Genomic DNA, 47,430 nt, shown 5'->3' on the forward strand with positions numbered 1-47,430 from the left:
TCCTTGCGCCTGGCGCAAGGAAGGGGGCCTTCATGTACTCGGCAAGGTGTGAAGGTCGAGTTTCCTCGGCTGAGCCGAGGGGCGGGGGCCTTCACGCGCGGCCATTGTGTCTGCTAGTGCAGGTGGGGCGCACGTGGCGGTCACCAAGGTGGTGCCGCCACTCCGAAAACCGTCCCCTGTGGACAGTCGGCCACTGTGGCGAGCCCGGTGGGTGTCGCGAAAGCCACTTTCGGGACATCGGACGTCGGAAAGTGGCTTTCGCGGCACCCCGGCCCGGACGAGCCCGCACCGGCCGGTCACCGTGCCCGCTATTCCTTTAGGGGCAAGAAAAGTGCCCGATCGGGCATGGTGATCCATTCCATCGGGTCCAGCCGTGTCCGTGTGGTTCCGTAGTGTCATGCGCTGTGCTAGTTTGTTTTGGCCATTAACAAAGTCGGGGCCCGGCGCCCGCGAGGGAGTAGCGCAGAAGCATGGCTGAGCGAGCCGATTTCGCGCTGGGGACGGTGGAGGCGACCGTGGTCGGGCAGGCGCTCGGCGTCGACGTCCGGTTGTTTCCGTTGCGTGTCCGCAACACTTCGATCGACCCGGAGCGCTACGCCACGGTCATCCGGAAGGTCTACACCGACCTCGAACAGCGCCGCCTGTCGATCAACGGCGAGCTGAACCAGGCCGTCCGCACCGCGTTCGCGCTGCTGGGGAACCACCGGATCACCGTTTCGATCAACGGTATCGACGGCATCGGCCAGGACATCGCCGTCCTCGCCCTCACCGACGGCAGGCAGGCGCTCGGTATCACGCAGGCGCACGGCGAAGACCTCCTGCAGTTCGCGCTCTTCTCCGACGAAGAGCTGGTCGAGGTCCTCTCCGGCGTGCTGCCGCGGATGCGCCCCGCGTCGACCGGCCGCCGCACGATCGTGCAGAAGGAGGAGCGCGCCGTCTCCGCGATGGCCGCGCGCCGCCAGGCCGAGGCCGAGTTCGACGAGGAGGAGACCGACGCGTTCGGCAACCTCCAGTTCACCGGCGTCGTCCGCGCCCGGCCGGAGGCCCCGGCCCGGCGCACCGACGAAAGCGACGTCGAGGTCTTGGAGAAGGTGCTGTCCGGACCTCGCCTCGGCGGCGGGTACATCATCGTGAGCGGGATCGGCCGCCGCGGCGAACGGCTCCGCTCGACCCCGCTGAGCTGGCTCGACACCGAAGACGGCCGGTACCTCATCCGGACCGAGACCGACGAAGCCTCCGGTGCCGTGATCGGTCACTACGACCCGGCGAGTCAGTCGGGCGTGGCGAACGCGATCCGGGACGCCATCGCCGACATCTACTGACCCTCCTGAACCGGGCGAGAGGATCCTCCGTTGACCGAGGAAGTACAACGACTGCAGCCGATGATGGCGGTCCGGGGCCGGCTCGCGGGCACGGAGCTGAAGGCCCTGGCGAAGCAGGGCCATTTCGCCGTCGACGAGAGCACCGGTGAAGAGATGATCCGTTCACTCCAGGGAGTGATCGACAGTCTCGAAGAGCGCTGGAGCGCGCTGACCAAGCTGCAGAAGACGCCGCCGATGAGCTCCACCGCGACCGCGCGCTGGGTGTCCGAGCACATGCACGGCACCGCGACGGACGCGCAGGGCCTGCTCACCCAGCTCGAGGCCGCCCGCGCCGAATTCCCGACCTACGTCGAGGCGATCGAACTCGCCAAGCGGAACTACCGGGAACGCGACGACGAGAACCGGCGCACCCTGACGCGGATCGACACCGAGATCTAAGAGGAGAGACCCGTGACGGAATCCGCGGAGAAGACCGCGAAGGTCTCCGATCCCCAGTCCGAGGAGTACAACCCGGACGACCCCTTCTACGACATCACGGCCGACTCGTCGTCGGCCTATTACGTCGGGCCGCTGGCGGACGAGGCCAAGTCCGGTGACGAGATCCGGGCCGGGGCCTCGGCCGGGACGGACATCCTCTTCAACATCCTCGGCTGGGGCGACACGGCGCTCAACGGCTTCAAGGACATCTTCACGCAGAAGATGTACGAAGCCCAGCTGGAGAAGGCGCGCGAAGGTCTCGACAAGAACCTGGACATCCGCCAGCCCGGCACCCCGCCGTCCACGGTCTGGGCCAACGCCACCCACGAGCAGATGCAGGCCGCGATCGCGGACAACGCCGACCCGGCCGCGGTGGGCGAGACCTCCGAAGAGTGGATCCGGGCGGGCAACGACCTGGCCACGCACCAGCGCAACCTGGCGAAGGCGATCAACGCGAGCACGGCCAACTGGGAGGGCGAGGGCGGCGACGCGGCCCGGGAACACCTCGCCGGTGTCGGCAAATGGCTCGGCGCGACCGCGAACGGCGCGACATTGGCCGGGCGGCAGCAGCAGATCCACTCACAGACCCTCAACGAGACGCAGAAGCTGATGGCGGCGAACCCGCCGGTGGCGTTCAACGTGCAGGAGGCCAACGCCAACCTGCAGACGATCACCGACCCGCACGTGTACATGGCGCAGCTCGGGAAGGATCTCGCGACCTTCAAGAAGCAGCAGGACGCGCGGGAGCAGGCCGCGAAGGTGATGACCGACTTCGACAGCACGGTCGGCTCGGCGATCGCCACCCCGGCGTTCCCCGCCCCGCCGAAGCTGCCGACGATGCAGGCGGCCAGGCAACTCCAGGGCACGCCCATCGGAGGTGGCGCGGGTGCGCCCGCCGGCACGCTTCGCGACCGCGTCGCGGCCGAAGGTGCCGAGGGCACCCCCTTCGGCGCCGGCTCGGACCGTACGCGCCCGGACGGCCTCGTCGCCTCGCTGGACGGGACGCCGCAGGGTGGTCCCGGCGGTGTATCGCCGTTCAACTCGCCGACCGGCGGACCGGGCGGCGGCTTCCCCGGCAGCGGCGGTCCCGGCGGCGGCGGTCCCGGCGGCGGCCCCGGTGGTGGCGGTCCCGGCTCCAGCCCGGTCATGCCCAATATCGGCATCCCGAACGGGCCTGCCGGCGGCGAGACGTACAAGCCCGCGGCGTCGACGAGCCCCCACCTCCCGAACCTGCCCAAGATCGACGACAGTACGCGGACCACGGGCTACACCCCGCCGTCCGTCACGCCGCCGTCGTTCACCCCGCCGAACATCCCCATCCCGGAGAGCGGCGGCCCCCGGCCAGGTGGCGGTCTTCCGTTCACCCCGCCGAACATCCCGATCCCCAACGGGCCCAACGGCGGCCCGCGGCCGGTCATGCCGAACATCCCGTCCGTGCCGCGTCCCGGTATCGGCGACCGGCTCACCGGTCCCTCGTTCCCGGACGGCAACTCCTACAAGGGCACGCCGTACAACGCGCCCAAACTCGGCATGCCGAACATCCCCGGCGGTGGCGGTACCAGCGGCTTCGGCGGTGGCGGTGCCGGTACCGGCGGCGCCGGTGGGGCAGGCGGCGGTGGCCTCGGCGGGGCCGGACGGGCGACGGGCTCGCTCGGCATGGGCGGCGCCGTCGGCGCGGGCGCGATGGACGCGGACGCGGCCGCGGCCCGTGCGGCGGGCTCCGGCGGCAAGCCGGGTACACCCGGCATGGCCCCGATGGGCGGCATGGCCCCCGGTGCGGGCAAGGGACAGGGCCAGGAGGACAAGGAGCACAAGGTCGCCGACTACGTCGAGTCCGACGACCCGTCCTTCTTCGCCGCCGACGAGGTCGTGGCGCCGCCGGTGATCGGTGACTGGAAGAACAAGGACTGGAAGTGACCGCTTCGTTCGAGGTCGATCCCGACGACCTGACCGCGCACGCGAGCCATCTCGATGGGCTCGTCGACCGGCTGAACACCGCGCACGGCGCGACCGGTTCGGCGATGTCTTCGGACGCGTACGGCCTGCTGTGCGCGTTCCTGCCGCCGATCGTCAATCCGGCGGGCGAACGCGCGGCGGAGACGATCAAGGCGGCCGCGGAAGGCATCCAGTCGACGGCGGACAACGTCCGCACCGCGGCCAAGTCCTATGTGGACGGTGATAGCGCCAACGCGGAACCGTTCAAGGCGGACTTCAAGGCCTTGGACATCGGAGGAAAGCAATGACCGGCGGGAACGAGCTCGGCGAGCTCATACTGGACCCCGACGAGGCCCAGCGCAAAATGGATCGATGGGCCGCGGGGCTGGAAGAAAAGGCCCAGCGTTACGCGGCCGCGCAGGAGCGGACGGAACAGCTGCGGCTGACCGCGTCCAGCTCCGACGGTGCCGTCAAGATCACCGTCGGGGCCGACGGCGGCGTGACCGACATCGAGTTCGGCAACAAGGCCAGGACGTATCCGCTGGAGGAGCTGTCGCGGCAGATCCTCCAGACCATGCACAAGGCGCAGTCCGGGATCGCGGGGCAGGTCGCCGAGGTCATGCAGGAATCGCTCGGCGACGAGGACCAGGAGACCAGGGCGCTGATGATCGGCACTCTGCGCAGCCGCTTCCCCGAGATGGAAGAGGAAGAGTCCTCGGAGCCACCACCCGCTCCCCCGGCGCCGTCCGCCGACACGCCCGCTCCTCGCGACAAGCGTCACGAAGCGCCGGACGACGAGGAGAACTCGCCCTGGTGAGGTCCTCGTCCGCTGAAACACGAGGAAGGTCGCCGTGGGCAACCCGCTTGTCGCCGAGGTAAAGGACTCGACGAAGGCGTACACCGGCTCGTCACTGCTGGAGTCCGCGTTCGAGCTGAAGTCGGCCATCGAAAGCGGTGACTGGGCATCGGTGGCGCTGGGCGCGGTCGGGACCGCGCTCGACGCGCTGTCGATGGCGATGGACCCCTTCGGCGCGATCCTCGCGAACGGTGTCGGCTGGCTGATGGAGCACGTCGGCCCGCTCAAGGAGGCGCTCGACGCGCTCACCGGCAACGCCGACGAGATCGCCGCGAACGCCGAGACCTGGATGAACATCGCGACCGAACTCGGCGACGTCGGCGCGGATCTGGCCGGGATGGTCTCCGCCGACCTGCAGAGCTGGACCGGGGTTTCGGCCGACGCCTACCGCGCGCAGGCCAAGGACACGGTCACACTGCTGGAGTCGGCGAAGGCGGGTTGCGAAGGCGCCTCCAGCGGGGTGAAGACGGCGGGCGAGGTCGTCGCCGCCATCCGCGCGCTGGTGCGCGACATCATCGCCGAGCTGATCGGGCATCTGATCAGCTGGGCGCTCCAGGTGCTGTTCACCCTCGGGATCGGGCTGACCTGGGTGGTCCCGCAGGTGGTCAACGCCGTGGCGAAGACCGCGAGCAAGATCGCGAACCTGACGAAGAAGACCGTCAAGGCGCTCCAGGCGCTGATGCCGCTGCTGAAGCGTGCGGACGACCTGTTCGACAGCGCGGCGAAGGCGCTGAAGAAGCTCCAGCCGGGCAAAGGCGCTCCCGCGCCGAAGCCGAACAAGCTGGACGAGGGCACGACGCCCAAGAGCAGCCCCGACGGCGGGGATACTTCGCCGTCCGGCGCGGGGCCCGGCAAGAGCGATCCGCCGCCGGTGAAGTCGGACCCGCCGCCTCCGCCGAAGAACGAGACGACGGACGGGCCGACCACGCCGTCCGGCTCGCCGCCTCCGCCGCCGAAGGACCGCGGCGCCCCGAAACCCGAGACGAACAACCGGATCAAGGACAACAACAACGATCCGGGAAACGGTGTCCCGCCCAAGGACCGCGGCGGCTGCGGCGACCCGATCGACGTCGCGACCGGCTCGATGATGCTGACCCAGGACGACGTCGTGTTCGCCGGCGTTCTCCCGCTGACCGTGTCGCGGACGCATCTCTCGTCGTACCGCCTCGGCCGGTTCTTCGGTCCATCGTGGGCGTCCACTGTGGACCAGCGGATCGAGATCGAGGACGACGGCCTGCATCTCGCGCTCGCCGACGGGACACTGCTTTCCTATCCGGTCCCGCTTTCCGGCCCAGTCCTTCCGGAATTCGGGCAGCGACTTCCGTTGTCCAAAGTGGACGACGGCTACGCGGTGACCACTCCGGACGGGATGCTGCTCTTCTCCGGTCCCGGAGACACCCTTCCCCTGCGCGCGATCGTGGACGGCGACGGTCACCGGATTTCCGTGCACTACGACGACAACGGCGTCCCCCGCGAACTGGAGCACTCCGCGGGCTACCGCCTGCTCGTCGAGTCGAAGGACGGACTCGTCACCGCTCTTCGACTACCCGATGCGAAAACGGCGCTGCGGAGCTATCGGTACGACGAGCGGCGTCGCCTGGTCGAGATCACCGACGTCGCCGGTCAGCCCCTGCGGTTCACGTACGACGCCGAAGGCCGGATCGTGCGCTGGGAGGACGTCAACGGGCGCTGGTACGGATACGGCTTCGACTCCGAAGGCCGCGTCGTGCGGGCACAGGGCACCGGCGGCTTCCTCGACGTCGACATCGAGTACGACCGGGAAAACCTGGTCACCTCGGTCACGAACTCGCTCGGCCACGTCACCCGGTATCAGCTCGACGAACTGCACCGGGTCGTCGCGGAGACCGATCCGCTGGGCAACACGACGCGGTCCGAAATCGACCGCTTCGGCAAGCTGCTCAGCCGCACCGACGCCTTGGGCCGCACCACGCGGTGGGAAATGGACGACGACGGGAACGTCGTCACCGTGCTGCAGCCGGACGGCGGTCGCGCGCTCGCCGAGTACTCCGCGCCGGGCCGCTGGACCAGCAGGACCGGGCCGGACGGCGCCGTCTGGCGCCGCGAGTACGACGAGCGGGGAAAGCTCGTGCGTGCCACGGATCCGACCGGCGCCGTCACCACCTACGGCTACGACGACGCGGGTAACGTCGCGGCCGTGACCGACGAGCTCGGCGGCGTCACCCTGATCGAGTCGAACGCGGCGGGCCTGCCGGTCTCCGTCACCGACCCGCTCGGCGCGGTCACGCGGTACACCTACGACGAGTTCGGGCAGACCACCTCGGTCACCGACCCGCTCGGCGGCGTCACCCGGACGAAATGGGACGGCTTCGGCGAAATCGCCGAGCAGATCGACCCCGACGGCTCCGTTTGGCGCTGGAATCGCACCACCGCGGGTTCGGCCGACGAAGCCGTGGACGCCCGCGGGCTCGCGGTGCGCACCGAATATTCGCAGTTCGACCTGCCCACCGCCGAAATCGGCCCGGACGGCGATCGACTGTCCTATGTGTACGACACCGAGCTGCGGCTGGTGTCGGTCACCAACGAACACGGTCTCGTCTGGCGCTACGACCACGACCCCGCCGGGAATCTGGTCCGGGAAACCGATTTCAACGGGCGCACCACCCGCTACGGCTACGACGCCGCCGGGCAACTGGTGTCGCGCACCAACAGTCTCGGCCAGACGGTCGCCTTCGACCGCGACGCGCTCGGCCGGGTCGTCGGCCGCCGGGCGGGCGACGACGTCGCGACGTTCACCTATGACGGCGCCGACCGGATGACCTCGGCGCGCAACGCGCATTCCGAAGTCACCATCACCTACGACGCGCTGGGCCGGATCGTCTCGGAAACCCTCAACGGCCGGGCCGTCCGCTCGGAATACGACGCCATCGGCCGTCGCGTCGCGCGGCGCACGCCGTCGGGCGCCGAGTCGTTCTTCGCCTACGACGCGGCGAGCCGCCCCGTCGCGCTGCGGACCGCCGGGCGCACCCTGCGGTTCGAGTACGACCCGGCTGGCCGGGAAGTGGCGCGGAGGCTGGAAGGCACGCCGGTCGAGCTGCGCCAGGGCTGGGACGCCGCCGACCGGCTGACCTCCCAGACCGTGTCCACCGGCCGGGGTGTCGTGCAGCACCGCGAGTACCGCTACCTGCTGGACGGGCTCGTTTCGTCGATCTCGGATTCGCTGTCCGGGCCGCGGTCGCTGCGCGTCGACCGGGCGGGCCGCGTGGTCGACGTCCAGGGTCAGGGCTGGCGGGAGAGCTACGGCTACAACCTCGCGGGCGCCATCACGCAGGCGGGCTGGCCGGGCGCGGATCCGGCCGTCGGACCGCGACGCTACCAGGGCACCCTGATGACCGGCGCCGGATCGACGTCGTATCTGCACGACACCGAGGGCCGTACGATCGCGCGCCGCGAACCCGGCCGCGCCTGGACTTATCAGTGGAACTCCGACGACCGGCTGACCGGCGTCGTCACCCCCGAAGGCGAGCGCTGGCTCTACCACTACGACGCGCTCGGACGGCGGATCGCCAAGCAGCATCTCGACGTCCAGGGCCGGATCCTCGAACAGATCGACTTCACCTGGGACGGCACGAACCTCGCCGAGGAGATCCGCGGTGGCGCCGCCGTCGTCTGGGACCTGGAGCCGGGCACGGAACGGCCGATCACGCAGACCGAACGAATCCCCGGACAGGACGCCCGCTTCCACGCCATCGTCACCGACCTCGTCGGATCACCGAGCGAACTGCTCGACGAAGCGGGCGATGTCGCCTGGCATCTGCACACCTCGTTGTGGGGCAAGGTGCTCTCGCCGCCAGGGCAGGCGTACACGCCGTTGCGCTTCCCCGGCCAGTACCACGACCCGGAAACCGGGCTGCACTACAACTTCAAGCGCTACTACGACCCGGCCACCGGGCGGTACCTCTCGCACGACCCGCTCGGCCTCGAACCGGCGTCGGACTCGCTGGCCTACGTCGGCAACCCGACGGACATGATCGACCCGCTCGGCCTGGCGCCGACGAGGCCGAAGACGGGCACCTGCGGCAAGGGCTCCCGCGGGGGCGGCGGCAAGACGAAATCGCCGGGCAACCGCGTCACCAAGCCGAAGCCGGCGCCGGGTCCGAAGAAGCCGCGGCGCCCGCCGCAGAGCTACCTCGACGGCACGCACGGCGCGAAGAAGCGTGAGCAGAACCGGCTCACGGCGAAGTACGACAACGAACTCAAGGCCGACGGCCGGGAGAAGGTCTCCGGAGATTCCCACGAGTCCGAGCACCCGGTCCCCTACGAGGCGATCGGCCGTGGCAGTGGCGGCGCACGGGGTTCGAGTCACGAGCAAAAGGACCTGGAGAACCACGCTTGGGCGTACCAGGAGGCCAAACCCGCGCACGCGTCGCATATCGGTACCGGTAACAAGGGCGACCAGGACCTGACGGAAGGTTCGGCGAACCCGAGCGGCTTCAAGAACAGCCAGGAGTACCGCGACTCCGAGCGCAACGCGCTGGAGGGTGGTGACCCGAACACCGCGATCCAGCTCAACCAGCTCGACTACGCCTTCCGGGACGGGTTCAAGAACACCGACGGCACCCTCGACGGCAAGATCGCGGACGACTCGTACCACAAGATGATCGACGACGCGCACGCCAGCGGTAAGGGCCTCACCTACTCCACCGGTCCCGGGACGACCGCGACCACGCCGCCGCTGTCCAGCCACGACGTCAAGGAACTGCACATGACCAGGGACACCATCCGGGACGGGGACTGGCCAGAGGAGATGAAGCGGCAGAACCGCGAGACCTACGAGCAGGAAGTCGATCGGATCCACGACAACTACCCGGAGCCGAGCGCGGCCGACCGGGCGAAGTACCAGACCGGCGAGGGCGGCTGGGGCGACCTGGATTACGGCAAGAAGGACCCGAACGCGATGGACGTCGACTGACGCATCCAGAGGACTGAATGCGGGTCGTCAGGCGGCGGCGAGGGCGACGACGCGGTTCCGCCCGCTGTTCTTCGCCTGGTAGAGCGCGGAGTCGGCGACGTGCAGCAGCCGTTCCAGCACGGTCCCGCCGGACGGGTAGACCGCGGCGCCGATCGACACCGAAAGCCCCCGCACGACGCGCGGCCCCGAAGCGGTCGCGACCTCGACCTCGAGCGCCATCACCGCCCGCCGCACACGCTCGGCCACCGGGAGCACGTCGTTCTCCGTCGCGCCGGGAAGCAGCACGACGAACTCCTCGCCACCGAAACGGCCGACCGAGTCGTAATCGCGTACGTGCTCGGAGATCGTCTCCGCGACGACCTTGAGCACGACGTCGCCGGCGAGATGCCCGTAGACGTCGTTGACCTGCTTGAAATGGTCGAGATCGAGCATCAGCACGCCGAGTTTGCTCTTCGCCCTTGCCGCCGACGTGAGCTCCCGCTCGCTCAGCGCGTGCCACGCGTGCGCGTTGAGGACGCCGGTCTTGCCGTCGATGTTCGCCGCGATCTCCAGCTGCCGCACCAGCACACTGCGGTGCAGCACCAGCACCGGCAGCAGGACGAACGGGACGAGCGCGGGCGCGTGCACGATGCCCAGCGCGGTCGAGGCCCCGAGCACCAGGGTGGTGATCTCGAGCAGGTTGTCGTCGCCGGTGCCGAACAGCGCGCGCGGGGCCCTGGCCCCGGTGTGCAGGTACACCGAGAGCGCCACGATGAACGCGTTGACCACGGTGAACACGGCGGCCGCCTCGACGATCTTCAGCGAGCCGGCGAACCCGACGGGCAGGCCGTTCCACCCGGAGACGATCGCTCCCGAAGCCAGGCAGGAGATCACGATCGCGGCCGCACAGTACACCACGCGATACGCCGGGCGGTGGCTCATCCCCCGCCACACCCGGAGCCAAAGATGCAGGTAGATGAGCAGTCCGAGGGCCAGCGCGAGCCCCTGCGGCAGGACGAGCACCCCCGCGAACGTCCACACCGAAGTCATGTTGATATGCGGCCGGTCACAAAGCGTGCGCCGCAACCGTTCCACCGAACGCGAAAGCTCGGCCTGCAGGACAGCCAGGCCGAGCAGTGATCCAAATCGGACGAATTCCGTAGTCTCGTAGTTCGATCGGAGCAGGGCGATGAGCGCGACTGCCGCCGCGAGTCCTTCCACCACAAGGAAAACCGCCGGAACACCGCGTGGTCCGGACCATAACTCCCAGTGCCGGACCCAGGCTCTCAGACGTGTACCTGTCCCTTCTCCGGCGAGTTCCGCATCCCCCATAATCATCGTCACCGGTCCCCCTTCCGTACACAATTCAATGTATCCGAGGTAGTACTGAGGGTGGCTCGAGTCAATTCCGGAACACACAGATGGAGCAGTGGGAGGGAGGACCATCATGAACGGTCGCGAGGACTGATCCCACCAATTCAGCCGGTCCGGCTCCCGGCCGGGAGCCAGACATCGGGTCCGGTGGCGATGGCGCGTTTCCAGGCCATCGCCATCGGCCCCGCCGAGGCCACGGCCACCGTCGCGGCCACCCCGACGGCCACGAACGGGCCGGTCAGCTGGGCGAGACCACCCGCGAGCATGATCCCGATTCCTTGTACGGTCACCAAACTCGTCGAGGTCAGGCCCATCACCTGAGCCCGGACGCGGTCGGGAACCGCGCGGGCCATCAACGCGACGGCCTGCAGGTGGTACGGCGCCGCGAAGGCACCGCTGAGCCCGATCAACACCAGGCATACCGGCAGCGACGGGCGAAAGAAGAGAAAGACCAAAGGAACGACGGATGCGATGGCGAGAATGCCGACCATTCGCGTTTTCCGTCGCGCCGGAACCCATTTCGTGAAGATCCACGATCCTATTACCGAACCCACCGGATCCGCCGCGAGAATAAGCCCGACCGCGAAAGTCCCCGCGCCGAGACCGACGGCGAGCGGCGCCGCGAGCCCCTCCGGCGCGATGGCGAACCCGGCGAGCATCTTCAGCCCGAAGAGCACCCGGATTCCCTTGCCCTGCCACAGTTCTCTGGCGCCTTCACCGCTGAAAGCCCGTGCCACCCGGCTTTTCACCGAAGATTCCGCGGCGACGGGCCGTCGTCGGCGAACCCCTGTGGACACCAGCAGCGCCGAGACCACAAAGGTCGCCGCGTCGATCACCAGTCCCCAGTAGGGCGTCACGAACCCGATCACCAGCCCGCCACCGCCGAATCCGGCGAGCTGTGCCGTTTGGATGGTGATCGTGCGGACCGCGAGCCCGGCGAGGTACCGGTCGCCTTCGAGGACATCCGGGAGCAACGCGAGCTGCGCCGCCCGGAAGGGGCCGCCCGCCATCGTCAGGATCACGAGCAGTCCGGCCAGCACCGAGAGCGGCATTCCCGGTACGGCCATCAGCGCCGCGATCGCCGCGCGCAGCAGGTCGCAGACGATCATCACCGTCCGCCGCGAATACCGGTCCGCCAATCCGGCGAACAGGGTGCCCCCGATCAGCGTCGGCAGGTAGGTCAGGCCGTAGGTGAGCCCGGTCAGCCCCGCCGACGCCGTTCTTTCCCAGACCAGCACCGACAACGCGACCCTGGCCAGCTGGTCACCGGCCTGCGAAAGCGCCTCGGCCGCCCACAGCGCACGGAACTCGCCGACCGCGAAAGCGGCCTTGAACGCGGTGCCCCGAGCGGAATCCCCCTTCTCCATGAGCCCCTCCCCCTGGCTCACGGTAGTCGATCACTTCCGCTGTGTCAGCGGCCATCCGGACCACGACGTCCGTCAGTGTCCACTGTGGACGGCCAATTTCGCGTGCTCCGCGGCGGCGCGGGCGAAGGCCTGGACGAGCGGATGCGGCCGGGTTCCGTCGCCGGCGAGTTCCGGCTGGAACAGCGACGCCACGAAGAACGGATGCTCCGGCAGCTCCGCGATCCGAGCGTCGCCCTCGTCGTCGAATCCACTGAAGACCACCCCGTTCGCCGCCAAGGTGTCCAGGTGACGGGCGTCGAGGCCGTACGAACAGTGGTACCGCTCGACGGAACGGTCCGTCCCGAGGATCCGTGCCGCGCGGGTGCCGGGCGTGACGTGGACGGCGCCCTCGTGCCCGACGAGCGAACAAGCCAGCGGGACGATCAGCCGATCGGTCGATTCCGGCGTGTTCTCCGCGTGCCCGATCCCGCCGAGGCCGCAGACGTTCCGCGCGTATTCCAGCAGCGCGTGCTGGAAACCGGCGCAGGTGCCGAGGAACGGGATGCCGTTCTCGCGGACGGCGCGCACGGCGTCCACCGCGCCGGCTTCGGACCGGTACGGGCTGCCGGGCACCAGCCAGACGCCGTCGAAACCGGTGAGGTCGCCGACGGCGTCCGTCGGGAGCCAGTAGGCGTCGAGTTCGAGGCCGTCACGTTCGGCGAGCCGCTCGAAGAGCATCGGGATCCGGACGTGGGAGCGGACACCGTCCGAACGGTCACCGATCAGGGCGACCCTGGCTTTTTCTGTCATGCGGACATCCTGACCCGCGAACCGAGTTCAGCGCCAACGATGATCCATGCTGGATCGATAAGCGATACTGATGACCATGGAGACCCATCTGCTCCGCACCTTCGTGGCGGTGGCGCGCGGCGGCTCGTTCTCGCGGGCCGCCCGCGAGCTCGGCTACACGCAGTCGGCGATTTCCCAGCACATCGCCACACTCGAACAGGATCTCGGCACCACGTTGCTGACCCGGCGGCCCGTCGCGCCGACCCGCGCCGGGGAACGTCTCCTCGAACACGCCGGCCCGTTGCTGACGAGGCTCGACGCCGCCCGCGCGGATCTCGCCAGGCTCACCGCGGCGCCCACCGGCCGGGTCGTCCTCGGGCTGACCCCGCTGTCGCTCACCGCCGAAGTCGCCGCCGCCGTGCCGCGCGGCACCGAAGTGCGCGTCCTCGGCCGCGAAGACGTCCTGACGCAGGTCGCGGCGGGCGCACTGGATCTCGGTCTCGTCGACGGGATGACCGCGCCGAGCGATCCGCTCCCGCTGCCGGACGTCGGCCCGCTCACCACCACCGTCGTCGGCGAACGCCCGCTCGCGGTCGCGGTCCCCGCGGACCATCCCCTGACGGGACGGGCCGTCCGGCTGGCCGAACTCGCCGACGCCGGCTGGATCGACGCGCCGGACACCGCGATTCCCTTGGAGCGGTTGAGGAAATCCGCCTCGACCGACGGGTTCCGCGGTCGCCTGCGGTACACCGGGACCGACGTCCGCGGGCTGCTCGGCCTGGTCGCCGCCGGTCAGGGCCTGGCGCTGCTCCCGGCGGACGCGCTCACCGGCGTGAGCACGCTTTCCCTGTCCTCGCCGCGCGTGGTGCACCGCACCGAACTCGTGCACGGCGATCCCGGCGAGGGCGCCGCGCTGGCCGCCGCGCTGACGGGTCAGCGGCCGTAACTCATCATTCCCTGCGCCATCTCCATCGCCAGCGAACTCGCCACGACGGGATCCATCACGCTCCGGAGACCGTCCGACGTCTTGTCGCGCGCTCCGAGGTCGGATCGCGGCTGCTCCGGCGGTTTCGTCTCGGCGGGCGGCAGGGCGACGACCTGCTCCTTAGCGGGCTTCTTCTTCGTCGCGGGCGCTTGCTGTTTCACGGTGACCGGGACGTAGACGGTCACCGGGGCGGCCTGCGGCGCGGGCTGCACGGTCTGCGCGGGCGGCGGCGCCTGCTGGGTCACCACGGCGGGCAGCGGCTGCTCGGTCAGGGCGGTGTCGTCGGCAGGCTCGACGGTGAAGGTGCCGGCGAACCAGCCGATCGCGAGCAGCGCCACCCCCGCCCCGCCTGCCAGCCACGAGCGGGCGCGACGGTGGATGACGACGGCCTTGGGCCGCAGGTCCTTGTCCACGACCGGTTCGCAGACCGGAGGGCGCACCGGCATCGGCTCGGGCTCTGGTTCGTTCTCCGGGCTGCGCCGCCGCTTCGGCAGGCTCGCCGCGATGATCCCCGTCCGGTCCAGGAGTTCGACGGTCTCGACGGGCGCTGAGAACGCGTCGGTCGACGGACGGCGCTGGGCGGCGCGCGGCATGGGGACCTCCGGAAGCGGAATCACGAACTTGAGCATTGTGGTGCATTTCCGACGCCGCCGTAAGTAACGCACCCCGATCGAGTTATCCCGAGCCGTCCGGAGCACGGAGGGTTACTCCGTTCAGAGCCGTTTCATTCCCAAGCGCCCCAACAGGGCGAGCGGACGCTGGTAAAAAGAGCCGAACACGCGGGGAATCGCGTCGATGGCGTACGCGTCCGGGCCGATCAGGATGCGCGCCGTCCCCCGTTCGATACCGCGCACGATGGTCTGCGCGGCCTTCTCGGGCGTCGTCCTCGCGATCTTTTCGAATCCTTCGGCGGCTTTGTCGATGTCCCGCTCGACGCCGCCCCGCGCGTCACGGGCGATATTCGTCTTGATGCCACCGGGATGCACGCAGCTGACCTTGACCGGATGCCGGGCGATCAGCATTTCCTGCCGCAGCGCCTCGGTGAACCCCCGCACCCCGAATTTCGCCGCGTTGTAAGCGCTCTGCGTGGGCACGCCGATGAAGCCGAACACACTCGAAAGGTTGACGATATGCCCGTCGCCCGAAGCGATCACCTGCGGCAGAAAGGCTTTCGTGCCGTTGACCACGCCGCCGAGATTGATCCCCATCAGCCAGTCGTAGTCATCCCAGGTCATTTCCTCGACCGTGGCCCCGAGCGCGACCCCGGCGTTGTTCACCACGACGTTGGCGCCACCGAAATCGACGGCGACCTCCTCGGCGTGCGCGAGGACGGCGTCACGGTCGGCGACGTCGAGCGCGTACGCCTTCGCGGTCGCGCCCGCCTTCTCGCACTCCGCCACGGTGCCCGCTGCGCGGACGGCGTCGACATCGGACAGCGCCAGCCTGGCACCCCGCCCCGCCAGCTCGATCGCGAGCGCCTTGCCGATCCCCGAGCCCGCGCCCGTGATCACCACGACCTTGTCCGTGAACGACTTCATACCCGCTCCAACCCGCTCGACTGTTACCGGAGGTAACACATACTACGGCTGTGAGCTTGCTGTGCGTTGATCGAATCGGGCTGTGTTCGCGTGCCACTTATGGTGATCTGGAGACCGGACGGCCGTGGACGAGCGAAAGGAAGGCGATGCGCCGCGCCCTGTTGCTCGTGCTCTGTGTCGTTCTGTCCGGTTGCTCCGCCGTGCCGGATCCCGCCGCGACCGAAAACGCCGACACGACGATGACGGCCACCCCCGCCGCGCCGCGGACCACTCCGGCGATCGGCGCGCTCTTCCTCGACGGAACGCATTTCTGCACGGCCAGCGTCGTCCACAGCGCCCCCGGCGACCTCCTGCTCACGGCGGCGCATTGCCTCCACGACGGCGAAGGCGGCCAGTACACGACGGGGATCTCGTTCGCGCCCGGCTATCACGACGGTGTCGCGCCCTACGGCTATTGGGACGTTTCGGATCCGCAGGTCCCCGAAGGCTGGGCCGAGTCCTCAGATCCGGATCTCGACGTCGGCTTCGCGACCGCCCACCAGGCGGGCACCACGAAGACCCTCGAAAGCATCACCGGCGCCAACACGCTGCTGACCGGCGGCGGATTCGCCCACGCGATCACCCTGACCGGTTATCCCGACGAGCGGGAGGCGCCGGTCGTCTGCCACGGCTCCAGCGCACAGGCCGACACCTACCAGATGCGCGTCGCGTGCCCCGGCTTCACGACCGGCACCAGCGGCGGCCCGTGGGTGGTCGGTGCCGACCCCGTGACCGAGCTCGGCACCGTCGTCGGCGTGATCGGCGGCTACCTGTACGGCGGCGACGATCCGGACACGTCCTACAGCAGCTACTTCGACACCGACGTCGCCACCTTGTACCGGAAGATGGACGCACGGGGATGATCTCCCCATGAGCATCCACGACGTCCCGATCACCGGCGAGCCGATCCGCCTCGGCCAGTTCCTCAAACTGGCCAACCTGGCCGAAGACGGTTCGCACGCCAAAGACCTCCTCGACGCCGAAGAGGTCACGGTCAACGGCGAGGTGGAGGTCCGGCGCGGCCGTCAGCTGACGAACGGCGACGTCGTGGAGGTCGGCGGCGAAGGCGGCCGCGTCGTCCTGGCCTAGCGGCCCTGCAACGGCGCCAGGCGCAACGCCCTCGCGAGTTCTTCGAGCTCGCGGTGCACCGGCTCGTTCAGCGGGACACCCAGCGCCTGGCACTGTTCGAGGTACTGCGCCTCGCGCCAGCCCGGATAGCGGACCGGCGTACCGCCCTCCCAGCCGAGCAGACTGCCGAACAGCGCGCTCGCGGCTTTGTAGAACCCCTCGGCGCTGCGGAGCGTCGTCGGCGCGATGGCCATCACCATCAGGCCGGTGTCGTGATCGTGGTCGCCGACGCCCGAAAGCACCCCGGCGAAGATCTCCACCAGCAGCGCGAACCCGGCGACGGCGGCGCTGTCGACATCCGCCAGGGTTTCCAGGTCGAGGACGAACTCCGGGTACGCACCGGCCGGGGCGGCCATCCCGAGCGGGTTCGCGGCCTTCCCGAGTTCGCCACCCGCCGCCATGACGAGCCCGATCATGGTGTGCGGCAACGCCCTCGCCGCATGGTGCCCGGCACGGCCGAACGGGCCGACGCCGCGGACCGACATGAGACCGACGCCGTACCGGCCCGCCCTGGACACCGCCCGGTCCATCGCGTCGCCGACGGCCCACAGCCCTGGCGCGCGACGGTAGTCGATCAGTGCCGCGGCGCCGCGGTCGGCGATCATCAGCGGTTCGGCCCTCGGCCGCACCGTGCCGTCGGCCAGCATCGGCAGGTGCAGCCGCGTCAGTTCGGCGACGCCGGACTCCGGCGTTCCGGTGAGATCGCCGTGGCACACCGCCTCGGCGGCCATCCTGGCGCGCGACCACGGCAGATCGTGGGCGGTGAAGACCTCGGTGACCAGGTCGATCAGGGCGTCGATCGGGACACGCTGCCAGACCTGTTCCGGAATCGGGGACGGTTCGGCCGGTTCGCGGATCGGCTCGACGGGCGCACGGCGAAGAGAGCGGGGTCTGAGGGGCACTCCGCCGAGGGTGCCCAACCGCGTTTTTCGGCGTCAACGAACCAGGGCAGCTTCTAACCGACTGTGTGATCGAAGTACCCGGAAACGTGATCTGCTCACTCGGAAACGTCGGTGGGCGGACGTACCATCGGGCCATGTGCCGGAACATCACGACGCTTCGAGGGCTTGAGCCGGCGGCGACGCCGGACGAGATCGAGGCCGCCGCCCGCCAGTACGTCCGCAAGGTGTCCGGGGTGCAGACCCTGTCCGACGCCACGCGCGAGCCCTTCGAGGCCGCCGTCGCCGAGATCACCGAGATCACCCGGCGGCTGCTGACCGAACTGCCCGCACGCCGTCAGCCACCGACGACGGTGCCGCCGTTGCGCCGCCCCGAGGTCCAGGCGCGAATCGCGGCAAAGGCCGCGAAGAGCCAGGCTTCCTGAAGTCCGGCGGTTACGGTGAGCGGGTGACATACCCGCAAGACCCCTACGGTCACCAGCAGCCCTACGGCCAGCAACCCCCGTACGGGCAGCCGTACCAGCAACCGGGCTATGGGTACGGCCCGCCGCAACCGCCGCAGGAACAAGGACTGGCCATCGCGGCACTCGTCGTGTCGATCGCCAGCCTGGTCGCCTGCAGCGGGCTGCCGTCGATCGCGGGCGTCATCATGGGGCATATCGCGCATTCCAAGGCCAAACGCGGGGAAGCCGGCGGTCAGGGGATGGCGCTCGCGGCGATCATCATCGGCTACCTCGGCGTCGCCATCGTCGTCCTGCTCCTGGCGGGTTTCCTCTTCGTGGGGATCCTGACCGACTGGGACTTCGACTAGTCCATCCATGCCCCCGCCACCACCCTCAACGGAAAGCTGCGCTTCGACTAGATCCGAAGCATTCCGACAAAGCCCCGTCGGATACCCTCGACAGCGGTAGCGTGTCCGAGCGGCCGAAGGAACATGTCTTGAAAACATGCGAGGGCTCTGTCCTCCGTGGGTTCGAATCCCACCGCTACCGCCAGTCTTGAAAACCGAAGCTCCCCAGGCCGACAGACCTGGGGAGCTTCGCGTTCACGCGGGTACGAGAGCCCAGACGGTCTCGTCACTGCGGCCGCCGTGGAAGGGCCGCTGCTCCAGCAGCGAAGCCGTCCCGTTGTCGACCTGTCGCACCGCCAGCTTGCTCGCCCGGTTCACCAGCCCGTAGCGCATATCGGCGCTGCGGAGCAGCTTCCACTGCTGGTTGGTGGCCGAACCACAATGCGTCTGTTCCAGGAGCGCGCCCTCCGCGGTGCTGCCGGAAACCGGCCGCAGGCACTGACCGCTGCGCTCGTTGGAGATCTTCCAGTACCCGCCGCCCGCGTCGGTGAGCCGCCACTTCTGGCCGTTGTCGTTCTGCCGCGCGACGTTGGTGATCTTCGCGCCCGCCGACGACGAACCGTCGACGACCGCCGCGCTGTTGCCGTTGGTGGCGACCGTCAGGTAGTACTTCTTGCCCGCCTTCGGGCCGGGGTCGGCGACCGGGTTCAGCGTCCACTGCTGATTGGCCGCCCCCGTGTAGGGCCGCTGAACCAACGGGGCCGGATACGCGCCGCCGTCGGTGATCGCGTAGCCGGTCAGGTAGTTGAAGATCGCCACCTTGCCGTTGCCCAGCGGCTGGAACGCCCACCGCATGCCGTTCTGGCCGTTGCAGTCGTACTGGAGGATCTGCGTACCGGGCGCCGTCCCGCTCTGCGCGCTGTCGGCGCACAGCTGGCTGTTGGCGTTGACCAGCTGCAATCCCGTGTTGTAGCCGAGAACCCACTTCTGGCTCGTGGAGTCGTTCCGCGGCCGGTGGCTGAGGGTGACGAGGCCGCCGGTCGACGAACCCACGACGTCGATGGCGTCACCGTTCGCGCCGGTGATGACGTAGGTCTTGCCGCCTCGCGCGTGGCCGTCGTCGTTGTCGGGGGTGTCCTTCTTGATCAGGAAGGCGCTGTTGGCGACGTTCCAGTGGGTGGCGAGCCAGCTGCCGGGAGCCGGGGTCGTGCTGAAGTAGTCGTCGTTGCCGCAGTCCAGCAGCCGATCGAAAGCGCGTTCCGTGCAGTCGAAGGACTGGGTGTCGCCGTAACACATCAGATCCCATTCCTGGGAGCAGTGGCCGCCGCCCTGGTAGTGCGGGGCGCCCGGCAGGACGGCGCCGAGCATGTGGCCCAGTTCGTGAGCGGCGGCGTTGACACCCCAGCAGGGGACGGCGATCTCCGTGTAGTGCCTGCCGTTGTTGAAGGCGTTGGCGGGACCGGGCTGGTCGTCGCTGTCACCCCAGGTGCCGGCACAGGTGAGCGGATTGTCGGAGAACAGCATGTAGTCGCGGTCGGCATGGTGGAAACCGGCCTGGATGGCGCGTTCACGGATCGCGCCCGACTTGTACGTGCCTTCGGGCACCACGAGGTTCGCGACGGCGACCTGGCAACCCGCGCCGGCGGTCGTCACGTACCGGAGGTGCCTGCTGCCGCCGGTCGCCGCGGCGCTGTCGTTGAACGCGTCGTCGACCCCGGACGCGTAGGCGCGCAGAGACGGCACGACGGTCGCGTACCGGTCGGGCTGACCGGCCTCACGGACGTAGACCAGCTCGACACGTTTGCCGGAAACGCCGTCGCCCTCGCAGACCACCGGATTGGCGGCGACCTGCGCCTGGGCGACGGCGGGAGCGAGCGGAGCCACGGGGGCGGCGCCGGGTGGCAGTGGATGGCTGTGGTCCTTGGTGACGGAAACCGCGAATTCGTCGGAGGCCGCGGCCTCGCCTACGAGTAGACCACCGAGGAGTCCGACTACGACCAGCAGCCGTTTCACCTGGAACAAGGGCTCTTCCTTTCGCGAGAGAGGAACGCGTTAAGAAGGCTAGAGGTCAGATGTATAGCCCACCAGGCAGAAGGACCGGCAGACTGCCATTACCCTTCCGGCATGCCCAAGTACCTGCTGCTCAAGCACTACCGCGGCGCTCCGGCGGCGGTCAACGACGTGCCGATGGACCACTGGGCCCCGGAAGAGATCACGGCGCACATGAACTACATGAAGGACTTCGCCGCCCGGCTCGTGGAGAGCGGCGAGTTCGTCCAGGAGCAGGCCCTCGCGCCCGAAGGCACCTTCGTCCGGTACGGCGGCGAGGGCAAGCCTCCGGTCACCGACGGTCCCTTCGCCGAGACCAAGGAACTCATCGCCGGATTCATGGTGATCGACGTCGACAGCTACGAGCGAGCGCTCGAACTGGCGGCGGAGCTGTCGGCCGCGCCGGGAGCGGGCGGGAAGCCGATCCACGAGTGGCTCGAACTGCGTCCGGTCCTGAGTGAGCAGCTCGTCATCACGGAGTGAACGCCGAGCTGGACGAGGCCCTGCTGCGGAGCCTCACGCCGAACGTCCTCGGAATCCTCTGCCGCCGCGGCGCCGACTTCGCGGCGGCGGAGGACGCCGTGCAGGAAGCGTTGATCGAAGCCGTCCGCGTCTGGCCCGGTGACCGCCCGAAGGACCCGAAAGGCTGGCTCGTCACCGTCGCGTGGCGCAAGTTCCTCGACCTGGCCCGGTCGGACGCCGCCCGTCGCCGTCGCGAAGACCTCGTTGACGAGGAGCCCGCCCCCGGACCCGTCCCCGAGGCGGACGACACGCTGCAGCTCTACTTCCTGTGCGCCCACCCGTCGCTCACGCCGTCTTCGGCGGTCGCGCTCACCCTGCGCGCCGTCGGCGGGCTGACCACCCGCCAGATCGCCGAGGCGTATCTGGTGCCCGAAGCGACCATGGCGCAGCGCATCAGCCGGGCCAAGCGCACCGTCTCCGGAGTGCGTTTCGACCAGGCAGGCGACGTCGCCACCGTGCTCCGCGTGCTCTACCTGGTGTTCAACGAGGGCTATTCCGGCGACGTCGACCTCGCCGCCGAAGCCATCCGGCTCACCCGCCGTCTCGCGGCCTCGATCGACCATCCCGAGGTCGCGGGCCTGCTCGCCCTCATGCTGCTCCACCACGCCCGGCGCGCCGCGCGGACGGCTCCCGGCGGCGAACTGGTACCGCTCGCCGAACAGGACCGCGGCGCTTGGGACACCCGCCTGATCGCCGAGGGCGTCGAGATCCTGCAGGCGGCGCTCGCCCGCGACCGGCTGGGCGAGTTCCAGGCACAGGCCGCCATCGCGGCGCTCCACGCCGACGCGCCCACCGCCGAGGAGACCGACTGGACGCAGATCGTCGAGTGGTACGACGAACTCGCGCGGCTGACCGGCAGCCCGGTCGTCCGGCTCAACCGCGCGGTGGCCGTCGGCGAGGCGGACGGACCGCGCGCGGGCCTGGCCGCGCTCGCGGAACTGGACGAATCGCTGCCCCGGTACGCGGCGGTGGCGGCGTACCTGCACGAGCGCGACGGCGACCTGGCGACGGCGGCGCGGCTGTACGGCGAGGCCGCCGCCAAGGCGGCCAACCTGGCCGAGCGCGCGCACCTGACCCGTCAGGCGGCGCGGCTCAACGCCCTCAAGAAGTGATCGGCGGCAGGCGCGGAAGACCGTCGATCTCCGACAGGTGATCCAGCACCCGCCCGAAAGCCTGCCCCAGCACGCGCTGCTCTTCGGGGCTCAGCAGGTCGATCAGATGCTCCCGGACGCCCTCGACGTGCGTCGGCGCGGCACCCTCCAGCAGTTCCGCGCCGCGTTCCGTCATCTCCGCGACGACACCGCGTTTGTCCGCCGGGTCGCGCGTGCGGCGGATGAGCCCGTCGGCCTCCAGGCGGACCATCTGGTGCGAAAGCCTGCTCTTGGTCGAGCCGAGCATGCTCGCCAGCTCCGTCATCCGCATCCGCCGGTCGGGCTGGAGCGAAAGGCAGACCAGGACCTCGTAGTCGGCGAGGGTGACGTCGTGGCGTTCGGAGAGTTCGCGATGCAGACGCTGCCGTAGCCGCATGGTGGCGACGATGTACGAGCGCCAAGCGACCATCTCGGACTCGGACAGCCAGCGCACTTCCTTCTGCTCCACCGCCATCCACGCAGAGTAGAGCGTTGATCGCACAAGGCGCATACCCACCGGTCACTTTTCGGCCCGTGAAAAACCCGGCGGGACATTCGCCCGAAGGAGGGTTACGAAAAGGTTGAGACTCGGCGCGAAAAGGCGCATTCTGCTTGTCAGCGGATGGTCGGGCAAGTACCGGGCGATCTCCTCGAAGGGTCGCCGGACCTGCTCCCCAGCCGGGAAGGGTCAGGTGGTGGTATGGCGGGTGATTCTCGCGGTTGACCGCCTGCTGTGTCCCCGCGACCGGAACGGAAAGGACCGGGTCGGTCGCGACTGCGAACAGCGATGAGCGCGGGCATCTCAAGATGCGCTCGACAATTCTCGCGCATTCGGCGTCACTCCGGCCTGTTTCGGGTTCGCGGCCTCTTCGACCGCCTCGGCAGTGCCCGGCGCCGGCCCGGTGATCGCGGCCAACCGGCGATCGGAACAAGACAACCTCGGTAGTTCTGGGTGCGGCCGCTCCGGGTGGCCGCACCCAGGCATATCCGGGGTCTTCCGGCTACGCTTTCCCCCGTGCGATTCGACGAAGGCGCGGGACTGGACACCTCCGAGGTCGAGGACCTGCGCGGCGGTGGTGGCGGCGGTATCGGCGGCCGGGTGGCACTCGGCGGCGGCGGGCTCAGCGTGGTCGGCCTCGTCATCTACTTCCTCATCTCCCAGTTCGGCGGCGTGAGCCTGAACCCGTCCTCGGGCAGTCTCGGCGGCGTGGGCTCCGGGCAGCAGATGGACAACACGTCGCTGTCGCAGGAGTGCAAGACCGGCGCGGACGCGAACCGGAACCACGACTGCGCGATCGTCGCCGTCATCAACTCGATCCAGGACTACTGGGCGCAGGAGTTCCAGCGGTCCGGGTCGACCTACCGCAAGGCCGTCACCAACTTCTTCAACGGTGGCGTGAACACGGCCTGCGGCAGCGCGACTTCGGACGTCGGGCCGTTCTACTGCCCTGGCGACTCCGAGGTCTACATCGATCTCGGCTTCTTCAACGAACTCCGCACCCGGTTCGGCGCGCAGGGCGGGCCGTTCGCGGAGGCGTACGTGCTGGCCCACGAATACGGGCACCACGTGCAGAACCTCACCGGAGTGTCCAAAAAGGGCACCGGGAGCGGGCCGACGTCCGGCTCGGTGCGGCTCGAACTGCAGGCCGACTGCTACGCCGGCGTCTGGGCGCACCACGCCACCACCACCCCGACCGAATCCGGGCGGCCGCTGATCACCGAGATCAGCCAGGAGGACATCGACTCCGCGCTGGACACCGCTTCGCGGATCGGTGACGACTACATCCAGTCGAAGCTCGGCGGCGGCCGCGTCGACGAGTCGAAGTTCAGTCACGGCACTTCGGCGCAGCGGAAGAAGTGGTTCACCACCGGCTTCTCGACCGGCCAGCCTGCCAGGTGCGACACCTTCGCGACCAACAGCCTGGGGTAATGCACGCCTGAAGTACATGAAGGCCCCCTTCCTGTACCTAGGCGCAAGGAAGGGGGCCTTCATGTACTCGGCAAGACGCTCTCGGGCCTCACCGGCGCACCCGATAGCACAGGTGAAGCACCCGGTCGCCCTGAAGCACCACGTACGGATCCTCCAGCAGGTGCTGGGCCTGGACCGACCCGAAGTAGCGCTTGCCGGACCCGAACACCACGGGTGCGACGTCCATGCGCACCTCGTCGACCAGGCCCGCGGCGAGCGCTTGGCCACCGACGTCGCCGGCGGCGACCTCGACCACGCGGTCGCCCGCGAGCTCCCGCGCCTTCGCCACGGCCGCCTCGACACCGTCGACGAAGTGAAACGGCGCCTCTTGGTCCCAGCCCTCGGGCGACGGCCGGTGCGTCACGACGACCACGTGGTCGATCCCGCTCGGCGGCTTCCCGTCCCAGCCGTCGGTCAGGTCGAAGACGCGGCGGCCGGCGATCGTCACCCCGATCTCGTCCCAGTACGGCCGGGTGTGGTCGTACGACGTCTGCGACACCTTGAGCGCTCCGCTCTCGTCCAAGGGGACGTCACCGCCGGTCAACCAGTCGAACAGCGGTCCGGGCTGGTCGCTCTCGTCCGCGATGAAGCCGTCCACCGACACCGAGCCGTACATGACCACCTTGCCCACGGGCTCTCCTCTGCTTGGGGTGCCCCGAAACTAGCGGGTCGCGAGCCGCCGCTCTTGTAAGAAATCAAGCGGCGGGCAGCGGCCAGCCGTCCAGCGCGTGACCGGGATGTTCGCGCAGGAACCGCCGCCGGACTTCGAGGTACCGGGTCGGCGTGAGCCCGGTGAACTCCCGGAACTCGTGGCCGAAATGCGCCTGGTCGAAGTAGCCTGCCGCGCCGGCGAGGGCGCTCCAATCGACCGGCCCGGCGGGGTCGATCGCGAACACGGTGGCGGTGAGGCGATAGGTGCGGGCCAGCCGCTTCGGCGTGACGCCGACGAGCTCCTTGAAGCGCTTCACCAGGTGAGTGCTGCTGACCCCCGCCGCGACGCTCAGCCCGCCGATCGCCGCCGCCCCACCGGTCGCCGCGAGGACGCTGCTCGTATGGCGGACCAGCCCCAAGCCGGCGGTCTCGCGCAGCCGTCGCGTCAGCTCCTCCTCGAGGAGCGTCAGCATCTGGTGCGGTCCGCCGGCGGTGGCCAGCCGGTCGCGCAGCTCGGCGACGGCGGACCTGCCCCAAACCTGCTCCAGGGTCACCGGCCGGTCGCACAGCTCGGCCGCGGGCATCGGCAGGAACGGCGACGGCCCCCACGCCTTGAAGTGCACGCCGACGGACCGGCTCCCGGGTGGGTAGCCGAACTCCACCGCACGGGTGGGCGTCGTGACCACGCAGCCGTCGGCGTACTCGGCCGCCTCGATATCGGTGCCGGCGCGGATGCGGAACGGCGCTCCGAGGTTGACGATGAGGAACGCCCCTGGCATCGGCGGCAGCGTCAGCCGGGCGTACGGCGGCGACCCGCGCAGGTAGTAGAGGTCGTCGATCAGCCCGTCCAGCGGTGGTCGCGGCACTCTGGACACGTACTCCACGCCCACAGCATCGCCGAAGCCCCCTTCCCCGCGCCAGGCGAGGAAGGGGGCTTCGGCGTACTCGGATCAGGCGGCGACGTGGTGGTCGTCAGCGTGGACGGAAGCCGTCAGGCTCCGCTGCCGCGACCGCTCGGCCGCGCGAAGCTCCTGCGCCTTCGCGGCCTTGGCACCCGAGACACCGTTGATGTTCTCGGTGCTGATCGCGTACACGCCCAGCGCCCAGGCGACGGCGTCGGAGTTGCGGTCGAGCGCGACGCGGTCGACGTTGCCGAGGTTGTCGCAGGCCTGGTGGTAGCACTTGTCGTAAGGAACATTGGCGCTACCGCCCCACTTGGCGGCCTGTGCGGCGGTCTTCACCCCTTCGGCGCCGGTGAAGAGGCCACCTGCCGGGATGCCGGCGCGGATGAAGCCCTGGTAGTCCGAGCGGCCGGTGAAGTCCGTGCCCTCCACCGGGACACCCTTGCCGAGCTGCAGATAGTCGACCAAGGTCTTTTCGAGCTGACCCGAGCCGTACGGGCCCGCACCCTCGCCGACACCGTCGGAGTTGTCACCGTCGTAGGCGAAGTACGCCGCGTTCGGCGAGCCGATCATGTCGTAGTTGTAGTAGAGCGCGATGTCGAGCTGCTGTTCGAAGCTCAGCGAGTTGACGTAGTAGGTCGAGCCGACGAGTCCGAACTCCTCGGCGCTCCACCAGCCGAAGCGGACGGCGTTGTTGGCCTTGGGCTTGCTGCCCAGCTGCAGCGCGGTCTCCAGCAGCGCGGCGGAACCGGTGCCGTTGTCGTTGATGCCGGGGCCCTCGGTGACGCTGTCGAGGTGGGCACCGAGCATCACGACGTTGTCCTTGCGGCCGGTCTTGGTCTCGGCGAGGACGTTGTAGCTGGTCCGCTGCTCCTGGAAGGCACGCAGGTCGAGGGTGACCGAAGCGCCTGCCTTGCCGGCGAGCGCCTGGCCGTCGGCCTGGGTGATGCCACCGGTCGGGATCTTGCCCGCGGCCGGGTCGCCCAGGGTGCCGTTGACCGGGCCAGGGACGTTGTTGTAGACGACCGCGCCGAGGGCTCCCGCCTCGGCGGCCGTCGCCTGCTTCTGCGCGAAGGAGCAGCCACCGCGCTGGATCAGCGCGATCTTGCCGGCGACGCCGCCCGCGTAGTCGGCCGCTTCGCAGCCGCTGGTGTCATCGACCGGGACCACCGCGAGCGGCGCGGTGATTCCGCCCGCGGGCGTCGACGGGCTGTAGGACATGATGATGATCGGGACGTCGGCGCCCCCGACCGTCAGCGTCTCCGCGAGGGTCTCCGCGTAGGTGAAGGGGAACTCCTGCCGCGTGACCGCGAAGCCCGCCTGCTCCAGCTTCGTCGCGATGTATTCCGCGGATCGCTTGTGGCCCTCGGTGCTGGCCGCGCGGCGGCCACCGGTCGCGTCCGAGATCCGCTGGAACGCGATCAGGTGCCGGTTGACGTTGTTCACGTTGACCTTGTCGACGAGCTGCTTCGCCAGCGCGGGACCGTCGATCCCCGTGGCCGCCGTCGCGGCGGGTGCCATCCCGACCGTGAGCGCCGCGGTGGCCGCTACCACGATCGAGGGAACAATGCTTCTTCGCGAATATGACATGGGCGACACCTTTGTGTGGTTTGCGCCACAGGTCAACCGACGTTCGGCGGACTTTATGACACCGGGATAGGGTCGTTCGTATGTACGCGATCACCATCCGTGAGCCCGGCGATCCCGATGTTCTCGAATGGACAGAGGTCCCCGATCCCGTGGCCGGTGAAGGCGAAGTCGTCATCGACGTCGCCGCGAGCGCCGTCAACCGGGCTGACCTGCTGCAACGCCAGGGAAACTATCCGCCTCCGCCAGGGGCGAGCGAAATCATCGGACTCGAATGTTCGGGCACGATCGCCGAAATCGGCGAAGGCGTCGAAGGATGGCGAATCGGCGACGAGGTTTGTGCTTTGCTCGCCGGTGGCGGCTATGGCGAAAAGGTCGCCGTCCCGGCAGGACAACTGCTTCCGCTTCCCGCCGAAGTCGAATTGCTCGCGGCCGCCGGACTGCCCGAAGTCGCGTGCACCGTCTGGGCGAACGTGGTGATGCACGCCGGCCTGTCCGAGGGTGAGGTCCTACTCGTCCACGGCGGCGCGGGCGGCATCGGCACGCACGCGATCCAGGTCGCGAAGGCGCTCGGCGCGACCGTCGCGGTGACGGCGGGTTCGGAAGACCGGCTGGAGCGCTGCCGCCAGCTCGGCGCCGACATCGCGATCAACTACAAGGAGCAGGATTTCGTCGAGGTCCTGCGCGCCGAGACCGGCGGCGCGAACATCATCCTCGACAACATGGGCGCCAAGTACCTCGACCGCAACATCGACGCGCTGGCCATGGACGGCAGGCTCGTGATCATCGGTATGCAGGGCGGGGTCAAGGGCGAGCTCAACATCGGCAAGGTGATGGGCAAACGCGCGAGCCTGTACGGCGCGGGCCTGCGTTCACGGCCGCTGGAGCAGAAGGCGGCGATCGTCGCCGACGTCCGCGAGCGCCTGTGGCCGTTGGTGGAGCAGGGTTCGGTGCAGCCGATCGTCGGCCAGGTCGTCCCGATGGCCGAGGCCGCGTCCGCGCACCGCGCGCTCGAAGATGGCACGGTTTTCGGCAAAGTTCTTCTCGCAGCGAAGAGTTAACGGATCTCTTCCAGCACCCGGACGAGCTGATTGACCTCGAAGACGTTCGAGTAATGCGCGAGCCCGATGCGGACGGCGCCGCCGACTTCGGCGGCGCCGAGCGATCCGAAGACACCGCTCGTACCGTCGTCGGCGAAGGCGCAGAGCCCCTGGGACGCCAGGTATTCGGCGACCTCGGGCGCCTTCTTGCCCGCGACGGCGAACGCGAGCGCGGGGATCCTGCGCATGGCGTCACCGATGACCATGACGTGCCGCAGCGAACGCAGGTCCGTGGACAGCTGCGCCAGAAGTCCCGCGTGGTACGACTTCGCCGAACCCAGCGACGTCACCAGCTTCTCGCGCCGCGAGCCCATCGCGGCGTCGTCCAGACCGGCCAGATAGTCGATCGACGCGACCAGCCCGGCCAGCAACGGGTACGCGTGCGGCCCCAGCTCCATCCGGGCCGGACCGCGCGCGGCCGGATCGAGCGACACCGACGGCAGACGTTCGAGCAGTTCGGGGTCGCGGAAGACCAGCGCCCCCACCGACGGACCGCCCCAGGCCTGCGCCGAAACCACCATCACGTCGGCGCCGAGCGCGTTGAGGTCCAGAGGGACGAACGGCGCCGCGTACGTCGCGTCGACGACCACCAGCGCGCCGACCCGTTTGGCGAACTCGATCACCGTCGGGACGTCGGGCCGGGTGCCGACCGAACCGGACGCCAGCGTCACCGCGACGGCCTTGGTGCGCGCGGAAACAAGGTTCTCGTACTGCCAGGCTGGCAGCTCGCAGGTCTCGATGTCGATCTCGCCCCAGCGCACGACCGCGCCGACGCGTTTCGCCGCGCGGCGCCACGGCGCGAGGTTGGCCTCCTCGTCGAGCCGGGAAACGACGACCTCGTCGCCGATCGTCCAGCGGTCGGCCATCGCGTCGACGAGACGGCGGATGAGATCGGGCGCGTTGGGGCCGAGCACGACTCCGGCCGGATCGGCGCCGACCAGGTCGGCGACCGCCCGGCGAGCGGCCGTGACAATGCTTTCCGCACGCTGGGAGGCCGGAAACGCTCCACCCGGTCCGGACACCGGAGCGCGCATGGCCGTGGATACGGCCGAAGCGACCTGTTCAGGTACGAGCATTCCGGCGGCGCCGTCGAAGTGAATCCAGCCGTCACCCAGCGCGGGAAACAACCCACGGATACGAGCGACGTCGAACGCCATGGGGACACCGTACGGACGTGTGGTTTGGCGCTTTACCCGGGGTTGGCTGCCCGAACACGGGGTGCGACGATTCCCGCTACGCTCGGAGACGGCGCCGAAAACCACACTGCGCTTCGCGCCCGACGTAGGCCAGGATGGAGCACATGACCGACCCAGTTTCCCGCGAATCGACCACCCCCGGTGACGGCGGCGGAGACTCCCCACACCATGTGGTGGTCGTCGGTCCCGACGGCACCCCGGTCGGCACCGCACGCATCGCCTCCCCCGGCTCCGGCGAGGAGGGGCAGGAGGAATCGCTCGGCGACCTCGTCGAGGAACCCGCCAAGGTGATGCGTATCGGCACGATGATCAAACAGCTGCTGGAGGAGGTCCGCGCCGCGCCGCTGGACGACGCCAGCCGCAACCGCGTGCGCGAGATCCACCAGACCTCCATCCGCGAGCTGGAGCAGGCGTTGGCGCCGGAGCTGCAGGACGAGCTGGAGCGGCTGGTGAGGCCGTTCACCGAGGACTCGACGCCGTCCGATGCCGAGCTGCGGATCGCGCAGGCTCAGCTGGTCGGCTGGCTGGAAGGGCTGTTCAGCGGCATCCAGACCGCGCTGTTCGCGCAGCAGATGGCCGCGCGGGTGCAGCTGGAGCAGATGCGCCGCGGGCTCCCGGCCGGGCCTTCCGCGGGCGGCGCCCTCGGCGGTCACGGTGCCGCGGGCGAATCGCACGGGCCGGGCCAGTACCTCTGACGCGCGCTATGAAAGGTCCTTTACTTGCAAATTTTGCAAGTAAAGGACCTTTCATAGCAGTCAGGAGCGCAGCGGCCGGAAGAACGTCCGCAGGTCGTCGATGAGCAGGTCCGGCACCTCCAGCCCGGGGAAGTGACCCCCGCGGTCCGGAGTGGACCAGTGCACGATGTTGTCGGTGCGCTCGGCGAGGTGCCGGATCGGCAGGCCGGTGTCCTTCGGGAACACGGCCACCCCGGTGGGCACTGTGGACTCCGCCGGCCCCTCGCCCCAAGCCGGACCCAGCGCGGCGTAGATCCGCGAAGACGAGTTCGCCGTGCCGGTGAGCCAGTAGAGCATCACGCTGGTGAGCAGATCGTCGCGATCGATCGCGTCCTCCGGGACGTCCCGCGAGTCCGAATAGGACTTGAACTTCTCCACCAGCCAGCCGAGCTGTCCGGCCGGTGAGTCGGTGAGCCCGTAGGAAAGCGTTTGCGGTTTGGTCGCCTGGATCATCGCGTAGCCCAGTTCCCCGGTCTGGAACTCCCGCCCCCGCGCCAACGCCGCCTCTCCCCGCGCCAGTTCGTCACCGGTGAGCCCCGCGAGATCGGCCTCGGATTCCGGCACCGCGTGCGGCACCATCGTCAGATGCGCGCCGATCACCCGCTCCGGGCACCGGACGCCCACGTCGCGCGACACGATCGCACCCCAATCGCCGCCATGCAGCCCGAACCGCTCATACCCGAGGCGCGACATCAGCACGCCCCAGGCATCGGCGATCCGTCCGGTACCCCAGTCCGCCTCGGTCGTCGGCCCCGAGAACCCGAACCCCGGCAGCGACGGCACGACGACGTGGAACGCGTCCCCGGGGTCGCCGCCGTACGCGCGCGGATCGGAGAGCGGCCCGACGACGTCGAGGAATTCCACAATGGACCCCGGCCAGCCGTGCGTGAGCACCAGCGGGATCGCGTCCGGCTCCGGTGACCGCGCGTGCAGGAAATGGACGTTCGCGCCGTCGATGTTCGTCAGGTAACCCGGAAACCCGTTGAGGCGCTCCTCGTGAGCGCGCCAGTCGTAACGGAGCCGCCAGTACTCGGCGAGCTCCTGGAGATATCCGAGCGGCGTCCCGAGCCCCCAGCCGACGCCGTCGATCTCGTCGGGCCAGCGGGTGTTCGCCAGGCGGGCGGCGAGGTCGTCGAGGTCGCGCTGGGGGACGGCGATCGTGAACGGCGTGATCTCATCGGTCATGAGGCCGACGGTAGGGAGGATCGAGGACAGCCGCGGTCCTCGATCGAGGTCGATCCGGTACTCGGACAGCAGCTTTCCCGCGTCCTCAGCCTCCCGGCAGTTGGGCACGCAGCCGGTCGAGCCAACGGTCGATGGTGTCTTCGTACCGGCCGGGGTCGTTGCGGCGCTGGGCCTCGTCGACGGACGCGGTGACGGCGGTCTTGACCTGAGCCGCGTACTCGGGCAAGACGAACACCTCTTGGAAGTAGCCTTCCCGCATCTGGACGTCCGCGACCAGCTGATAGTCCCGCGCCGCGTCGGGGACGACGAGACCGTACGCCCAGCCGGGGGTGGCGCCGGGCCCTCGCGCGGTGACGACGATGACCGTCGGGCGGGCCGCCTTCACGACGTCGGTCGGCGGGGTGCCGTGCGCGATGGCCTCGTCGTTCAGTCCGATGTAGTCGATCGACTTCCAGCCGCTGTAGTACGGGATCGCCCCCGCGTCGGAGACCGCGAGACTCCGGGCCGCCTCCGGTACCCGGGCGTTCGCGAGCCCTTTGCCGATGGCGACGTGGGCGCGCTGCAGGTCGGGGCCGTAGTTGGCGATCACGGCCAGGTCCGAGGACTGGGCACCGAGGACCGCGACCCAGCCGACCGCCACCGCTCCGGAAAGCGCGCCGATCCACCGGCGGCCGAGGTGCGCCATGGCCAGTCCCGCACCGAGGCACAGCACCGGGAACGCGTGGAAGGCGAACCGGTGGAGGTAGTCCATGGTCGGCCCGGACACCGCGTAGGTCATGCCGGTCAGCAGGACGACCGAGGACAGCACCAGGCCCGCTCCCCTGCTCGCCTTCCGGAACAGCAGGAACACGGTCAGCGCCGACAACGGGAGGACGAGCAGGGCGGTCGTCTCCAGCCAGACCGACCCGGCGTCGAGGTTGCCGAACTTGACGTAGAAGGTGTTCGGGAACGGATGCCCGAAGTACGTCCACCGCCAGGCGAAGTACCCGCCGCCGACGACGGCCACACCGGCGACCAGTGCCCAGGTCCGGCCGCTCTTGCGCCCGAGCCACGCCCAGATCAGGAAGGCGGGGACGGCCGCGAGGACCCCCTCGGGCCGGATCATCCCGGCGAGCAGCAGCAAGAGCGGCGGTTCCCAGTCGCGCGCCGCACGACCCTGGACGAGATCCACGCCGACGATCGCGGCACGCAACACGACGGCGGCGAAGGCGATGGTCTCCAGACCGGCGGTGACGTGGAAGTAGGTCGGTACGAACAGCAGTAGCGCACCGCCCGCCACGAGCGCGCCGAGGACGCCGGCCGCGCGCTGCCCCGAGCGGACCAGCATCACGAGGATCAGGCCGCCCAGCACGACGGATGTCACCTTGGCGACGGTCTCCAGCGGCAGGCCCGCGAGCGCGAACGGGACGTGCCAAAGCATCCAGAGGAAGTTCGTGAACCCTTCGATCGGGTCTTCGCCCACGTTCCACACCGGACCGTGACCGTCCGCCATGTTCCCCGAATACCGGAAGGTGATGAAGGCGTCGTCGATGGTGAAGAACCAAGCCGCCCAGCATCCGGCGAGGAACAGCAATCCGAACCCGAGCAGGACGACGAGAAACCCTCGACGTGGCTTCGGTTCCGGAACGGCGTCGGCCTCACGTCGCTCCGCCGTGGTCGTCATTCCGCCATCCTCGTCTTCTCCAGTCGGTCCAGCACGCGGTCCACTCCGCGGCCGTCCACAAGAGCCATCGAAGTCCTGGACAGACCGTTACGCGACACCGAGTCCGACAACAGGCCCTTGAGCGTCTCGGTGGCCAGGTCGTCGAGCGCGTCCCCGCTCCCCAGCCCGGCCGCCAACCCGAGATCGAGTGCCGCGCGATATCCCGCGTCCTGGTTCTCCACCAGGCGGACGACAGCGGTGGGTACGCCGAGACAGCACAGTTCGAGAAGGGTCACCCCCGCCGCGCTGATCGCCACCTCCGTTTCGACCAGGAGGTCGAGCAGCCCAGGCCCGGGTGGCCGGATACGGAACTCCTGACCAGGCAGAGGTTCCGGCACGGACGGCTCACCGCGGACGAGCACGTCGGCTTCGAAGGGCAGCCGAGTGTCGCGGAGGGCGTGCAAGAGCGCGCTGACCGTTTCGGCCCATTCCGCACCGCCTCCCAGCACGACGGTCACCCGCGGCCGTTCACCGCCGGGCCGTCGCACGGAACGCTTTTCCCTCGCCTTCACGACGGCTTCCCTCAGCGGCGCGTACCGCGCGCCGCGCAGCAGCTCGCCCGAGCCGTCCACAGGCCGAGGCTCCGGCTCGAAGGCGCAGTCGACCACGACGTCCGCCGCGCGCCTGCCGAACACGTCGTCCTCGATGGACACCAGGAGCGCACCCGCGGCGTTGACCTCTTCACGCAGCTCGCCGAGCCCGTAGTGATCGACGACCACCGCGTCGAAGCCCTCGAAGGGCACCGACGGCACCACCGGAACCGAAAGGTCGCCGAACCGGGCTGCCAGCCATTCGGCGTTGTCCACCCGGCCCGAGAACACGACCTCCCAGCCACGCGCGACCGCGCGTTCGGCATAGGCGACCATGCGCGAGACGTGCCCGGCACCGATCGACGGCGAGGCGTCCGCCCGGAGCAGCAGCCGGGTCATCGGGCGACCTTCTTCTGCTCGATATGCGCGTTGAGTTTCACCAGGTCGGGCCGTGAGCGCAGCACCGCGACCACCTCGCGCCAGTCACCGGCGCGGTCGCCCAGTTCGGCCACGATTCCTTCGATGACCGCCCAGTCTTCGACGGTGTCCAAGGTCACGCGCAGGTCGTCGGCGGGCGGGCTCACGACGATCCCGGCGCAGGAATACCGCCCCGGGGCCGCGTAGACGCCGGAAGTCACGTGCTCGCGATCGGCACCCTGAGCCGTCTCGATCTGTTCGACGAGCACCGCGGTGCGCACGAGTTCGGCGTCGAAGCCGCGCGGCAGGGTGCGCACCAGCACGGTGCTCAGGTAGTCGAGTGACGGCTGGGCGCGCCATTGCGCCACGAGCTGGCCGATGAGCCCGGGATCCAGCAGCGGGCAGTCCGCCGTGAGCCGCACCACCGCGTCGGCCGGGTACGACTCGACAGCGACCGCGAAACGCGCGAGGACGTCGTCGAGCGGCCCTCTCGCGACCAGGGCACCGTGCCGGGCGGCCTCTTCGGCCACCTCGTCGTCGTCGGCCTCCGTCGAGGTCGCGACCACGACGTCGTCGATCCCCGGAGATGCCGCCGCCGCGCGGATCACCCAGCCGAGCACACTCCGGCCCGCCAGCGGACGGAGGACCTTGCCAGGTAGCCGGGTGGACGACGCGCGTGCCTGGATGACGGCGTTGACCACGTGGGCCCCGGGGTCTGGATCCATGGGTGACATGATGTCCTGCGGCAGTAGCACCGAAACGCGGAGGTCGACGATGTCCGAGCTGGATGGCTCCAGCATCCTGCTCACCGGCGGGACCGGTTCGTTCGGCAAGGCGTTCATCACCTACGCCCTCGCCGAGCTGAACCCGCGACGGCTGGTCGTGCTCTCTCGCGACGAGCTCAAGCAGTACGAAGCGCGCCAGCAGTTCGACAACGATCCGCGGCTGCGCTGGTTCATCGGCGACATCCGGGACCGCCGCCGCCTCGAGCGCGCGATGCACGGCGTCGATTACGTGGTGCACGCCGCCGCGCTCAAGCAGGTCGACACGGGTGAGTACAACCCGTTCGAATTCGTGCAGACCAACGTCGTCGGCTCGCAGCACGTCATCGAGGCCGCGATCGACACGGGGGTGAAGAAGGTCGTCGCGCTGTCGACGGACAAGGCGTCCAGCCCGATCAACCTCTACGGCGCCACGAAGCTGTGCGCCGACCGGATGTTCATCAGCGCGAACCACTACGCCGCGACGCATCCGACCAGGTTCTCCGTGGTCCGCTACGGCAACGTCATGGGTTCACGCGGCAGCGTGATCCCGTTCTTCCGCGCGCTCGCGGCCAAGGGTGAGTCGCTGCCGATCACGCACAAGGAGATGACCCGCTTCTGGATCACGCTCCCGCAGGCCGTGCAGTTCGTGATCGATTCCTTCGACCAGATGAACGGCGGCGAGCTGTACGTGCCGCGCATCCCGAGCATGCGGCTGGTCGATCTCGCGCAGGCGATCGCGCCCGGTTCGCCGATGCACGAGGTCGGCATCCGCCCCGGTGAGAAACTGCACGAAGAGATGATCGCCCCCGACGACGCCCGCCGGACGGTGCGATTGCGCGACCGGTACGTCGTGCAGCCGCATATCGCGGGCTGGGGTTACGAGCCACCGACGGGCGGCGAGGCCGTGGCGGAGAACTTCGCCTATCGCTCGGACACCAACGACCTGTGGCTCGGCGCGGACGAGCTGCGTGACCTGGTCGAACAGTATGGCTGACTTTCTCCCCTACGGTCGTCAATCCGTTTCGGACGAGGACATCGCCGCCGTCACCGAGGTGCTGCGCGGCGACTGGCTGACCACCGGGCCCGCCGTCGCGCGCTTCGAAGAAGACCTCGCGAAGCACACCGGCGGCACGCCCGCCGTGGCCGTCACCTCGGGCACGGCCGCGCTGCACGTCGCGTACGCGGCCGCCGGGATCGGCCCCGGCGACGAGGTCGTCACCTCGCCGATGACCTTCGTCGCCACGGCCGCGACGGCCGCGCTGCTCGGCGGCAAGGTCGTTTTCGCCGACGTCGAGGCGGACACCGGCAACCTCGCCCCGGCGGCCGCGTCGGCCGCCGTCACCTCACGGACCAAGGTCGTCGCGGCCGTGGACTACGCCGGCCACCCGGCGGAACTGGACGAACTCGGCCGCATCGCCCGCGACAACGGCGCGCTGCTGCTGGAGGACGCCGCGCATTCCGTCGGCGGGAGCTGGCAGGGCAGGCCGGTCGGCTCGCTCGCCGACCTCACCACGTTCTCCTTCTTCCCCACCAAGAACCTCACCACGGCCGAGGGCGGCGCGGTGGTCGCGGGTTCGAACGAACTGCTGGCGCGTGCCCGGGGTTTCCGCAATCACGGCCTGGTGCGGGACAAGTCCGCGCAGCGCTATCCGGACGAAGGCGCGTGGCACCAAGAGGTGCACGAGTTCGGCCTCAACTACCGGCTGCCGGATGTGTTGTGCGCCTTGGGAAGCAGCCAGCTTCGCAGGCTCGCCGAGTTCAAGAGGCGCCGCGCCGAGATCCACGCGCGCTACACCGCCGCACTGTCCTCTGTGGACGGCGTGCTGACACCGGCGGTGCGCGAAGGCGCGGACCCGGTGTGGCACCTGTATCCACTGCGAGTACTCGAAGGACGCCGTCGCGCACTGTTCGATCACTTGCGGGACAAGGGAATCGGCGTGCAGGTCAACTACATCCCCGCGTACTGGCACCCGGTGTTCGAGGATCTCGGGTACCAGCGCGGAATGTGCCCGAACGCGGAGCTGTACTACAGCCAGGAACTCTCGCTGCCGCTGTTCCCCGCGTTGACCGACGCCGACGTGGACCGCGTCATCGACGAGGTCCACGGCTTCTTCCGTTAGATCAGGCTCCAGGTGAGCGCGGTGCCCTTCGGGACATCGGCCGAGAAGGTGCGGCCGAGTACGTTCACGATCTCGGCGGGCGCCAGCCCACCGGCCGGCCGGATCGAGCGGACGTTCTCCCTCGTCACCGTGTCCCCGGCACGCACGTCTTCGACGACGTACAGGGAACGCCGCAGCCGCAGGCCTTCCTTCTCGCTCTCGCGCGGCCCGATCACCGCCGCGCCCAGCGCTTCCCAGGCGCGGTGCGATTCGGTGACCAGCGCGGCCAGCTCGGCGGGTTCCAGGGAGAACTCCGAGTCGACACCGCCGTCGCTCCTGGCCAGCGTCACGTGCTTTTCGATGGCGACGGCGCCGAGCGCGACGGCCGCCAGCGGGGCGCCGATACCGGGCGTGTGGTCGGACAGGCCGACAAGTGTCCCGGTCACGCCCGCCAGGACGGGCAGACCGCGCAGGTTGCTCTCGGTGGGCGACGCCGGGTAGCTGGCGGTACAGCCGAGCACGATCAGCTGGTCGTTGCCCGCCTCGCGCGCCGTCCGGACCGCCGCGTCGATCTCGGCGACGCTGGCCATCCCGGTCGAGATGATCAGCGGCTTGCCCGTCTTCGCGCACAGTTCGATCAGCGGCAGGTCGACGATCTCCGACGACGCGATCTTGTACGCGGGCGCGTCCAGCGACTCCAGCAGCTCGACGGCGGTCGGATCGAACGGGCTGGAGAAGATCTCGAGACCTCGGGCGCGGGCACGCTCGAACAGCGGCCCGTGCCATTCCCACGGCGTGTGGGCGCGCTCGTAGAGCTTGTAGAGGTTCTCGCCGCCCCACAGCGAATGCGAGTCGCTGACCCGGAACGCGGGGGTGTCGACGTCGATGGTGATCGTGTCGGGCCGGTAGGTCTGGAGTTTGACCGCTTGCGCGCCGGTTTCGGCGATCGCGTCGACGATTTCCAGCGCCCGGCCGAGTTCACCGTTGTGGTTACCGGACATTTCGGCGATGACGAACGGCGGATGCCCGGCCCCGATGCGGTGCGCGCCGATCCGGACTTCCTGTGCTGACATGGGCGAAACGCCTCCCTGACGACGGTCTGGTCAGGACACAGTCTTACGCAGCTTCCGGAAACCGTCGACGGCAGGCGCGGCCTCGGCGTACCCGGCCCGCTCGAAGAGCGCGGCCGACGCCGCGTTGTCCTGATGCACGGCCGCCACCACCACCCGCACCCGGTGACCAGCGGTGAAGGCCCGCTCACCTTCCGCCAGCACCGAGGTCGACAGGCCGCGGCCCCGGCTTTCCGGCGCGAGAGTGATGCTGACCTCCCAGACACCGTCGCCCTCGCGATCGAACCGGACGGTGCCGACCGGCACGCCGTCGAGTTCGACGACGTACAGCACCCTGTCCGGCGACGCCAGCACCCCGCGCAGCCAGGCGGAATGCTCGTCGAGCGTGATCACGCCGGTGGAACGGGACGACTGACGGGTCCGAGGATCGTTCCGCCAGTGCAGCAGCAACGCGGCGTCGGCCTCCGTGGCCTCGCGAGCCAGCACGGGCCTACTGAGCCTGTTCGATGGTTTCGCGCTGGCGGTCTTCGATCCGGCGCAGCCGGTCCTCGTACCGGGAGATGCCGGCGAGCCGCACGCGGATCTGGGCGTGCTGGCGCTGGATCTCCTGGATCAGGCTGCGCGCCTCCGCCAGTTCGGGCTTGTCGGCGTGCACCGGCAGCGACAGCGACTCGCGCAGGTCCTCCAGCTGGGCCTCCTGGGCCGCGACGCTCGGGATCAGGCGGTCCAGCTCGGCACGGGTCCAGCGCAGGTCGCCGCGGGCGTGCTCAAGGCCGCTCTCGGCGCCGTCGAGGCGACGGCGGTGGTCCGCGGTGGCGTGTTCGAGGTCGTTGACGCGCCCGTTGAGGTCGCGGAGCCGCTCGTCGATCCGGAAGTCGATGAGCCGGGCGATCCGGGCGATCACGCCGCTGCGGAGTTTCTGCACTGCCATAGGTGGTTCCTTCTCGGAGTGGGCTGGCTGTGGTTCAGCGCAGGAGTTCGGTTTCGCCGGTCTTCGTCCACGAGTCCAGCAGCCTGCCCTCGGCGGCGATCTGGTGCTCGGGGCCGACGATGCAGGAATCGCCCGCGGCGTGCTCCCAGTGTGTCTGGTTCGGGTCGTCGATGAACGAGAACCCGGACAGGATCAGGTTGGCGTGCGGGAACGACGTGCGCGCGATCCAGGCGGCCAGTGTCCCGGTGGTCGACCACAGGCCCTGTTCGCGGCTCGGCAGGCCGAGCGCGTCCGAAAGCGGTAGGACGACTTCGCGGTTCGGCACCGGCACGTAACCGAGGTCACCGGGCCACCAGCCGGGGATGTCTTCGGGCTCCCAGTGCATCCGCCCCGGCTCGACAAGCAGGTAGAGCCGCTTCCGGTAGTCACGGAAGACGTGCTTGGTGGCACGGACGGCGCGGTTGAACACGACGACGTGCACCCGGCTGCCGACGGTCTCGGGGCCACCCGGCTCATCGACGACGAAGCCGTTGACGCGGATCACGAGGTCACAGGCATCGATGGCCTTGGCCCGCCGGGGGTCCGGTGGAAGCGGCTGATTCCCGACCACGGCCACCGAACGGGGCTCCGGCCGGTCGGCGTAAGCGGCGACCAGATTGACCATCAGGCTCGCGTCGCCGAGTGCGGCAGTCATGAGGGCAGAAAATACCAGCACACGCACCGCGTTCGGGTGCGAATCCGACCGTAGCTTTCCGTGGTCGGGGCGGGGCGGCCCAGGCATCACCGGCTCCATCGGTACCCTCGTTCCCGTGCATGCCACCAGCACGGTTCACGCCGCCGACGGTGCTGCGCCGACCTCGGTTCCGCCGATTTCGGACAGCAAGACCTTTTCGCGCGCGTTCGCCGATATCAAGACCGGTTTCGCCGCCAGAGAGCTGTGGGGACACCTCGGCTGGCAGGACATCAAACAGCGCTATCGCCGCTCGGTGATCGGCCCGTTCTGGATCACGATCAGCCAGGGTGTCATCGCGCTGGGCCTCGGGCTCCTGTACTCACAGTTGTTCGGCATGCCGACGTCGACGTTCCTGCCCTACATCAGCACGGGCTTCATCATCTGGGGCTTCATCAGCGGCTGCCTGTCCGAGGGAATGGAGACCTTCATCTCCAACGAGGGGCTGATCAAACAGCTCCCGGCGCCACTCTCCGTCTACGTGCTGCGCACGGTCTGGCGCCAGACCCTGATGCTGATGCACAACCTGATCGTCTACGTGATCGTCATCGCGATCTTCTTCACCTCGCTCAACCACCAGTATTCGTTGAACACCGGCAACTGCAATGAGGGCTTCTCCGGCATCTGCCACCCCGGCATCGGCTGGTACTCGCTCAGCGCGATCCCCGGCTTCTTCATGCTCGCCTTGAACGCCGGCTGGGTCACGCTGCTGCTGGGCATCATCTCGACCCGCTACCGGGACATCCCGCAGGTGATCAGCTCGGTCATCCAGCTGCTGTTCTACCTCACGCCGATCGTGTGGCCGATCGACCAGCTGCTGGCGGGCGGCGCGCGTGCCTCCACCTCGTGGGCCCTGCCGTTCGTCCACGGCAACCCGTTGTTCCACTTCATCCAGATCGTGCGCGCACCACTGATCGGGCAGGAAGTCAGCATCAACAGCTGGTACGTGGTGCTCGGCATCACCGTCGTCGGCTGGGTCCTCGCGCTGGTCGCGATGCGCAATTACCGTTCCCGCGTCTCTTATTGGGTGTGACAGATGGTCAGCATTGATGTGCACAACGCCTACGTCGACTTCCCCATTTTCGACGCGAAGACCCGCTCCATGAAGAAAAAGGTGCTGGGCAAGGTCGGCGGCAAGATCGGCACCGAGACCAAGGTCCCGATCATCGAAGCCCTGCACGATGTGACGCTCCAGCTGCGAGAGGGCGACCGGGTCGGCCTCGTCGGCCACAACGGCGCCGGCAAGTCGACGCTGCTGCGGCTGCTGTCCGGCATCTACGAGCCCACCCGCGGTTCGGCGAAGATCACCGGCAAGATCGCGCCGGTCTTCGACCTCGGCATCGGTATGGACCCGGAGATCTCCGGGCTGGAGAACATCCTCATCCGCGGCCTGTTCCTCGGGATGACCGCGAAGCAGATGGAAGCCCGCGTCGACGACATCGCGGAGTTCACCGAACTCGGCGACTACCTGCAGATGCCGCTGCGGACCTACTCGACCGGTATGCGGGTGCGCCTGGCGCTGGGCGTGGTCACCTCGATCGACCCGGAGATCCTGATCCTCGACGAGGGTATCGGCGCGGTCGACGCGGCGTTCCTCAACAAGGCCAAGGACCGGTTGAAGGCGCTGGTGAAGCGCTCGGGCATCCTGGTGTTCGCCAGCCACTCGGACGAGTTCCTCTTCGAACTCTGCGACTCCGCCATCTGGATGGACGAGGGACACGTGAAGCAGCGCGGTTCGCTGCGCGACGTGCTCACCGGCTACAAGGGGCGCGACCCGTTCGAGAACATGAGCAAGGAAACGCTGGAGCGATTCGGCCTCGAGACCGAGCCGGTGGCGACGACGAACGGTGGCCAAGGATGACCAGCGAGACCCGGCAGTTGCCCGAAGGCGCCGTGGTCGGCGTCGTCGTCACGCGCCATCGGCGGGAACTGCTCGCGGACTCGCTCAAGGTGATCGCCGCGCAGACGCGCCAGGTCGACCACCTCGTCGTGGTCGACAACGGGCCGGACAAGTCGGCGCGGGACATCGTCGAGAACTACCCGCTTCCGGTCACGTACCTGCCCTCGCACCGGAACCTCGGCGGCGCGGGCGGGTTCGCGCTCGGCATGCTGCACGCGCTCTCGCTGGGCGCGGACTGGGTCTGGCTGGCCGACGACGACGGCCGTCCCGCCGACGAGAACGTCCTCGCGATCCTGCTGGACGAGGCCGAGAAGCGGGATCTGGCCGAGATCTCCCCCGTGGTCACCAACATCGACTCGCCGGACAAGCTCGCGTTCCCGTTGCGGCGCGGGCTGACCTGGAAGCGTTCGTCGTCGGAACTGGGCACCGACTTCCTGCCGGGGATCGCCTCGCTGATGAACGGCGCGTTGTTCCGCGCGTCCACTTTGGACGTCGTCGGCGTGCCGGATCTGCGGCTGTTCTTCCGCGGCGACGAGGTCGAACTGCACCGGCGCCTGGTGCGTTCCGGGCTGCCGTTCGGCACCTCGCTCAAGACCGCGTACCTGCACCCGGACGGCTCGGACGAGTTCAAGCCGATGCTGGGCGGCCGGTTCCACGCGCAGGACCCGGAGAACGAGGTCAAGCGCTACTACACCTACCGCAACCGCGGGTACCTGCTGTCCCAGCCGGGTATGCGCAAGATCGGTGCGCTCGAAGTGGTGCGTTTCGGCCTGTACTTCATCGGTGTGAAGCGGGACCCGAAGGCCTTCCTGCAGTGGCTCAAGCTCGTGCGGCAGGGCCGCAAGGAGAAGTTCTACCGCTATTGAGAAAAGGGGCCCCTCGCTCGCGCGAGGGGCCCCTTTTCGTTCGTCTGCTACTCGCCGATGACCGGCGGAGCGGTACGCATGTCGGTCCCGAAGACCTCGTCCGGGTCGCCCTCGACGAGGTACGTCGGACGCTGGTGCTCGGTGTCCTCGTCCCCGTCCGCGTGCTGACCGCGTCCGCCCATGCCGCCGCCCATACCCGGTGCGCCGCGACCGGCGGCGCCACCGCCGAGACCGCCCATACCGCGGCCTGCCGCCGCTTCGGCGGCACCGATGCCGCCGGGGCGGGCCGCGCCGGACGCGGAGCCCGAGCCAGGGGTGGACCCGCCCGCGCCGCTGCCGGGACCGAATCCGCTTCCGCCGCCACCACGGCCGCTTCGGCTGTTGTACTCCGAGTCGCCCATGCCGCCGCCCATCATGGGCGCCATCGGCATGGGGCTCATCGGCATCGCGGTGTTGTTGTTGGGGCCGGGGGTGCTGATCGGCGCCGGCGTGTTCTGGAAGCCGGACGGCGTCGTCCCCGACGGGAGGCTGCCGGAGCCCGTGCTGCTGCCGGGGCCCGGCAGGTTCGGCGGGGTGTAGCCGCCGCCACCGCCGCCTCCACCACCGCCGCCGCTACCCCCGCCGCCGGTGCCGGGCGGGATGTAGGTGTTGCCGGGGTTGCTGGAGCCGGGGTTGCTGGAACCGGGCGGTACTTGGTAGATGTCGCTCCGGTCGCCGGTTCCGCCGCCACCCGCACCGAACTTCGGCGGTTCGGCGAAGGCCGGCTGCTTCGACGCGGCCTCGTACAGGGCCTTGTCATAGTTGTGCATGGCGGAGGCCGCCTCGGTGTGCGCCTCCTGGCTGTCCTTCTGCTTCTGGATGGACTTGTCGATGTTCTCGCCGAGGTTGAACGGGTTCGACGTCATCCACCCCCCGACCTCTTCCTTCCAGCTGAAGGGGATCGGTTTGGGCATCGTGTTCTTCACGGTGGAAGCCGCGGTGCCCTGGTCGTAGATCGTCTCGGAGGCGAGTTTCGCGTTCTGGGAGTTCGTCTCGGACCATTTGCTGAGGCTCTTGAAGTAGCCCTGCGCGTTGCCCGCCGCGTCGCCTTCCCAGGTGCCCTGCGACGAGGTGACCGCCTGGTCCATGGTCTTCGAGAAGGTTTCGAAAGCCTTGGACAGGTCGTGGTACGCCGTGGAGACCTGGGTGACCTGCTCGACGTTCAGGTCCGTGTTGACGAACTGTTCGAGCTTCTGGTGGTCGTAGCCCTGGTAGTCCGCGTTCGACGGCTCCAGGCCCTCGACGTACTGGACGTCGCCGTTCCTGGTCAGCTGGTCGACGTTCTTGTCGCCGACCTCCTGTGACTGCTGGTTGGCCTTCCCGGAGGCGATGAACCGATTGACCGCGCCGAACAGCCAGCCGTCACTGGGGTCGACGCCCTCCTGTGCCTTCTGCTGGTAGTACGCGTCGCGAGCCGCCGGCGAAAGGTCGGAGACCTGCTGCTCGGTCAGGTTCGGTGTCTTGGTGGTCATCCTGGTTCCCCCTTAGCCCTTCGGAAGCTTCGGTTCGACGATGTCGGCGACCTTCTCGGCGATCCCGCAGGCCTTTTCGGCGTCTTCGGCCGCGACCAGGAGATCGACCCGCGCGGCCGGGCCGAGTTCGAGCGCCATCAGGCACCCTCCCGGGGGCCTTGGCGCGAGGACCGCCTTGCGGCCGTTGACGTTGCCGGTGGTCTTGCCGTTGCCGGAGTCGCTCACCGTGTCGAGACCCTGTGTGTCACGGACGCCGACACCGATCGAGAGGGTCTCCGAGACCGTCGCGGCCTCCTTGTTCAGCGTGCAGAGCCGGGCTCCGCCCGCGTTCTCGTTCGTCGGCGGCTTGAAGGTCCCGTAGGACGCCAGGTCCGTCGCGCTGACGAGCGAACACGGGTCGATCGACGCGGTGTCCCCGCCGGACGTGGGCGCGGCACTGGAAGCGCTCGACTGCGCCGGAGGAGCCGACGGCGCGGGACTGGCGCTGCCCGGCTTTTCGCTGGAGCACGCGGCCAGTGCCAGGGCGGCCGCGGCGAGCGGCAGCACGCAGAGTTTCTTCATCGTCCCTCAGGCCTGAATCTTCTTGGTGGCGTCGATCGCGCGGTCTTCGACGTCCTTGTACAGTCCGGCGGCCCTGGCCAGCGCCTCGTCGGCGTCCTTGACCACCTGCTCGAACTGCCCGATGATCGCGTTCGCGGAGTTCGCGGACTGGGCCGCGCCCTTGTGGTCGTGGGCGGCGACCGCCTTGCCGTACGGGTGACCGCCCAGCTGCGGGGCCTCGTTTAGCGCCATGGTCTTGGTCTTCAGCGCCTTGAGCTCTTCCGACATGTTCGCGAGCGCTTCACGCAGCGGCTTGACACCTTCGGCGGTGATCTTGAAGCCGCCGCTCTTGGCGGCCGAGACCAGCTTCTGGGTCTCGGCGCTCACCTTGGCGATCGCGGCCTGGTTCAGGCCACCCGCCTCCACGTACTTGGCCGCCGCTCCCATGGCGGAGCCGATCGAGAAGTCCGGTGCCGCCTGTCCGCCGTCCGCTTCGAAAGCCATCGCCCGCCCCACTGCATCGTCTGCTCGCCCGTGCGTTCCGCCCGGAAGTCTACTAGCCGGGCACTCAGCGCAACGGTGATTCTCCGATCACCGGAGATCCCGCCGGAACTGTGACGAAACGGGCGTCACACCGGTTCCCGAAGTTCAGAACTGCCCTTCGAGCTGGGCGTACAGCTGCTGCGCGATCCTCGCGTTGTCCGCGGGAGCGTAGGTCAGCCAGCTTTGCCCGTCGGTCGCCTGGCGCGAAGTCATCATGAATCGGCCCGCCTCGGTGTCGAACCACGCCAACGGCGGGAAGACCTGCCCGCCGCGGATGAACACGCTGAACTGGCCCACTCGCTTCATCGGCTTCTCGAAGATCCGTTCCACCTGCCGCTGCTGCGGGTTCGATCCGTGGGACCGGGGCCCGCTGACCTGCGCGAAGGGGTCATACGCGTCGTCGTTCCGGGGGCGCTTCGGCGCGCTCACCGGCTTCGCGATGGTGACCGACTGGCCGGGACCCGCCGGAGTGAGGGGCAGGAGGTCGACGATCGACGCGACGATCGCGGTCGGCCGGGTCTCCTCGAACACGAGCAGGTTCTCGTCCTGGCGCACGAGGACCGCGAACTGCCCGTTCGTCGCCGCCCGCGCGAACAGCTGCTTGTCGTTGTCCATCTGCGCGACCGCCCAGACCGCGAGCTGCGGGGTGGCGAACGTGGCCAGCGCGAGTTCGACGTCGGCGTCGAGCCTGCCGCCGCGCATCATGCCGCGGCCTTCGAGGTCGCGGAAGACGGCCTCGCGCACCATCGCCCGCTGATCGGTCGTCGTGCCGATGTGCGGGACCTCGAACGGGACGGGCGCCGGACCGAACCGGCCGTGCTCGAGCAGGATGTCCACCGCCGCCAGCGACAACGAGAACGAATGCGGCATCGCCATTTCCCCCCGCGGGTGTCTTGTTCGTCGGGATGAACGTAGTCCACCCACCCGATACGCCCGCAGCGAACCCGCTTGCCCGGCCGTGATCACGGCTGGTGCCATGGATTCATGGCAGACCAGAAACCCGCGCTCGTCCTCCATCTCGTCGCCGGTGGCGAGCCGCTGCTCTTCGCGCTCACGGCGGAAGAAACCGAACGGCTGACCAAGGATCTCTCGCATTTCGTCCGCACCGGTTCGGTGCAGACGATCCGGACGAGGGACGACTCCGAGGTCGCGATCAACTTCTCCCATGTCGCCGCCGCCTACATCGACGACCTGAACCGCAAGACCCGGGTGTTCGGCCTCCACTAGGCCGTGTCCTAGTCCCGGGAGAAGAGCTCCAGCAGACCGGATTTGATCTCCGGGCGGCTGGCGGCGACCAGCAGGAAGGTGGCTTCCCGGACGAGCCGCTGGGGGTGTCGTCCGACGAGTACCGACGTGCTGCCGTTGGCCGCGACCAGCGCGCCCGCGGCCCGGAACGCGAGCTCCGCGCCCGCCGCCCTGGCCGCGGGCAGCGACGGCGGATCGGCGAGCGCCGCGTCGAGCCTGCCGCGGACGACGTCGATCTCGGCCCGGATCCCGGCGGCGACGTCGGCCTTCCCGAGGTCCTCGATGAGCCGCGCGGCGCGGGCGGCGAGGCCGAGGGGCGCGCAGCCGTTGAGGCGGGAGGCGAAGGTGTTGCCCGCGACGAAGTCCGCGTGCGGGGTCTTCCCGTAGACGCGTTCGTCGGCGAGGAAGTAGCGGGTGAAGCCGAGGTGCACGGTGGAGGTGCCCTGCGCCGCGACGAGGTCGAGCGGCCGGACCTCCAGTTGCTCCCCCGCGACCGGATCGATGATCGCGCTGACGACGGTGTCGCCGTCGCGGGCGCTGAGCTGGAGCACGTCGATGATGCCCCAGCCGCTGACGAAGGGTGCCTCGCCGTCGAGGAGGTAGCCACCGTCGACGCGTTCCGCGCGCAGCCTGGGCGGCGTCGGGATCACCGCGGCGAACGCGGCGCCCGCCTTGAGCTCCCCGCTGATCAGCGACGGGAGGTGGCGATCGCGCAGTTCGGTGTCGTCGGCGCCGGTCAGTGCCGCGACCAGGCCGTGGTGCTGGAGCCAGGTGAACGTCGTGGTGAGACAGCCGCCCGCCAGTGTCTCGAGGATCTGGACGATCTCCGGCAGGCCGGCGCCTGGACCGCCGGCTTCCTGGGGCGCCGCGAGGCCGTAAAAGCCTTCGGCCGCGAGCGCGTCGAAGTGACTTGAAGGCACTTCGCCCTTGAGGTCGACTTCGGTGGCTGAGGGGAAGAAGAGATCATCGGCGAGGGCGTGGGCTCGGGCGACCAGATCCGTCATGCGAGTAAGGCTACCCTTACTTGACCTTTCGTGGTTCTAGCGCTGCTAGGAAAGCTAGCGTTACTAAAGGTCCCTTGCTCCCTTTTCGGGGCGGCGGGCGCGGCGCGCGACGGGTTGCGAAAGCCACTTTCGCAACCTTCAACGT

47 protein-coding genes and 1 tRNA gene are annotated in these 47,430 nt (G+C 69.1%); 23 read left to right on the plus strand and 25 right to left on the minus strand.

Features of this window, described 5'->3' with window-relative positions; genetic code table 11:
* Positions 1-470: 470 nt before the first annotated feature.
* The 6 genes from ACFVM3_RS28100 to ACFVM3_RS28125 are packed head-to-tail and all read left to right on the plus strand — an operon-like array spanning position 471 to position 9,541.
* The gene (locus tag ACFVM3_RS28100; protein WP_378442982.1) at positions 471-1,322 is read left to right on the plus strand and encodes an ESX secretion-associated protein EspG; all 852 of its coding nucleotides are present in this window, start codon (positions 471-473) and stop codon (positions 1,320-1,322) included.
* 30 nt (positions 1,323-1,352) lie between these two features.
* Positions 1,353-1,760 (plus strand): hypothetical protein, encoded by a 408-nt coding sequence (locus tag ACFVM3_RS28105; protein WP_378442983.1) that lies wholly within the window; start codon positions 1,353-1,355, stop codon positions 1,758-1,760.
* 12 nt (positions 1,761-1,772) lie between these two features.
* A complete protein-coding gene (locus ACFVM3_RS28110; protein WP_378442984.1) occupies positions 1,773-3,716 on the plus strand; it encodes a hypothetical protein in 1,944 nt (647 codons plus the stop codon).
* A complete protein-coding gene (locus ACFVM3_RS28115) occupies positions 3,713-4,042 on the plus strand; it encodes a type VII secretion target (protein WP_378442985.1) in 330 nt (109 codons plus the stop codon). Before ACFVM3_RS28110 ends, ACFVM3_RS28115 begins: the two co-directional genes overlap by 4 nt.
* Positions 4,039-4,551 carry a YbaB/EbfC family nucleoid-associated protein gene (locus tag ACFVM3_RS28120; RefSeq protein ID WP_378442986.1) on the plus strand — a complete coding sequence of 171 codons (513 nt, stop codon included), beginning with the start codon at positions 4,039-4,041 and terminating at the stop codon, positions 4,549-4,551. The genes ACFVM3_RS28115 and ACFVM3_RS28120 overlap by 4 nt, the downstream gene beginning before the upstream one ends.
* A gap of 34 nt (positions 4,552-4,585) precedes the next feature.
* The gene (locus ACFVM3_RS28125) at positions 4,586-9,541 is read left to right on the plus strand and encodes an RHS repeat-associated core domain-containing protein (RefSeq protein WP_378442987.1); all 4,956 of its coding nucleotides are present in this window, start codon (positions 4,586-4,588) and stop codon (positions 9,539-9,541) included.
* 27 nt (positions 9,542-9,568) lie between these two features.
* On the opposite strand, the gene ACFVM3_RS28130 is transcribed toward ACFVM3_RS28125, so the two are convergent.
* From ACFVM3_RS28130 to ACFVM3_RS28140, 3 genes are all read right to left on the minus strand, one after another.
* Entirely contained in the window at positions 9,569-10,744 is a 1,176-nt protein-coding gene (locus tag ACFVM3_RS28130; protein ID WP_378442988.1) for a diguanylate cyclase, read from the minus strand.
* Positions 10,745-10,998: 254 nt separating this feature from the next.
* A complete protein-coding gene (locus ACFVM3_RS28135) occupies positions 10,999-12,261 on the minus strand; it encodes an MFS transporter (RefSeq protein ID WP_378442989.1) in 1,263 nt (420 codons plus the stop codon).
* Positions 12,262-12,333: 72 nt separating this feature from the next.
* The gene (locus tag ACFVM3_RS28140) at positions 12,334-13,050 is read right to left on the minus strand and encodes a hypothetical protein (RefSeq protein WP_378442990.1); all 717 of its coding nucleotides are present in this window, start codon (positions 13,048-13,050) and stop codon (positions 12,334-12,336) included.
* 76 nt (positions 13,051-13,126) lie between these two features.
* On the opposite strand from ACFVM3_RS28140, the gene ACFVM3_RS28145 reads away from it, so the two are divergent.
* On the plus strand, positions 13,127-13,975 hold the full coding sequence (locus tag ACFVM3_RS28145; RefSeq protein ID WP_378442991.1) for a LysR family transcriptional regulator: 849 nt from the start codon (positions 13,127-13,129) through the stop codon (positions 13,973-13,975).
* Here the strand turns inward: ACFVM3_RS28145 and ACFVM3_RS28150 are convergent.
* Together ACFVM3_RS28150 and ACFVM3_RS28155 are read right to left on the minus strand one after the other, a co-directional pair.
* Complete coding sequence (locus ACFVM3_RS28150; protein WP_378442992.1) at positions 13,963-14,631, minus strand: hypothetical protein; 669 nt, start codon at positions 14,629-14,631, stop codon at positions 13,963-13,965. The genes ACFVM3_RS28145 and ACFVM3_RS28150 overlap by 13 nt on opposite strands.
* 96 nt (positions 14,632-14,727) lie before the next feature.
* Positions 14,728-15,552: an SDR family NAD(P)-dependent oxidoreductase gene (locus ACFVM3_RS28155; protein WP_378442993.1), complete on the minus strand. Its 825-nt coding sequence runs from the start codon at positions 15,550-15,552 to the stop codon at positions 14,728-14,730.
* Positions 15,553-15,698: 146 nt separating this feature from the next.
* Here ACFVM3_RS28155 and ACFVM3_RS28160 point away from each other — a divergent pair, with 146 nt between their 5' ends.
* Positions 15,699-16,454 (plus strand): trypsin-like serine peptidase, encoded by a 756-nt coding sequence (locus tag ACFVM3_RS28160; protein WP_378442994.1) that lies wholly within the window; start codon positions 15,699-15,701, stop codon positions 16,452-16,454.
* Between the two features lie 7 nt (positions 16,455-16,461).
* On the plus strand, positions 16,462-16,680 hold the full coding sequence (locus ACFVM3_RS28165) for an RNA-binding S4 domain-containing protein (protein ID WP_005149665.1): 219 nt from the start codon (positions 16,462-16,464) through the stop codon (positions 16,678-16,680).
* On the opposite strand, the gene ACFVM3_RS28170 is transcribed toward ACFVM3_RS28165, so the two are convergent.
* On the minus strand, positions 16,677-17,621 hold the full coding sequence (locus tag ACFVM3_RS28170; RefSeq protein WP_378442995.1) for an Ldh family oxidoreductase: 945 nt from the start codon (positions 17,619-17,621) through the stop codon (positions 16,677-16,679). The two genes, ACFVM3_RS28165 and ACFVM3_RS28170, sit on opposite strands and share 4 nt — an antisense overlap.
* Before the next feature lie 134 nt (positions 17,622-17,755).
* Between ACFVM3_RS28170 and ACFVM3_RS28175 the strand changes: the two genes are divergently transcribed.
* The 3 genes from ACFVM3_RS28175 to ACFVM3_RS28185 all read left to right on the plus strand — a co-directional run bounded on the left by ACFVM3_RS28175 (position 17,756) and on the right by ACFVM3_RS28185 (position 18,613).
* Complete coding sequence (locus ACFVM3_RS28175; protein WP_378442996.1) at positions 17,756-18,043, plus strand: DUF2277 domain-containing protein; 288 nt, start codon at positions 17,756-17,758, stop codon at positions 18,041-18,043.
* Between the two features lie 23 nt (positions 18,044-18,066).
* Entirely contained in the window at positions 18,067-18,429 is a 363-nt protein-coding gene (locus ACFVM3_RS28180; RefSeq protein WP_378442997.1) for a DUF4190 domain-containing protein, read from the plus strand.
* Between the two features lie 95 nt (positions 18,430-18,524).
* A tRNA-Ser gene (locus tag ACFVM3_RS28185) sits at positions 18,525-18,613 on the plus strand.
* Positions 18,614-18,663: 50 nt separating this feature from the next.
* On the opposite strand, the gene ACFVM3_RS28190 is transcribed toward ACFVM3_RS28185, so the two are convergent.
* Positions 18,664-20,421, minus strand: a complete 1,758-nt coding sequence (locus ACFVM3_RS28190) for an RICIN domain-containing protein (protein ID WP_378443022.1) — start codon at positions 20,419-20,421, stop codon at positions 18,664-18,666.
* A gap of 111 nt (positions 20,422-20,532) precedes the next feature.
* Between ACFVM3_RS28190 and ACFVM3_RS28195 the strand changes: the two genes are divergently transcribed.
* Together ACFVM3_RS28195 and ACFVM3_RS28200 are read left to right on the plus strand one after the other, a co-directional pair.
* Positions 20,533-20,940 carry a YciI family protein gene (locus ACFVM3_RS28195; RefSeq protein WP_378442998.1) on the plus strand — a complete coding sequence of 136 codons (408 nt, stop codon included), beginning with the start codon at positions 20,533-20,535 and terminating at the stop codon, positions 20,938-20,940.
* Positions 20,941-20,948: 8 nt separating this feature from the next.
* Entirely contained in the window at positions 20,949-22,091 is a 1,143-nt protein-coding gene (locus ACFVM3_RS28200) for an RNA polymerase sigma factor (protein WP_378443023.1), read from the plus strand.
* On the opposite strand, the gene ACFVM3_RS28205 is transcribed toward ACFVM3_RS28200, so the two are convergent.
* Complete coding sequence (locus tag ACFVM3_RS28205; RefSeq protein WP_185927058.1) at positions 22,081-22,584, minus strand: MarR family transcriptional regulator; 504 nt, start codon at positions 22,582-22,584, stop codon at positions 22,081-22,083. The genes ACFVM3_RS28200 and ACFVM3_RS28205 overlap by 11 nt on opposite strands.
* Positions 22,585-23,124: 540 nt before the next feature.
* On the opposite strand from ACFVM3_RS28205, the gene ACFVM3_RS28210 reads away from it, so the two are divergent.
* Complete coding sequence (locus tag ACFVM3_RS28210; protein WP_378442999.1) at positions 23,125-24,039, plus strand: neutral zinc metallopeptidase; 915 nt, start codon at positions 23,125-23,127, stop codon at positions 24,037-24,039.
* A gap of 88 nt (positions 24,040-24,127) precedes the next feature.
* On the opposite strand, the gene ACFVM3_RS28215 is transcribed toward ACFVM3_RS28210, so the two are convergent.
* The 3 genes from ACFVM3_RS28215 to ACFVM3_RS28225 form a co-directional block, all read right to left on the minus strand.
* Positions 24,128-24,709 carry a dihydrofolate reductase family protein gene (locus ACFVM3_RS28215; RefSeq protein WP_378443000.1) on the minus strand — a complete coding sequence of 194 codons (582 nt, stop codon included), beginning with the start codon at positions 24,707-24,709 and terminating at the stop codon, positions 24,128-24,130.
* A 64-nt stretch (positions 24,710-24,773) separates the two neighbouring features.
* On the minus strand, positions 24,774-25,595 hold the full coding sequence (locus ACFVM3_RS28220) for a helix-turn-helix domain-containing protein (protein ID WP_378443024.1): 822 nt from the start codon (positions 25,593-25,595) through the stop codon (positions 24,774-24,776).
* Between the two features lie 84 nt (positions 25,596-25,679).
* Positions 25,680-27,221 carry a M28 family peptidase gene (locus ACFVM3_RS28225; protein ID WP_378443001.1) on the minus strand — a complete coding sequence of 514 codons (1,542 nt, stop codon included), beginning with the start codon at positions 27,219-27,221 and terminating at the stop codon, positions 25,680-25,682.
* A gap of 80 nt (positions 27,222-27,301) precedes the next feature.
* On the opposite strand from ACFVM3_RS28225, the gene ACFVM3_RS28230 reads away from it, so the two are divergent.
* Positions 27,302-28,279 carry an NAD(P)H-quinone oxidoreductase gene (locus ACFVM3_RS28230; RefSeq protein ID WP_378443002.1) on the plus strand — a complete coding sequence of 326 codons (978 nt, stop codon included), beginning with the start codon at positions 27,302-27,304 and terminating at the stop codon, positions 28,277-28,279.
* Here ACFVM3_RS28230 and ACFVM3_RS28235 read toward each other — a convergent pair.
* Positions 28,276-29,475: a cysteine desulfurase-like protein gene (locus ACFVM3_RS28235; RefSeq protein ID WP_378443003.1), complete on the minus strand. Its 1,200-nt coding sequence runs from the start codon at positions 29,473-29,475 to the stop codon at positions 28,276-28,278. The genes ACFVM3_RS28230 and ACFVM3_RS28235 overlap by 4 nt on opposite strands.
* Before the next feature lie 134 nt (positions 29,476-29,609).
* Between ACFVM3_RS28235 and ACFVM3_RS28240 the strand changes: the two genes are divergently transcribed.
* Positions 29,610-30,209 (plus strand): bacterial proteasome activator family protein, encoded by a 600-nt coding sequence (locus ACFVM3_RS28240; protein ID WP_378443004.1) that lies wholly within the window; start codon positions 29,610-29,612, stop codon positions 30,207-30,209.
* Positions 30,210-30,269: 60 nt separating this feature from the next.
* Here the strand turns inward: ACFVM3_RS28240 and ACFVM3_RS28245 are convergent, their stop codons facing one another.
* The 4 genes from ACFVM3_RS28245 to ACFVM3_RS28260 all read right to left on the minus strand — a co-directional run bounded on the left by ACFVM3_RS28245 (position 30,270) and on the right by ACFVM3_RS28260 (position 34,807).
* Positions 30,270-31,433: an epoxide hydrolase family protein gene (locus ACFVM3_RS28245; protein WP_378443005.1), complete on the minus strand. Its 1,164-nt coding sequence runs from the start codon at positions 31,431-31,433 to the stop codon at positions 30,270-30,272.
* Between the two features lie 85 nt (positions 31,434-31,518).
* Complete coding sequence (locus ACFVM3_RS28250) at positions 31,519-33,096, minus strand: hypothetical protein (RefSeq protein WP_378443006.1); 1,578 nt, start codon at positions 33,094-33,096, stop codon at positions 31,519-31,521.
* Complete coding sequence (locus tag ACFVM3_RS28255; RefSeq protein ID WP_378443007.1) at positions 33,093-34,064, minus strand: spore coat protein; 972 nt, start codon at positions 34,062-34,064, stop codon at positions 33,093-33,095. Before ACFVM3_RS28255 ends, ACFVM3_RS28250 begins: the two co-directional genes overlap by 4 nt.
* Positions 34,061-34,807, minus strand: a complete 747-nt coding sequence (locus ACFVM3_RS28260; protein WP_378443008.1) for a cytidylyltransferase domain-containing protein — start codon at positions 34,805-34,807, stop codon at positions 34,061-34,063. The genes ACFVM3_RS28255 and ACFVM3_RS28260 overlap by 4 nt, the downstream gene beginning before the upstream one ends.
* 49 nt (positions 34,808-34,856) lie before the next feature.
* On the opposite strand from ACFVM3_RS28260, the gene pseB reads away from it, so the two are divergent.
* The gene (gene pseB / locus ACFVM3_RS28265) at positions 34,857-35,840 is read left to right on the plus strand and encodes a UDP-N-acetylglucosamine 4,6-dehydratase (inverting) (RefSeq protein WP_378443009.1); all 984 of its coding nucleotides are present in this window, start codon (positions 34,857-34,859) and stop codon (positions 35,838-35,840) included.
* A complete protein-coding gene (locus tag ACFVM3_RS28270; protein ID WP_378443010.1) occupies positions 35,833-36,966 on the plus strand; it encodes a DegT/DnrJ/EryC1/StrS family aminotransferase in 1,134 nt (377 codons plus the stop codon). The genes pseB and ACFVM3_RS28270 overlap by 8 nt, the downstream gene beginning before the upstream one ends.
* Here the strand turns inward: ACFVM3_RS28270 and pseI are convergent.
* Genes pseI through ACFVM3_RS28290 form a run of 4 tightly spaced genes read right to left on the minus strand, consistent with a single transcriptional unit; the run spans position 36,963 to position 39,610 of the window.
* Entirely contained in the window at positions 36,963-38,018 is a 1,056-nt protein-coding gene (gene pseI, locus ACFVM3_RS28275) for a pseudaminic acid synthase (RefSeq protein ID WP_378443011.1), read from the minus strand. The genes ACFVM3_RS28270 and pseI overlap by 4 nt on opposite strands.
* Positions 38,019-38,048: 30 nt before the next feature.
* Positions 38,049-38,501 carry a GNAT family N-acetyltransferase gene (locus tag ACFVM3_RS28280; protein WP_378443012.1) on the minus strand — a complete coding sequence of 151 codons (453 nt, stop codon included), beginning with the start codon at positions 38,499-38,501 and terminating at the stop codon, positions 38,049-38,051.
* A 4-nt stretch (positions 38,502-38,505) separates the two neighbouring features.
* Positions 38,506-38,946, minus strand: a complete 441-nt coding sequence (locus ACFVM3_RS28285; protein ID WP_378443013.1) for a hypothetical protein — start codon at positions 38,944-38,946, stop codon at positions 38,506-38,508.
* A 34-nt stretch (positions 38,947-38,980) separates the two neighbouring features.
* Entirely contained in the window at positions 38,981-39,610 is a 630-nt protein-coding gene (locus ACFVM3_RS28290; protein WP_378443025.1) for a hypothetical protein, read from the minus strand.
* A gap of 145 nt (positions 39,611-39,755) precedes the next feature.
* On the opposite strand from ACFVM3_RS28290, the gene ACFVM3_RS28295 reads away from it, so the two are divergent.
* From ACFVM3_RS28295 to ACFVM3_RS28305, 3 genes are read left to right on the plus strand one after another with little or no spacing between them, the layout of a single operon-like run.
* Positions 39,756-40,709: an ABC transporter permease gene (locus tag ACFVM3_RS28295; protein WP_378443014.1), complete on the plus strand. Its 954-nt coding sequence runs from the start codon at positions 39,756-39,758 to the stop codon at positions 40,707-40,709.
* Between the two features lie 3 nt (positions 40,710-40,712).
* A complete protein-coding gene (locus ACFVM3_RS28300; protein ID WP_378443015.1) occupies positions 40,713-41,537 on the plus strand; it encodes an ABC transporter ATP-binding protein in 825 nt (274 codons plus the stop codon).
* Positions 41,534-42,442: a glycosyltransferase gene (locus ACFVM3_RS28305; protein ID WP_378443016.1), complete on the plus strand. Its 909-nt coding sequence runs from the start codon at positions 41,534-41,536 to the stop codon at positions 42,440-42,442. Before ACFVM3_RS28300 ends, ACFVM3_RS28305 begins: the two co-directional genes overlap by 4 nt.
* 47 nt (positions 42,443-42,489) lie before the next feature.
* Here the strand turns inward: ACFVM3_RS28305 and ACFVM3_RS28310 are convergent, their stop codons facing one another.
* The 4 genes from ACFVM3_RS28310 to ACFVM3_RS28325 all read right to left on the minus strand — a co-directional run bounded on the left by ACFVM3_RS28310 (position 42,490) and on the right by ACFVM3_RS28325 (position 45,906).
* On the minus strand, positions 42,490-43,953 hold the full coding sequence (locus ACFVM3_RS28310) for a hypothetical protein (protein ID WP_378443017.1): 1,464 nt from the start codon (positions 43,951-43,953) through the stop codon (positions 42,490-42,492).
* Positions 43,954-43,965: 12 nt separating this feature from the next.
* The gene (locus ACFVM3_RS28315; protein WP_378443018.1) at positions 43,966-44,514 is read right to left on the minus strand and encodes a DUF3558 family protein; all 549 of its coding nucleotides are present in this window, start codon (positions 44,512-44,514) and stop codon (positions 43,966-43,968) included.
* 6 nt (positions 44,515-44,520) lie between these two features.
* Positions 44,521-44,997: a hypothetical protein gene (locus ACFVM3_RS28320; RefSeq protein WP_257483713.1), complete on the minus strand. Its 477-nt coding sequence runs from the start codon at positions 44,995-44,997 to the stop codon at positions 44,521-44,523.
* Positions 44,998-45,141: 144 nt separating this feature from the next.
* Positions 45,142-45,906, minus strand: coding sequence for an ESX secretion-associated protein EspG (locus ACFVM3_RS28325; RefSeq protein ID WP_378443019.1), 765 nt, complete (start codon positions 45,904-45,906; stop codon positions 45,142-45,144).
* Between the two features lie 114 nt (positions 45,907-46,020).
* Here ACFVM3_RS28325 and ACFVM3_RS28330 point away from each other — a divergent pair, with 114 nt between their 5' ends.
* A complete protein-coding gene (locus ACFVM3_RS28330; protein ID WP_378443020.1) occupies positions 46,021-46,263 on the plus strand; it encodes a hypothetical protein in 243 nt (80 codons plus the stop codon).
* An 8-nt stretch (positions 46,264-46,271) separates the two neighbouring features.
* On the opposite strand, the gene ACFVM3_RS28335 is transcribed toward ACFVM3_RS28330, so the two are convergent.
* Entirely contained in the window at positions 46,272-47,285 is a 1,014-nt protein-coding gene (locus ACFVM3_RS28335; RefSeq protein ID WP_378443021.1) for an acyl-CoA dehydrogenase family protein, read from the minus strand.
* Positions 47,286-47,430 lie beyond the last annotated feature (145 nt).

Source organism: Amycolatopsis sp. NPDC057786, from assembly GCF_042797905.1.
In the GTDB taxonomy this organism is placed as follows: domain Bacteria; phylum Actinomycetota; class Actinomycetes; order Mycobacteriales; family Pseudonocardiaceae; genus Amycolatopsis.

Coding starts and splice junctions, on each gene's coding strand:
- ACFVM3_RS28320 (WP_257483713.1), bottom strand. CDS start 44,997: ATGGCTTTCGAAGCGGACGGCGGACAGGCGGCACCGGACTTCTCGATC.
- ACFVM3_RS28165 (WP_005149665.1), top strand. CDS start 16,462: ATGAGCATCCACGACGTCCCGATCACCGGCGAGCCGATCCGCCTCGGC.
- ACFVM3_RS28325 (WP_378443019.1), bottom strand. CDS start 45,906: ATGCCGCATTCGTTCTCGTTGTCGCTGGCGGCGGTGGACATCCTGCTC.
- ACFVM3_RS28245 (WP_378443005.1), bottom strand. CDS start 31,433: ATGACCGATGAGATCACGCCGTTCACGATCGCCGTCCCCCAGCGCGAC.
- ACFVM3_RS28255 (WP_378443007.1), bottom strand. CDS start 34,064: ATGACCCGGCTGCTGCTCCGGGCGGACGCCTCGCCGTCGATCGGTGCC.
- ACFVM3_RS28155 (WP_378442993.1), bottom strand. CDS start 15,552: ATGAAGTCGTTCACGGACAAGGTCGTGGTGATCACGGGCGCGGGCTCG.
- ACFVM3_RS28330 (WP_378443020.1), top strand. CDS start 46,021: ATGGCAGACCAGAAACCCGCGCTCGTCCTCCATCTCGTCGCCGGTGGC.
- ACFVM3_RS28310 (WP_378443017.1), bottom strand. CDS start 43,953: ATGACCACCAAGACACCGAACCTGACCGAGCAGCAGGTCTCCGACCTT.
- ACFVM3_RS28120 (WP_378442986.1), top strand. CDS start 4,039: ATGACCGGCGGGAACGAGCTCGGCGAGCTCATACTGGACCCCGACGAG.
- ACFVM3_RS28160 (WP_378442994.1), top strand. CDS start 15,699: ATGCGCCGCGCCCTGTTGCTCGTGCTCTGTGTCGTTCTGTCCGGTTGC.
- ACFVM3_RS28175 (WP_378442996.1), top strand. CDS start 17,756: ATGTGCCGGAACATCACGACGCTTCGAGGGCTTGAGCCGGCGGCGACG.
- ACFVM3_RS28250 (WP_378443006.1), bottom strand. CDS start 33,096: ATGACGACCACGGCGGAGCGACGTGAGGCCGACGCCGTTCCGGAACCG.
- ACFVM3_RS28240 (WP_378443004.1), top strand. CDS start 29,610: ATGGAGCACATGACCGACCCAGTTTCCCGCGAATCGACCACCCCCGGT.
- ACFVM3_RS28145 (WP_378442991.1), top strand. CDS start 13,127: ATGGAGACCCATCTGCTCCGCACCTTCGTGGCGGTGGCGCGCGGCGGC.
- ACFVM3_RS28300 (WP_378443015.1), top strand. CDS start 40,713: ATGGTCAGCATTGATGTGCACAACGCCTACGTCGACTTCCCCATTTTC.
- ACFVM3_RS28270 (WP_378443010.1), top strand. CDS start 35,833: ATGGCTGACTTTCTCCCCTACGGTCGTCAATCCGTTTCGGACGAGGAC.
- ACFVM3_RS28140 (WP_378442990.1), bottom strand. CDS start 13,050: ATGACAGAAAAAGCCAGGGTCGCCCTGATCGGTGACCGTTCGGACGGT.
- ACFVM3_RS28100 (WP_378442982.1), top strand. CDS start 471: ATGGCTGAGCGAGCCGATTTCGCGCTGGGGACGGTGGAGGCGACCGTG.
- ACFVM3_RS28305 (WP_378443016.1), top strand. CDS start 41,534: ATGACCAGCGAGACCCGGCAGTTGCCCGAAGGCGCCGTGGTCGGCGTC.
- pseB (WP_378443009.1), top strand. CDS start 34,857: ATGTCCGAGCTGGATGGCTCCAGCATCCTGCTCACCGGCGGGACCGGT.
- ACFVM3_RS28205 (WP_185927058.1), bottom strand. CDS start 22,584: ATGGCGGTGGAGCAGAAGGAAGTGCGCTGGCTGTCCGAGTCCGAGATG.
- ACFVM3_RS28235 (WP_378443003.1), bottom strand. CDS start 29,475: ATGGCGTTCGACGTCGCTCGTATCCGTGGGTTGTTTCCCGCGCTGGGT.
- pseI (WP_378443011.1), bottom strand. CDS start 38,018: ATGTCAGCACAGGAAGTCCGGATCGGCGCGCACCGCATCGGGGCCGGG.
- ACFVM3_RS28285 (WP_378443013.1), bottom strand. CDS start 38,946: ATGGCAGTGCAGAAACTCCGCAGCGGCGTGATCGCCCGGATCGCCCGG.
- ACFVM3_RS28225 (WP_378443001.1), bottom strand. CDS start 27,221: ATGTCATATTCGCGAAGAAGCATTGTTCCCTCGATCGTGGTAGCGGCC.
- ACFVM3_RS28135 (WP_378442989.1), bottom strand. CDS start 12,261: ATGGAGAAGGGGGATTCCGCTCGGGGCACCGCGTTCAAGGCCGCTTTC.
- ACFVM3_RS28335 (WP_378443021.1), bottom strand. CDS start 47,285: ATGACGGATCTGGTCGCCCGAGCCCACGCCCTCGCCGATGATCTCTTC.
- ACFVM3_RS28195 (WP_378442998.1), top strand. CDS start 20,533: ATGCCCAAGTACCTGCTGCTCAAGCACTACCGCGGCGCTCCGGCGGCG.
- ACFVM3_RS28290 (WP_378443025.1), bottom strand. CDS start 39,610: ATGGTCAATCTGGTCGCCGCTTACGCCGACCGGCCGGAGCCCCGTTCG.
- ACFVM3_RS28315 (WP_378443018.1), bottom strand. CDS start 44,514: ATGAAGAAACTCTGCGTGCTGCCGCTCGCCGCGGCCGCCCTGGCACTG.
- ACFVM3_RS28230 (WP_378443002.1), top strand. CDS start 27,302: ATGTACGCGATCACCATCCGTGAGCCCGGCGATCCCGATGTTCTCGAA.
- ACFVM3_RS28260 (WP_378443008.1), bottom strand. CDS start 34,807: ATGGATCCAGACCCCGGGGCCCACGTGGTCAACGCCGTCATCCAGGCA.